This is a genomic window from Streptomyces sp. NPDC002055 (assembly GCF_040296705.1).
Lineage (GTDB): Bacteria > Actinomycetota > Actinomycetes > Streptomycetales > Streptomycetaceae > Streptomyces.
Window position 1 is genome coordinate 56,586 of the sequence record NZ_JBEOXS010000009.1, and the last position, 56,016, is coordinate 112,601.

43 protein-coding genes and 1 pseudogene (1 of these 44 cut by a window edge) are annotated in these 56,016 nt (G+C 72.1%); 25 read left to right on the top strand and 19 right to left on the bottom strand.

Going from position 1 to position 56,016, the window contains the following annotated elements:
• The 3 genes from ABT112_RS07520 to ABT112_RS07530 all read left to right on the top strand — a co-directional run.
• Positions 1 to 306, top strand: the final stretch of a protein-coding gene (locus ABT112_RS07520; RefSeq protein ID WP_351506803.1) for an NAD(P)H-quinone oxidoreductase. 672 nt of this gene lie to the left of the window's left edge; the window shows 306 of its 978 coding nt (coding positions 673–978); its start codon lies off the left edge, out of view; its stop codon occupies positions 304 to 306.
• Positions 307 to 509: 203 nt separating this feature from the next.
• Positions 510 to 1,262, top strand: a complete 753-nt coding sequence (locus ABT112_RS07525) for a hypothetical protein (RefSeq protein WP_351506626.1) — start codon at positions 510 to 512, stop codon at positions 1,260 to 1,262.
• Between the two features lie 256 nt (positions 1,263 to 1,518).
• Positions 1,519 to 2,082: a bacterial proteasome activator family protein gene (locus ABT112_RS07530; RefSeq protein ID WP_351506628.1), complete on the top strand. Its 564-nt coding sequence runs from the start codon at positions 1,519 to 1,521 to the stop codon at positions 2,080 to 2,082.
• Positions 2,083 to 2,456: 374 nt separating this feature from the next.
• Here ABT112_RS07530 and ABT112_RS07535 read toward each other — a convergent pair whose 3' ends face one another.
• Positions 2,457 to 4,130 carry a protein kinase domain-containing protein gene (locus ABT112_RS07535; RefSeq protein ID WP_351506630.1) on the bottom strand — a complete coding sequence of 558 codons (1,674 nt, stop codon included), beginning with the start codon at positions 4,128 to 4,130 and terminating at the stop codon, positions 2,457 to 2,459.
• A gap of 323 nt (positions 4,131 to 4,453) precedes the next feature.
• Between ABT112_RS07535 and ABT112_RS07540 the strand changes: the two genes are divergently transcribed.
• Positions 4,454 to 6,046, top strand: a complete 1,593-nt coding sequence (locus ABT112_RS07540) for a protein kinase domain-containing protein (protein ID WP_351506632.1) — start codon at positions 4,454 to 4,456, stop codon at positions 6,044 to 6,046.
• Between the two features lie 93 nt (positions 6,047 to 6,139).
• On the opposite strand, the gene ABT112_RS07545 is transcribed toward ABT112_RS07540, so the two are convergent.
• The 3 genes from ABT112_RS07545 to ABT112_RS07555 form a co-directional block, all read right to left on the bottom strand.
• On the bottom strand, positions 6,140 to 7,129 hold the full coding sequence (locus tag ABT112_RS07545; RefSeq protein ID WP_351506804.1) for a phosphotransferase: 990 nt from the start codon (positions 7,127 to 7,129) through the stop codon (positions 6,140 to 6,142).
• A gap of 175 nt (positions 7,130 to 7,304) precedes the next feature.
• On the bottom strand, positions 7,305 to 7,847 hold the full coding sequence (locus ABT112_RS07550) for a pyridoxamine 5'-phosphate oxidase family protein (RefSeq protein WP_351506634.1): 543 nt from the start codon (positions 7,845 to 7,847) through the stop codon (positions 7,305 to 7,307).
• A 149-nt stretch (positions 7,848 to 7,996) separates the two neighbouring features.
• Positions 7,997 to 8,656, bottom strand: a complete 660-nt coding sequence (locus tag ABT112_RS07555) for a response regulator (RefSeq protein ID WP_351506636.1) — start codon at positions 8,654 to 8,656, stop codon at positions 7,997 to 7,999.
• Between the two features lie 347 nt (positions 8,657 to 9,003).
• Here ABT112_RS07555 and pdhA point away from each other — a divergent pair, with 347 nt between their 5' ends.
• The 6 genes from pdhA to ABT112_RS07585 all read left to right on the top strand — a co-directional run bounded on the left by pdhA (position 9,004) and on the right by ABT112_RS07585 (position 16,900).
• Complete coding sequence (gene pdhA, locus ABT112_RS07560; RefSeq protein WP_351506638.1) at positions 9,004 to 10,152, top strand: pyruvate dehydrogenase (acetyl-transferring) E1 component subunit alpha; 1,149 nt, start codon at positions 9,004 to 9,006, stop codon at positions 10,150 to 10,152.
• A gap of 1 nt (position 10,153) precedes the next feature.
• Entirely contained in the window at positions 10,154 to 11,134 is a 981-nt protein-coding gene (locus ABT112_RS07565; RefSeq protein WP_351506640.1) for an alpha-ketoacid dehydrogenase subunit beta, read from the top strand.
• 24 nt (positions 11,135 to 11,158) lie between these two features.
• Positions 11,159 to 12,727 carry a dihydrolipoamide acetyltransferase family protein gene (locus ABT112_RS07570; RefSeq protein ID WP_351506805.1) on the top strand — a complete coding sequence of 523 codons (1,569 nt, stop codon included), beginning with the start codon at positions 11,159 to 11,161 and terminating at the stop codon, positions 12,725 to 12,727.
• Between the two features lie 707 nt (positions 12,728 to 13,434).
• Positions 13,435 to 14,862 carry an HNH endonuclease signature motif containing protein gene (locus ABT112_RS07575; RefSeq protein ID WP_351506642.1) on the top strand — a complete coding sequence of 476 codons (1,428 nt, stop codon included), beginning with the start codon at positions 13,435 to 13,437 and terminating at the stop codon, positions 14,860 to 14,862.
• Positions 14,863 to 14,945: 83 nt separating this feature from the next.
• Complete coding sequence (locus ABT112_RS07580) at positions 14,946 to 15,605, top strand: GntR family transcriptional regulator (protein WP_351506644.1); 660 nt, start codon at positions 14,946 to 14,948, stop codon at positions 15,603 to 15,605.
• Positions 15,602 to 16,900 carry an MFS transporter gene (locus ABT112_RS07585; protein WP_351506646.1) on the top strand — a complete coding sequence of 433 codons (1,299 nt, stop codon included), beginning with the start codon at positions 15,602 to 15,604 and terminating at the stop codon, positions 16,898 to 16,900. Before ABT112_RS07580 ends, ABT112_RS07585 begins: the two co-directional genes overlap by 4 nt.
• Before the next feature lie 35 nt (positions 16,901 to 16,935).
• Here ABT112_RS07585 and ABT112_RS07590 read toward each other — a convergent pair whose 3' ends face one another.
• Positions 16,936 to 17,760 carry a maleylpyruvate isomerase family mycothiol-dependent enzyme gene (locus tag ABT112_RS07590; RefSeq protein WP_351506648.1) on the bottom strand — a complete coding sequence of 275 codons (825 nt, stop codon included), beginning with the start codon at positions 17,758 to 17,760 and terminating at the stop codon, positions 16,936 to 16,938.
• 161 nt (positions 17,761 to 17,921) lie between these two features.
• Between ABT112_RS07590 and ABT112_RS07595 the strand changes: the two genes are divergently transcribed.
• Positions 17,922 to 18,749: a carbon-nitrogen family hydrolase gene (locus ABT112_RS07595; protein ID WP_351506649.1), complete on the top strand. Its 828-nt coding sequence runs from the start codon at positions 17,922 to 17,924 to the stop codon at positions 18,747 to 18,749.
• A gap of 94 nt (positions 18,750 to 18,843) precedes the next feature.
• Positions 18,844 to 20,691, top strand: coding sequence for an NHL domain-containing thioredoxin family protein (locus ABT112_RS07600; RefSeq protein WP_351506651.1), 1,848 nt, complete (start codon positions 18,844 to 18,846; stop codon positions 20,689 to 20,691).
• A 385-nt stretch (positions 20,692 to 21,076) separates the two neighbouring features.
• Here the strand turns inward: ABT112_RS07600 and ABT112_RS07605 are convergent, their stop codons facing one another.
• From ABT112_RS07605 to ABT112_RS07625, 5 genes are all read right to left on the bottom strand, one after another.
• Positions 21,077 to 21,307 carry a hypothetical protein gene (locus ABT112_RS07605; protein WP_351506653.1) on the bottom strand — a complete coding sequence of 77 codons (231 nt, stop codon included), beginning with the start codon at positions 21,305 to 21,307 and terminating at the stop codon, positions 21,077 to 21,079.
• A gap of 231 nt (positions 21,308 to 21,538) precedes the next feature.
• On the bottom strand, positions 21,539 to 22,507 hold the full coding sequence (locus ABT112_RS07610) for a DUF4232 domain-containing protein (protein WP_351506655.1): 969 nt from the start codon (positions 22,505 to 22,507) through the stop codon (positions 21,539 to 21,541).
• A 220-nt stretch (positions 22,508 to 22,727) separates the two neighbouring features.
• On the bottom strand, positions 22,728 to 24,644 hold the full coding sequence (locus ABT112_RS07615; protein ID WP_351506657.1) for an AfsR/SARP family transcriptional regulator: 1,917 nt from the start codon (positions 24,642 to 24,644) through the stop codon (positions 22,728 to 22,730).
• A 1-nt stretch (position 24,645) separates the two neighbouring features.
• On the bottom strand, positions 24,646 to 25,941 hold the full coding sequence (locus tag ABT112_RS07620; RefSeq protein ID WP_351506659.1) for a M18 family aminopeptidase: 1,296 nt from the start codon (positions 25,939 to 25,941) through the stop codon (positions 24,646 to 24,648).
• A 548-nt stretch (positions 25,942 to 26,489) separates the two neighbouring features.
• Positions 26,490 to 28,316: an acyl-CoA dehydrogenase gene (locus tag ABT112_RS07625; protein ID WP_351506660.1), complete on the bottom strand. Its 1,827-nt coding sequence runs from the start codon at positions 28,314 to 28,316 to the stop codon at positions 26,490 to 26,492.
• Between the two features lie 133 nt (positions 28,317 to 28,449).
• On the opposite strand from ABT112_RS07625, the gene ABT112_RS07630 reads away from it, so the two are divergent.
• From ABT112_RS07630 to ABT112_RS07640, 3 genes and pseudogenes are all read left to right on the top strand, one after another.
• A complete protein-coding gene (locus tag ABT112_RS07630; RefSeq protein ID WP_351506662.1) occupies positions 28,450 to 28,914 on the top strand; it encodes an SseB family protein in 465 nt (154 codons plus the stop codon).
• A 210-nt stretch (positions 28,915 to 29,124) separates the two neighbouring features.
• Positions 29,125 to 30,078: a pirin family protein gene (locus tag ABT112_RS07635; RefSeq protein ID WP_351506664.1), complete on the top strand. Its 954-nt coding sequence runs from the start codon at positions 29,125 to 29,127 to the stop codon at positions 30,076 to 30,078.
• 86 nt (positions 30,079 to 30,164) lie between these two features.
• A pseudogene (locus tag ABT112_RS07640) lies at positions 30,165 to 31,283 on the top strand (AI-2E family transporter); the annotation flags it as partial.
• Here the strand turns inward: ABT112_RS07640 and ABT112_RS07645 are convergent.
• Positions 31,193 to 33,430, bottom strand: a complete 2,238-nt coding sequence (locus ABT112_RS07645) for an ATP-binding SpoIIE family protein phosphatase (protein ID WP_502975272.1) — start codon at positions 33,428 to 33,430, stop codon at positions 31,193 to 31,195. The pseudogene ABT112_RS07640 and the gene ABT112_RS07645 sit on opposite strands and share 91 nt — an antisense overlap.
• Before the next feature lie 141 nt (positions 33,431 to 33,571).
• On the opposite strand from ABT112_RS07645, the gene aspS reads away from it, so the two are divergent.
• Positions 33,572 to 35,407 (top strand): aspartate--tRNA ligase, encoded by a 1,836-nt coding sequence (aspS, locus tag ABT112_RS07650; RefSeq protein ID WP_351506667.1) that lies wholly within the window; start codon positions 33,572 to 33,574, stop codon positions 35,405 to 35,407.
• Between the two features lie 143 nt (positions 35,408 to 35,550).
• Here aspS and metG read toward each other — a convergent pair whose 3' ends face one another.
• The 3 genes from metG to ABT112_RS07665 all read right to left on the bottom strand — a co-directional run bounded on the left by metG (position 35,551) and on the right by ABT112_RS07665 (position 40,085).
• Positions 35,551 to 37,281, bottom strand: a complete 1,731-nt coding sequence (metG, locus tag ABT112_RS07655) for a methionine--tRNA ligase (protein WP_351506669.1) — start codon at positions 37,279 to 37,281, stop codon at positions 35,551 to 35,553.
• Between the two features lie 306 nt (positions 37,282 to 37,587).
• Positions 37,588 to 39,357 carry a VWA domain-containing protein gene (locus ABT112_RS07660; protein WP_351506670.1) on the bottom strand — a complete coding sequence of 590 codons (1,770 nt, stop codon included), beginning with the start codon at positions 39,355 to 39,357 and terminating at the stop codon, positions 37,588 to 37,590.
• 440 nt (positions 39,358 to 39,797) lie between these two features.
• Entirely contained in the window at positions 39,798 to 40,085 is a 288-nt protein-coding gene (locus tag ABT112_RS07665; protein WP_351506672.1) for a barstar family protein, read from the bottom strand.
• 187 nt (positions 40,086 to 40,272) lie between these two features.
• Between ABT112_RS07665 and ABT112_RS07670 the strand changes: the two genes are divergently transcribed.
• The 4 genes from ABT112_RS07670 to ABT112_RS07685 all read left to right on the top strand — a co-directional run bounded on the left by ABT112_RS07670 (position 40,273) and on the right by ABT112_RS07685 (position 47,441).
• Complete coding sequence (locus ABT112_RS07670; RefSeq protein WP_351506674.1) at positions 40,273 to 42,357, top strand: PhoX family protein; 2,085 nt, start codon at positions 40,273 to 40,275, stop codon at positions 42,355 to 42,357.
• Between the two features lie 272 nt (positions 42,358 to 42,629).
• Entirely contained in the window at positions 42,630 to 43,466 is an 837-nt protein-coding gene (locus tag ABT112_RS35325; protein WP_502975273.1) for a VanZ family protein, read from the top strand.
• 352 nt (positions 43,467 to 43,818) lie between these two features.
• Positions 43,819 to 45,492, top strand: coding sequence for a hypothetical protein (locus tag ABT112_RS07680; protein WP_502975274.1), 1,674 nt, complete (start codon positions 43,819 to 43,821; stop codon positions 45,490 to 45,492).
• A 284-nt stretch (positions 45,493 to 45,776) separates the two neighbouring features.
• Entirely contained in the window at positions 45,777 to 47,441 is a 1,665-nt protein-coding gene (locus ABT112_RS07685; RefSeq protein ID WP_351506676.1) for an MFS transporter, read from the top strand.
• A 137-nt stretch (positions 47,442 to 47,578) separates the two neighbouring features.
• Here ABT112_RS07685 and ABT112_RS07690 read toward each other — a convergent pair whose 3' ends face one another.
• Positions 47,579 to 48,964, bottom strand: coding sequence for an FAD-binding oxidoreductase (locus tag ABT112_RS07690; protein WP_351506678.1), 1,386 nt, complete (start codon positions 48,962 to 48,964; stop codon positions 47,579 to 47,581).
• Positions 48,965 to 49,455: 491 nt separating this feature from the next.
• Here ABT112_RS07690 and ABT112_RS07695 point away from each other — a divergent pair, with 491 nt between their 5' ends.
• A complete protein-coding gene (locus tag ABT112_RS07695; RefSeq protein ID WP_351506680.1) occupies positions 49,456 to 49,692 on the top strand; it encodes a type 2 periplasmic-binding domain-containing protein in 237 nt (78 codons plus the stop codon).
• Positions 49,693 to 50,015: 323 nt separating this feature from the next.
• Positions 50,016 to 50,918, top strand: coding sequence for a class I SAM-dependent methyltransferase (locus tag ABT112_RS07700; RefSeq protein WP_351506682.1), 903 nt, complete (start codon positions 50,016 to 50,018; stop codon positions 50,916 to 50,918).
• 208 nt (positions 50,919 to 51,126) lie between these two features.
• Here ABT112_RS07700 and ABT112_RS07705 read toward each other — a convergent pair whose 3' ends face one another.
• Complete coding sequence (locus ABT112_RS07705) at positions 51,127 to 51,360, bottom strand: hypothetical protein (RefSeq protein WP_351506684.1); 234 nt, start codon at positions 51,358 to 51,360, stop codon at positions 51,127 to 51,129.
• Positions 51,361 to 51,498: 138 nt separating this feature from the next.
• Here ABT112_RS07705 and ABT112_RS07710 point away from each other — a divergent pair, with 138 nt between their 5' ends.
• Positions 51,499 to 51,741, top strand: coding sequence for a DUF1059 domain-containing protein (locus tag ABT112_RS07710; protein ID WP_351506686.1), 243 nt, complete (start codon positions 51,499 to 51,501; stop codon positions 51,739 to 51,741).
• Between the two features lie 141 nt (positions 51,742 to 51,882).
• Here ABT112_RS07710 and ABT112_RS07715 read toward each other — a convergent pair whose 3' ends face one another.
• Positions 51,883 to 52,254: a VOC family protein gene (locus tag ABT112_RS07715; protein ID WP_351506687.1), complete on the bottom strand. Its 372-nt coding sequence runs from the start codon at positions 52,252 to 52,254 to the stop codon at positions 51,883 to 51,885.
• Between the two features lie 182 nt (positions 52,255 to 52,436).
• Entirely contained in the window at positions 52,437 to 53,438 is a 1,002-nt protein-coding gene (locus ABT112_RS07720; protein ID WP_351506689.1) for a 4Fe-4S domain-containing protein, read from the bottom strand.
• 350 nt (positions 53,439 to 53,788) lie between these two features.
• On the opposite strand from ABT112_RS07720, the gene ABT112_RS07725 reads away from it, so the two are divergent.
• Both ABT112_RS07725 and ku read left to right on the top strand, forming a co-directional pair.
• Positions 53,789 to 54,256, top strand: a complete 468-nt coding sequence (locus ABT112_RS07725) for a DUF6233 domain-containing protein (RefSeq protein ID WP_351506691.1) — start codon at positions 53,789 to 53,791, stop codon at positions 54,254 to 54,256.
• Between the two features lie 70 nt (positions 54,257 to 54,326).
• Positions 54,327 to 55,424 (top strand): non-homologous end joining protein Ku, encoded by a 1,098-nt coding sequence (gene ku / locus ABT112_RS07730; protein WP_351506693.1) that lies wholly within the window; start codon positions 54,327 to 54,329, stop codon positions 55,422 to 55,424.
• 178 nt (positions 55,425 to 55,602) lie between these two features.
• Here ku and ABT112_RS07735 read toward each other — a convergent pair.
• Positions 55,603 to 56,016, bottom strand: a 414-nt coding sequence (locus tag ABT112_RS07735) for a 4'-phosphopantetheinyl transferase superfamily protein (protein WP_351506695.1), incomplete at its 5' end; no start/stop codon positions are given.

A 56,016-nucleotide genomic window follows, 5' to 3' on the forward strand; every position in this document is an offset into this window, starting at 1 on the left:
GTGAAGGCGCTCGCGGTCAGCGGCCGCCTCGCGATCATCGGCATGCAGGGTGGCCGCAAGGGAGAGCTGGACCTCGGCGCGCTGCTGGCCAAGCGGGGGGCGGTCACCGCGACCTCGCTGCGCGGGCGCCCGCTCTCGGAGAAGGCCGCGATCGTCGCGGCGGTGCGTGAGCACGTCTGGCCGTTGATCGCCAACGGACGGGTCCGCCCGGTGGTGGACCGGGCCCTGCCGATGCGCGATGCGGCCGAGGCCCACCGGGTGCTGGAGGAGAGCGGCCACATCGGGAAGATCCTGCTGACCGTCTGAAGAGGCCGACCGGCGGCAGCGGCTGTGCGACTCAGGCTGTGCGACTCAGGCTGTGCGGCTCCGGCTGTGCGGATCCGGAACGGCGGGCGGACGGCCGCACCGTGGCGGCGAATTGCATCAAATGCCCGAGATGCCAGATTCTTCCGGTCGTGTGACGCTGAACATGGTCACTTCACGGCTCGGCACGGGAGGGGGTCACAGCCGTGGCTCCAGCGCTCCGCCTACGTTTCGCCATCGGCCTCCTCGCGGGGGCCGTGCTGCTGCCGGCACCTGCGGCGTTCGCTCTCGAGGGCCGGTCCGCCCACACTCCGGGCCGGACGCCCGACACCTGGTCCCGGGATCACTCCATCGGACGGACCCCCGGCCTCTGGTCAGGCCCGCAGCCGGCCCTTCCCGTGATCGGACTCCCGGCTCCGCTGCTCGCCGAGCTCGACGAACGCGTCGCCGCATGGCAGCGGAGCAGGGACCCGGACGGGCCCTTCGCCGGGCGCCTCGCCGGGGAAGGGCGGGCGCGGCCGGGCCGGGGTCCGGATCCGGCGGCCCGCCCCGAGGTGCCGCCGGGAGTGCCGGAACGGCCTGGTGCGCGGGACCCGAGCGCACCGGCCGAGGCACGCCGGCCGGACCGTCCCGCCGTTCCTCCCTCGCCCGGCGCCGGCATCTCCAGGCCACCGGAGCCCCACGGATCCCCGAAGCCGGACCCCTCCCGGACGGGCCGCGCCCCTGTGGAGGCCGAGCAGTCGCGCTCGCCCCGTCCGGCCGAGAGCGGTGCCGCGGAACCGGACGAGCCCGTGGCCCCGACGACCGGTCCGGACGGCCCGAGCGCGACCGGCGAGAGCACCGGGCAGACGGTCGCCCAGCACTCCGGACGGATGCTGCGGGTGCTGCCGCTCGGCACCGGGCTGGCGCTCATGGGGATCGGCCTGGCCTTCATCGGCTTCCGGCTCCGCCGGCGCTGATCGGCGCTCGCCGAGCTGCGAGGCACCGCGTGGCCGAACGTCGCCCTTACCCACCCCGGAGACCGGCGTTCCGTGACGACAGCCGCCGGTTACCCGTCCTCACTCCCGCTTCCCGCCCCGGCCCTGCGTACCCGGCCGGCCACCGGGCGCGAAGCCGATGCGGTCACCGACGCCACCGCAGGCGCCGCGGCAGGGTGGATCACGTCCTGGCAGGGGCACAACGCCTTCGAGGCACGGGTGCGAGAGAATGGGCGGCATGGAGATGCCGAGGAACGAACGGTCGCAGGAGAGCCCCCACGTTCTGGTCGTCGGACCCGACGGAATGGCTCTCGGCAACGCCAACCCCGGTGGCGGGGAGGGTGACGACGAGTCGCGCGAGGTCCCGGTGACGGAGATGGTCGAGCAGCCCGCGAAAGTCATGCGCATCGGCAGCATGATCAAGCAGCTTCTGGAGGAGGTCCGGGCGGCTCCTCTCGACGAGGCGAGCCGGGTACGGCTCAAGGAGATCCACGCCAGCTCGGTCAAGGAGCTGGAGGACGGCCTCGCTCCGGAACTCGTCGAGGAACTGGAGCGGCTGTCGCTTCCCTTCACCAACGAGACCATTCCGACCGAGGCCGAACTGCGCATCGCTCAGGCCCAGTTGGTCGGCTGGCTGGAGGGTCTCTTCCACGGTATCCAGACCGCGCTGTTCGCACAGCAGATGGCGGCGCGGGCGCAGTTGGAGCAGATGCGCCGGGCTCTCCCGCCCGGGGTGATGGGCGCCGAGGACGGCGAGGACGTGCCGGCCCACGGCGGTGCCCGCTCGGGGCCGTACCTCTGAGATCCGAAGCTCATCCGGCGGGCCGTCGGCACCTCAACCGCTGATCCGGGTGCGGCTCGACGGCTGCCGTCGGTCCTCGGACCGAGGGCCGTTGCCCGGAGGGAGCCCGCAGCCGTCCCGTGACCGGCGTCGGAGCCTCAGCGTCTCGAATCGACCGATGGAGCACGCGCTGCATCGGGCCCCACCCGCAGCGCCGTTGAACCGATACGCCTGACGGCCCGGCGCGCATCGCGCCGGGCCCTCAGGACGGACGGTGTGGGGCGCCGGGCCGGTCCCCTGTCGTGCTCACTCCGCCATCCGCGCCCCGCAGCCGTGGCGCGGATGGGTGACGTCGACGTACCGACCCGAGGGCCCCGCCGACTCACCCGGCGGTGTCAGGAGGGCTTGCCCGTGGAGACGGTCAGGACGAACTTCTCCGTCTTGTCGTTCGGGTCGAAGGGGTCGCCGTCCAGCGGAGTCTGACGCAGCACCAGGTCCTTGCCCCAGGTGTTCTCGTTCTCATGCACCACCTCGTACTTCCATCCGGCTGCGCGCAGGCAGTCCGTCACCGAGGTGATGTCGCGGTACTGGAAGTCCGGCGCCGAGAGCTTCGACTTGTCGTCGTAGTACTCGATCGCCTCGGTGCACGACTCGCGCTTGACGGTCTTCGTCTTGTCGCCGGGGTTGAACGCCTCGTCGTCATCGTCGTCGTCCGGATCCGGCTTGTCCGACTGGGACGCGTTTCCGGTTCTCGCCTGCTGTCCGCCGTTGTCGTCGCCCTGGTTCACCACGATCGCGGTGATCAGTCCGCCGATCGCCAGCAGCGCGACGAGGGTCGCGCCCACGATCACCGACGTGCTGCTCTTCCCCCCGCTGCCGCCGGTCGACGCCGTGGCGGTCGGCGCCGCGTACGGCGGCGGAGTCTGGGGGCCGCCGGCGTATGGGGACGGCGGCGGGCTCTGGTAGCCCTGCTGGAGCGGGTGCGTCGGGGGCGGCGGGGTGGACGGCCCGAAGCTGCCCATCTGTCCACTGGACGGGTGGGGCTGGTACGGCGTCTGCACCTGCGGCGCCGGCGGAGTGGGCTGGTCCACCGGCGGGAAGACCGCGGACCCCACGCCCGCCCCGCTGCGGGCCGCCGGGCCGCCGGCGATGATGATCGGCGCGGCCCCGGTCTGCCCGCTCCCCGCCACGCGCGCGCACTCGTCGCGCATCGACTCGGCTGTCGGGAAACGCTCGTTGGGGTTCTTCTTCAGGGCCCGCGCGACCAGCGCGTCCACGGCCGGAGGGATCGAGCTGTTGATGCTCGACGGTGCGACCGGCTCCTCCTGGACGTGGGCGTAGGCGATGGCCAGCGGCGAGTCCGCGTCGAACGGCAGCCGCCCGGTCAGCAGCTCGAAGAGCATGATGCCCACCGAGTACAGGTCGGACCGGGCATCCACACCGCGGCCCAGCGCCTGCTCCGGCGACAGATACTGCGGAGTACCGACGACCATGCCGGTCTGCGTCATCGACGTGACCCCGGACTGCATGGCACGGGCGATGCCGAAGTCCATGACCTTGACCACATTGCGCTTGGTCATCATCACGTTGCCCGGCTTGATGTCCCGGTGGACCAGACCCATCTCGTGGCTGACCTCGAGCGCCGCCAGCACATCGCCGGTGATCTTCAGCGCCTTGTCGGCGGGCATCGCGCCGTACTGCGCCACATCGGCGTCGAGCACCGAGCGCAGCGGCTTGCCCTCCACATACTCCATGACGATGTACGGCATCACGGCGCCGCCGCCCTGCTCGTCCGGCAGCGAGTCCTCGCCGGTGTCGAAGACGGAGACGATATTGGTGTGTGAGAGTTTCGCCACGGACTGGGCCTCGCGGCGGAAGCGCTCGCGGAACGACTGTTCCCGGCCGAGTTCGGTGTGCAGTGTCTTGATCGCGACCTGTCGGTCGAGCACGGTGTCGTAGGCCAGGTGCACGGATGCCATGCCGCCGGCCCCGAGCAGGTCGCGCAGCTGATAGCGGCCGCCGCCGACCGCACGGCCCTCGTAGCGTCCCTGAGCGCCGTCCTGACTCATTTTTCCTGCTCCCCCCGTGGCACGCAGCCTGACAACGCGGCCCGGTGTACCGATTTCGGCAATGCTGCGGTTGTGATTCTCGCCAAAGTCTGCCGCAGGGGTCGGACACGTCAAGCCGCATGCCCGTTCCGTGACTGGTTGCGCAGGAAGAGTTCATGAAGCGTTACTGGCTCACCACGGAATTTGCGCCGCTCCTTCCGGAGCGGGTTTGATGGCCTGTCCATCACGGGACGGCGCGCCCTCCGGACCCTGTAGCGTGCCTTAGCGGAAGACCGTAGGACCGCAGCCATTCGAGCCGCGGACAGAAATGACGGCGAGGACCGATGGCACAGACGCAGCGCGCCCAGGGCCCGTCCGAACCCGAGGCCTCCGGCGGGGGAAACCCCGACGCACCGGAGCAGTGGGGTAGCGGCGGACTTGTGGGCGACGGCCGCTACCGCCTGACCCACCGCCTCGGCCGCGGAGGCATGGCCGAGGTCTTCGCCGCGGAGGACGTGCGGCTCGGCCGCACCGTGGCCGTCAAGCTCCTCCGCGCCGACCTCGCCGAGGACCCGGTCTCCAAGGCCCGCTTCACCCGCGAGGCCCAGTCCGTCGCGGGCCTCAACCACCACGCCGTCGTCGCCGTCTACGACTCCGGCGAGGACGTCGTCGGCCCCAACACCGTTCCGTACATCGTCATGGAGCTGGTCGAGGGCCGCACCATCCGCGACCTCCTGCTCAACGCGGAGGCACCGCCGGCGGACCAGGCGCTGATCATCGTCTCCGGTGTGCTGGAGGCGCTGGCCTACAGCCACCACCACGGCATCGTGCACCGTGACATCAAGCCCGCCAACGTGATCATCACCAACAGCGGCGCGGTCAAGGTCATGGACTTCGGCATCGCCCGTGCCCTGCACGGCGCCCAGTCCACCATGACGCAGACCGGCATGGTCATGGGCACCCCGCAGTACCTCTCCCCGGAGCAGGCCCTTGGCAAGGCCGTCGACCACCGCTCCGACCTGTACGCCACGGGCTGCCTGCTCTACGAACTTCTCGCGCTGCGCCCGCCGTTCACCGGTGAGACGCCGCTCTCGGTGGTCTACCAGCACGTTCAGGACACCCCGGTGGCGCCGTCGGAGGTCTCCGACTCGGTGCCGCCGGAGCTCGACGGCCTCGTCATGCGCTCCCTGGCGAAGGACCCGGACGACCGGTTCCAGAGCGCCGAGGAGATGCGCGGGCTGGTGCAGTACGCGCTGCAGATGCTGACCGACAAGGGCGGCCACACCGGCGTGTGGGACACCGGGCCGGTCGAGCACGCGGGCATGGGGGCCCCGGCGATGGGGCTGGCCGGCACCAGCGTCCTGCCGCACCCGAGCCACGGCGACACCTCGCAGATGGGCGTCGGCGGTCCGATCCTGCCGGGCGGCCGGGACGACGACGGCGGCTTCGACGGAGGCCACCGGCAGGGCGGCGGCAACGGCAAGGGCGGCCGTGGCAAGGCGTGGCTGCTCGCCGCACTCGCGGTGATCGCGGTCACGGTGGGGGTCGTGGTGGCGGTCCAGAACATGAAGGACACGACGAAGGACGACCCCAAGCAACGCCCCAGCAGCTCGCAGACGACGAAGGAAGAGTCGAGCGAGCCCTCGGAGGAGGAGACGACGGAGGACACCGACACCGGCGAGAGCTCGGTGGGCGGCCAGGACGACTACACACCGTCCTACAGCCCTTCGTACTCGCCCAGTTACACACCGTCCTCGACGCCGTCGGTGTCGCCGAGCGAGCAGCCGAGCGAGAGCACCTCGAGCGGTACGGGCGACGGTGGTACCGGCGAGACTCCGGTCCCCTCGGAGGACGAGACCGCGACCGACGGCGGCAACGGAGACGACGAGGGCGCCATCGGCAGCCCCGGCACGGTCGGAGAGCCGACGGGCGGCTGACGCCGGCCAGCGGGGCCGGCGGTCCTCCGTCGGGCATCTTCCGGTCCGGTCCACCCGGACCGGACCGCGCCCGGCCGGTCCGGCGCGGTTCGTTCAGTCCGCGAAGGCGTCGCGCACGGCCTCGTACTCCCGGGTCCACCAGACCGACAGCGCGGCCGCCGCGGGGAACTGCGGGTCCGCCCTGCCGTCGCGCAGCTGGTAGCGCCAGCGCAGCATCCAGAAGTCGTTGAGCCGCTCCCACCAGACCCGGTGCACGGCCGCCGCCAGCTCCTCCGGTGCGGCGCCGGTGGCCCGCCGGTAGGCGCGGGCGTACGGCCGTACCTTGGACAGCTCCAGCGTTCCCCGGGGGCCGACGAAGAAGATCGCCGCGGCCCGGACCGCCTCCTCGGCGCGCGGCTGGACGCCCAGCCGGTCCCAGTCGAGGATCGCCGCGGGCTCGGCGCCCCGGTAGAGCAGGTTCAGCGGATGGAAGTCGCCGTGCACCCAGCCCGTCGCGGGCTCGGCACCGGCCTCCGGGCGGCGGTGGGCGTGCCGCTCCAGCAGCGCCCGCCGTTCGACGAGCCGGTGCTCGGCCAGTTCGTCGAAGGCGTCCCGGGGGCGCCTCGCGCGGGCGAGCGCCAGCAACTCCTCGATGAGCTCGAAGGTGTCCGACGGGTCGGCGCTCTCCACCCGGGCCTCGGCCTCCGGGACCGCGGACTGCTGCATCACCCGCTCCAGGCAGGTGTGCACCAGCCCCAGCAGGGATCCCAGGCGCCGCGACTGGGCGGCGGTCAGCTCGCCGCCGCCGCGGTGCCGGCCGTCCACCCAGGGGTGCAGCGCGTAGCAGCGGCCGCCGATCACGGCGACGGTGCGCCCTTCGGCGTCCGCGACCGGCGGGGCGACCGGCAGGCCCAGCACGGCGAGCCGTGCGGTCGCGCCGTGCTGGCGGGCGATGGCGGCGCGGTCGCCGTCGAGGTGGTGCTTGAGGAAGTACCGGCCGCGCGTGGTGGCCAGGTGGTAGCCGCGGTTCAGCAGGCCCTGTGCGAGGCGCTCGCAGGACAGCGGCTCGCCCGCGCCCTCGTACCGGCGTAACAGGGCACACAGGGTGCCGCCGTCCGGAGTCTCGCCGGCGGGCCCGTCGTCGGCGTCGGGGACGCCGTCCGGCGCATCCCCCGGGCCGCCGTCGCCGTCCGGAGCGGTCCGGGGCGATGGCAGCGGGGCGCGAGAAGCCGAGGCGGCATATGAGCGCGGCACTCGCCAGATGTTAGATCACCTGGGGTCACACAGTGTGCCCGGAATGTCGCAGCGGGACGCCGGACAGGTCGTGCACAGTGATGAACCCGGGCTCGACGTGCAGATATGCCGGCTCGAAGGGGTCGCTGTCGGCGGAGCGCGGCATCCGTCCGAACAGGGCGAGTTCCCGCGGCTCCGGGTCGACGCTGCGGGCTGTCCCGGTGAACTGGACGGACCAGATGTCCTCGGTGCCGTGGCCGATGTTGTCCGCCCCGTAGGCCACCACATTGCCGTCGCAGGCCCGGTGGTAGCCGTATCCGCGGTGCAGTCGCAGCAGCACTCTGCCGTCCGCCACGATGTGTCGTGCCGGAGTCACGAACGGCAGGGCACGCATGCTCACCGAGAGACGGCCGTACGCGATGCTGCGCAGCAGGTCGATCGCGCGGCTGCCGGAAGCGGGCCCGGAAGCGGGCTCGGGGGTGGTTCCGGCAGCGGGCCCGGCGGTGGTTCCGGACGCAGGGCCGGGTGCGGTGCCGGACGGGGTCGCGGGCTCGGTGGACGGGTCGGGGGAGGAGGGATCGGGGGACATGCCCACCACCCTGTCCGGTCGAAGCGGACAGCCCTAGGGGCGGCGGCCCTCGAAGCGGAGGCCGTTGGTCCCGATCCGGGCAGCCGGGCCGATCGCGGGCAACTCACCCGCCGCCGCCGCGGCTCGGCGCCGGCGGTCGGAAGCCGGGGTCAGGGCTTCTCCGCCTGCAGCCGGGCCACGTACGCCGCGGCCTGGGAGCGGCGCTCCATGCCGAGCTTCGCCAGCAGGCTGGAGACGTAGTTCTTGATCGTCTTCTCGGCGAGGTGGAGCCGTTCGCCGATGGCCCGGTTGGTCAGGCCCTCTCCGATCAGCTCCAGGATCTTGCGTTCCTGCTCGGTGAGGTTCGCCAGCCGGGAGTCGCTCTCCGGGACGTTCCCGGCCCGCAGCCGGTCCAGCACGCGTGCCGTCGCCACCGGATCCAGCAGGGACTTGCCGGCCGCGACGTCCCGCACGGCGGACAGCAGCTCATTGCCGCGGATCGCCTTCAGGACGTAGCCGGCCGCCCCCGCCATGATCGCGTCGAACAGCGCTTCGTCATCGGCATAGGAGGTCAGGATCAGGCACTTGATGTCCTCGTTCGCCGAGCGGATCTCCCGGCAGACCTCCACGCCACTGCCGTCCGGAAGCCGCACGTCCAGCACGGCTACATCGGGGCGGGTGGCCGGAATGCGGGCCAGCGCGTCCGCGGCGGTGCCGGCCTCGCCGACCACCTCGATATCGTCCTCAACCGACAGAAGGTCATGAACGCCGCGTCGTACCACTTCATGGTCGTCGAGGAGAAATACACTAATTCTTCCTTCTTCGCACACATAGTCAGTCTCACACACGAACTCTTCCCGTGCTCTTGCCCTCCGGGATAACGTGCCGTTGGCCCGGAGGGCTGCAAGGCTGTGACCAGTGGTTGTTCCCGAATTTCTCGATTTACTTGGAAATCCAAGCAAAATCGCAGGTCAGGAGGGGTTTCGCAGAGATGCGAAGTACTGGGTAACGTGCGTGTTGCAGGCCACTGTCCGGGCGCCTGTCACGCCCGTTCGGCCCGCCGCACCTACCCCGTGCGCCGTTCCGAAGCGGGTGAGCCCCTCCCCTGGCCGACGGCCAGGGGGGACACCAGGCCACCCGGCGGATCCCGGGGGCCGGACAGACGGAGGAGCACACCGTGACCGTGGAGAGCACTGCCGCGCGGAAACCGCGTCGCAGCAGCGGCAAGCGAGCCGGCGCCAAGAAGCCGCCGGCCGGCCAGCCCGAGCTCGTACAGCTGCTGACGCCGGAGGGCGAGCGGGTCGAGCACCCCGAGTACTCCATCGACCTCACCCCCGACGAGCTGCGCGGCCTGTACCGGGACATGGTGCTGACCCGGCGCTTCGACGCCGAGGCGACCGCGCTGCAGCGGCAGGGCGAGCTGGGTCTGTGGGCATCGCTGCTCGGCCAGGAGGCCGCCCAGATCGGCTCCGGGCGCGCGCTGCGCGAGGACGACTACGTCTTCCCCACCTACCGTGAGCACGGTGTCGCCTGGTGTCGCGGGGTCGACCCGACCAATCTGCTCGGCATGTTCCGCGGCGTGAACCACGGCGGCTGGGACCCGAACAGCAACAACTTCCACCTGTACACGATCGTGATCGGCTCGCAGACGCTGCACGCGACCGGTTACGCGATGGGTGTGGCGAAGGACGGCGCGGACTCCGCCGTCATCGCCTACTTCGGGGACGGTGCATCCAGCCAGGGCGACGTCGCCGAGGCCTTCACCTTCTCCGCGGTCTACAACGCCCCCGTGGTGTTCTTCTGCCAGAACAACCAGTGGGCGATCTCCGAACCCACCGAGCGGCAGACCCGCGTCCCCCTTTACCAGCGCGCTCAGGGCTTCGGCTTCCCCGGTGTCCGGGTCGACGGCAACGACGTACTCGCCTGCCTGGCCGTGACCCGGTCCGCGCTGGAGCGGGCCCGCAGCGGCCAGGGCCCGACTCTCGTCGAGGCCTTCACCTACCGCATGGGTGCCCACACGACCTCCGACGATCCGACCAAGTATCGCCAGGACGACGAGCGGGCGGCCTGGGAGGCCAAGGACCCGATCCAGCGGCTGAAGGTCTACCTGGAGAAGGAAGGGCACGCCGACGAGGCGTACTTCGCCGCACTGGAGACCGAGAGCGACGCGCTCGCGAAGCGGGTCCGGGAGGCCGTACGCGCCATGCCCGACCCGGACTCCATGGCGATGTTCGAGAACGTCTACGCCGATGGCCACGCGCTGGTCGACGAAGAGCGCGCGCAGTTCGCTGCGTACCAGGCGTCCTTCGCCGAGGAGGGGAACTGAGATGGCTGTCGAGAAGCTCTCGCTCGCCAAGGCGATCAACGAGTCGCTCCGCAAGTCCATGGAGACCGACACCAAGGTCCTCATCATGGGCGAGGATGTCGGAAAGCTCGGCGGCGTCTTCCGCGTCACCGACGGCCTGCAGAAGGACTTCGGCGAGGAGCGGGTCATCGACACCCCGCTCGCCGAGTCCGGGATCGTCGGCACCGCGATCGGTCTGGCGCTCCGCGGCTACCGCCCCGTCGTGGAGATCCAGTTCGACGGTTTCGTCTTCCCCGCGTACGACCAGATCGTCACGCAGCTCGCCAAGATGCACGCCCGGGCGCTCGGCAAGATCAAGCTGCCGGTCGTCATCCGGATCCCCTACGGCGGCGGAATCGGCGCCGTCGAGCACCACAGCGAGTCGCCCGAGGCTCTCTTCGCGCACGTCGCGGGCCTCAAGGTGGTCTCCCCGTCCAACGCCTCGGACGCCTACTGGATGATGCAGCAGGCCATCGAGAGCGACGACCCGGTCATCTACTTCGAGCCGAAGCGCCGTTACTGGGACAAGGGCGAGGTGGACACCACCGCCATCCCCGGCCCGCTGCACAAGGCCCGGGTCGCGCAGCAGGGCACCGACCTCACGCTGGCCGCCTACGGGCCGATGGTGAAGGTCTGCGTCGAAGCCGCCGCCGCTGCGGCCGAGGAGGGCAAGTCCCTCGAGGTCGTGGATCTGCGCTCGATGTCCCCGATCGATTTCGACACGGTCCAGCAGTCCGTCGAGAAGACCGGAAGGCTGGTCGTCGTCCACGAGGCTCCGGTATTCCTGGGTACGGGTTCGGAGATCGCCGCCCGGATCACCGAGCGGTGCTTCTACCACCTGGAGGCCCCGGTGCTGCGGGTCGGCGGCATGCACGCCCCGTACCCGCCGGCCCGGCTGGAAGACGAGTACCTGCCGGGGCTCGACCGGGTGCTGGACGCCGTCGACCGCGCGTTGGCGTACTGAGCGGCTTGAGGAGAGTTCGTGACGATGACTGAGACCGGTCAGCGCTTCCGAGAGTTCAAGATGCCCGATGTGGGCGAGGGACTCACCGAGGCGGAGATCCTCAAGTGGTATGTACAGCCCGGTGACACCGTCACCGACGGCCAGGTGGTCTGCGAGGTGGAGACCGCCAAGGCGGCGGTCGAACTGCCGATCCCCTTCGACGGGCAGGTGCACGAGCTGCGCTTCGCCGAGGGCACGACGGTGGACGTCGGCACAGTGATCATCTCGGTGGACACCGCGCCCGGGGGAGCTGCTCCAGCCCCGGCCTCGGCCCCGACCTCGTCCGAGGCGGGTGCTCCGGATGCGGCGGCAGAGCCGGGCGCGGCGGCGGCCGGCGCTCCGGCCGCCGAGCAGAACACCGAGCCGGAGGGCCGCCAGCCGGTTCTCGTGGGCTACGGCGTGTCCGTCTCCTCGACGAAGCGCCGGCCGCGCAAGCCGCAGTCGGGGCAGGCCGTGCCGGGGCATTCCGTTCCGGGGCAGGCGGGTGCCGGTGCAGGTGGCAACAACGGAACGGCCGCGCCGCGGCCGACGGCCGCCGCGATCCAGGCGGAGCTGAACGGACACACGGGTGCCCCTGCGGCAGCGACCCCCATGGCGCCGTCCGGTGGTGAGCCCGGTGGGGCGCGGCCGCTTGCCAAGCCCCCGGTCCGCAAGCTCGCGAAGGACCTGGGCATCGACCTGGCCGCGGTGACCCCGACGGGCCGCGACGGTGTGATCACTCGCGAGGACGTGCACGCTGCCGCGGCCTCGGCCATGGCGGCCACCGAGACCGCGCCGGTGACGCCGTCGGCACCGGCGCCGGTGGCACAGCCGACCGTCGCAGCGGAGGGTGCTGAGACGTTCGCCCCGGGAGCCCGGGAGACGCGGGTGCCGATCAAGGGCGTTCGCAAGGCGACCGCCCAGGCGATGGTCACCAGCGCCTTCACCGCGCCGCACGTCACCGAGTTCATCACCGTGGACGTGACGCGGACGATGAAGCTCGTGCAGAAGCTCAAGCAGGATCCGGACATGGCGGGCGTGCGCATCAACCCGCTCCTGCTGGTGGCGAAGGCGCTGCTCATCGCCATCCGGCGCAACCCGGAGATCAGCGCGGCGTGGGACGAGGCCAACCAGGAGATCGTCCGTAAGGACTACGTGAACCTGGGGATCGCCGCGGCCACTCCGCGTGGCCTGATCGTCCCGAACATCAAGGACGCCCACGCCATGACCCTGGCCGAGCTCGCCGAGTCCCTCGGCGAACTGGTGTCCACCGCGCGGGAGGGCAAGACCTCCCCGGCCGCCATGCAGGGGGGCACGGTCACCATCACCAATGTCGGCGTCTTCGGCGTCGACACCGGTACCCCGATCCTCAACCCGGGAGAGGCGGCGATTCTCGCGTTCGGAGCGGTCAAGCTCCAGCCGTGGGTCCACAAGGGGAAGGTGAAGCCCCGCCAGGTGACGACTCTTGCGCTCTCCTTCGATCACCGACTGGTCGACGGCGAGTTGGGCTCCAGGGTGCTTTCGGACATCGCGGCGGTCCTGGAGGATCCGAAGAGGCTCGTCACTTGGGGCTGAGCTGACCGGGCCGTCTTGCGGCTCCGGCGGTCCGCCGGTGCCGGTCCGCCGGTCGGCCCTTGGCAATTGGCCGGGCGCTCTGGAGCGCGGACGGCTGACATGACCGAGGGCGGGCCGCGGTCCGGCACCGGCACTGACCGGAGCCGTGGCCAGGAGCTGCCCGCCGAGCCTGCCCGACAGATGTCCGGAGCCGGGCGCTGGGCAGTACGACTCGATGGTCGGCGGTGGTTGGCAGCTGCGTGTCGATCGCCGGTCGCCTCGGACTTCGTCGGCTGGTGGGTGGTGCATCGGTGCCCCCGGTGGTCGATAGCTGGAGATTGCACTCTGTGACGGTGGCCCGTCTGCGTCAGCAGGCGGGCCACCGCGCTGTGCTGCCCTGTCCGGACGGACGGGACGCGCTCCAGTGCGTCCTGTCCAGGGGGAACGTGGCTCGTCCCGGCGCCGTTCCCGGAAGCCTTCCGTGCCACCTGATGGAGTGATTCACCCTACGGAGCCTGGATTCGTCACTCTCTGTGATTGAGGATGACTCGTGGACCTCCGTACGGGCGAGAGGTTCATCGGGGATGGGGGGAGACGCCATGGATGGAATGTGCTGCGCGGATGGAGCGGCAGAGGCCGCGGGGCAGGCCTCTTCTGCGGGAGCCGATCGGGGGACGGTAGACGCTCCCCCGGCGACCGCGACCGCGACCGCGACCGCGGGTGCCGGTGTGGGGGAGGGCGGGAGCGCGGGGTCTGGATCCGCAGTTCCGGGGGCGCCGGATGAACGGGCCGCCTGCCTTGCGACATGTGCGCCGGGTCCGGAGACCGCCCTGCTGATCGGAGAACTGGACCCGGCCCAGCTCTCCGCGGCGGGCCGGATCGACGCGCTGCGGGCTCTGGAGCGCCACGCCGAGTGGATTCAGGCTCTGCAGGTACGGGTGCTGGGTGCGCTGGACGCCGACCGGGTCGACCCCGCCCCTGAGGGTGACAGCCCCGGGGAGAAGGTGTGGGACTTCACCTGTGAACAGGTCGCCTGTGCGTTACGGATCTCGAATCGCACAGCTGCTACCCGCCTGGCCACCGCCCGGCATCTGACCCGCACCTTCCGCGCCACTCTGGACCTGCTCCAAGCGGGGCGGATCCACTACATGCAGGCGCATGCCGTCGTCGACGTGACGCGTAATCTGCCGCGCGCGACCGCGGCGCGGGTCGAGACGCTGGTGGTACGCAGAATGCCCGAGCAGGCCGTGTCGGCAACCCGTAAGGCGCTGCACCGCGCGGTACTGAAGGCCGACCCGGAGGGTGCGGACCGCCGTCACCGGTCGGCGCGGGCCGAGCGGAGGGTCTCCCACCGGATGGACCAGGACGGTATGGCCTGGTGGTCCGTCTACCTTCCCGCAGAACAGGCAGCGCAGTTGGATGCCGCCGTCGACACCCACGCCCGTTCCCTGCAGGGCGCCGAGGAACACCGGCTCGGCGCGAAGGGCGCGCGTGGCGCGGAAGGCCGGCCGGGAGCGGATGCCGGGCGAACCCTGGAGCAGCGGCGGGTGGACGCCCTGGTCGACCTGGTTCTGCACGGAGACGTCCCGTTCAGCGGTACGGAACTCCGTGCGGACAGGGCGACCCTCCGGCCGAACAGTGCAGGCGGGCGCTCGGCCCCAACTGTCCAGGTGACGGTTTCCTTAGACACGCTGATCGGTGTCTCCGAGGAGCCCGCGGAACTCGAAGGGTACGGCGCGGTCACCGCTGCCCAGGCGCGGGCGCTCGCCGCGGACCCGGGCTCGGTCTGGCGACGCCTGATCACAGATCCCGGGACCGGGATACTGCTCAAGGTCGATCCCACCACCTACCGTCCCACGGCTGACGTCACGCGCCATGTCACCATCCGGGACCGGCGCTGTGCCTTTCCGAGTTGCCGGATGCCGGCGCACCGCTGCGACCTCGATCACGTCGTGCCGTTCGATCACCGCGACTCCGCGTCCGGTGGACCGACGACGCCGGACAACCTCGTCGCTCTGTGCCGTCGGCATCACATGCTGAAGCACCACGCCGGCTGGTCGGTCACGCGTGACCCTGCCACTGGGCGGACGACCTGGACCGCACCCACCGGGCACGTCTACCTCAATGAACCGGGTGACTTCACCGCAGTGGCGTGAGGCCGCTCACGAGTCTCTGCGAGCAGTGTCCGTATCGCGGACGGTGCAGGCCGACGCATACCTGTTGTATCTATGCTGTGCGCATGCCTTCCGCTGCTGCCCCCACCAAGCAACCTCCCGCTGCCGAGCGGGTGTACAGCCACGTCAAGCAGGCAGTCCTCGACCGCCGCTACGAGGGCGGCACGTTGCTCACCGAGGGGGACCTCGCCGATGCCGTCGGCGTCTCCCGGACGCCTGTGCGCGAGGCGCTGCTCCGCCTCGAGGTCGAAGGGCTCATCAAGCTCTACCCGAAGAAGGGTGCGCTGGTGCTTCCGGTCTCCGCTCAGGAGATCGGGGATGTCGTCGAAACACGCCTGCTCGTCGAGGAGCACGCAGTGCGCAAGGCCGTTCCCGCGGGACCGAGGCTGATCCAGCGGCTGGAGGAACTGCTGGAGGAGCAGCGTCGGTTCGCCGCGGAAGGCGACCTGGCCGCGGTGGCCGCCAGTGACCGGTGCTTCCACGCCGAGATCGTTCGCAACGCCGGGAATCAGATTCTCGAACGGCTCTACGACCAGCTGCGTGACCGTCAGCTACGGATGGGCGTCGCTGTGATGCACGCTCACCCGGACCGGATCGCCAAGAACATCACTGAGCACGCGGAGATCCTTCGAGCCCTGCGCAACGGTGACGCGGAAGCTGCTGCCGCCGCCGTCCACCAGCACGTCAGCTGGGTGAAGAACCTGGTCCGCGGAGACGAGCGGTGAGCGGCGAGCTACGGCTTCCGGGCGACCCGCCCGGAGGGCGACGCGCTGTCGCCATCTGGGGGCTCGGTGTCGCGGTCTACTTCGTGGCCATCACCTACCGGACCAGTCTGGGTATCGCCGGCATCGACGCCGCCGACCGGTTCCACATCAATGCATCGGCGCTGTCGACGTTCTCCATCCTCCAGCTCCTGGTCTACGCCGGGATGCAGATACCCGTCGGGCTGATGGTCGACCGGCTCGGCACGAAGAAGGTGCTGTCCCTCGGTGTCGTCCTCTTCACCGTCGGCCAGCTCGGCTTCGCGTTCTCCCATTCGTACGGCGCCGCCCTCTTCTCGCGTGCTCTTCTCGGCTGCGGGGACGCCATGACGTTCATCAGCGTGCTGCGACTCGGCGCACGCTGGTTCCCCGCCCGGCGGGGGCCGCTCATCGCACAGATCGCCGCGCTGTTCGGCATGGCGGGCAACCTGGTCTCCACCATGGTGCTCGCCCGGCTCCTGCACAGCGTGGGCTGGACAACGACGTTCGCGAGCAGCGCGCTCGGCGGCGTTCTCGTCCTGGTGCTGATCCTGCTGTTCCTCAAGGACCATCCCGAAGGCTTCGAGCCCGGGACCGTCCCGCATGCCGGCGGCGGTTTCGTACGGAAGCAGATCGCCGCTGCCTGGCGTGAGCCCGGTACGAGGCTCGGTATGTGGGTGCACTTCACCACCCAGTTCCCCGCGATGGTCTTCATGCTTCTCTGGGGGATGCCGTTCCTGGTCGAGGCTCAAGGGCTCTCCCGGGGCGTCGCGGGGGAACTGCTCACCCTCGTCGTGCTCTCGAACATGGCCGTCGGGCTGGTCTACGGACAGGTCATCGCCCGTCATCACCGTGCCCGGATGCCGTTGGCGCTCGGCACGGTCGCCACGACCGCGCTCGTCTGGGGGCTTGCCCTGGGCTGGCCGGGCGGACAGGCACCGGTGTGGTTGCTCACCGCGCTCTGCCTGGTGCTGGGCTCCTGCGGTCCCGCCTCGATGATCGGCTTCGACTTCGCCCGTCCCGCCAATCCGCCCGAGCGGATGGGGACGGCATCGGGCATCGTCAACATGGGCGGCTTCACGGCCTCGACGGTGACGCTGCTGGCCATCGGTGTCCTGCTCGACGCCACCGGGGGCAACTTCCGGGTCGCCTTCGCCTCCGTCTTCGTCCTGGAGGCGCTGGGGCTCTCGCAGATCCTGCGACTGCGGCGCCGCGCGGACCGGCTGGAGCGTGAACGGGTCGTGGCCAGTCGGGTGGAGACGGTCCACGTCCCTGCCTAGCCTTCGGGCAGCGCCCGTGACACGACCCCGCGCCGCTACACCGTGATGGCGAACCGCCGCAGAATCGTCCGGGCGAGTTCCTGCTCGCCTTCGATCTTCACCGACTCCGCCACGGCGTCCGCCTTGACCCGCCCGCAGGCCAGCAGCACATAGGCTTCCCAGCCCAGCGAGAGCGTCGCCGTGGGGCCCAACGACGGGCTGCCGGTGATGGAGCCCCGCCCCTCGGCATCCACCCGGACCGTACGGATGAACTCCAGTTCCCCGCTCACATCGAAGACGACTGCCGAATTCGGCGGCGCGTCCCCGTCCTTGGCGACGACCTTCGGCAGTGCCTCCAGCAGAAGGTCGCGGGCGACCAGCGCGGCCGGCGAGTCGAGGTTGCCCGGCCTGCCCACGGCCCGTCGCAGGTCCTGCTCGTGGACCCAGACGTCGAAGGCTCGCAGCCGCAGGGCGTGCTCCAGCGTCGTCTCACTGCCGAGGGGGCCGCGGATCCTGGTGTCCGGGTCCCGGGTCTCGTTCCGCAGCTGCCGGGAGCGGCGGATGATCGTGTATTCGAGTTCCGCCGTCATCTCCGGCGCCGTGTGGCACCGTCGGACGTCGACCGGGACCTCCATGTACCGGGTGAGTTCGTTCGTCACGTGGTACAGGTCGCGAGGCAGGGTATGGATCGGGCGGGGGTCGCCGAGCATCTCGCACTCGACCCCGATGACATGGGAGACCACGTCGCGCACGGACCAGCCCGGGCAGGCGGTGGCGCGGTTCCACTCACCCTCGACGAGCGGTGTCACCAGCTCGGATATTGCCTCGATGGAGTGGGTCCAGGCGTCGACGTAGGTCTGGAGGCTTGGGTGGACGGTCACGTGACCCCTCGGGCGGTTGGTACGTGGGCTGGGTGCTCGAGCCTCGGCTCTGCCCGTTAAGTTACGCTGCGCACGGGCACCCCGGCAGTGCTTTCACGACTGATCGTAGGGCCTGTTGACCGCCTCGATTCGAACGCTCGAACCATGAGACTGGTGATAGTGTGCGCGCCTCGTTGCTCCAGATCGATGTGAATCAGCAGGAGTCGGTCGAATCCCGCCGTGAGCGAGTGGCCGCTCTCGTCCGTGCCCAGTCCGACGCCGATCTCGTGGTTCTTCCCGAGCTGTGGCACGTGGGTGCTTTCGCCTACGAGAGCTTCACCGACCACGCCGAACCGGTTCCCACGACGGACGGTGCGGAGTCCGCGCTCGGCCCCACCTCCGAGGCGATGGCCGCTGCCGCCGCCGACGCCCGGGTCTGGCTGCATGCGGGCTCGATCGTCGAGAAGGCGCCCGACGGCACCCTTTACAACACCTCTCTTGTCTTCGGTCCCGACGGCGCGTTCCACCGCTCCTACCGCAAGATCCACCGGTTCGGCTTCGACAAGGGCGAGGCCGTGATGATGGGGGCCGGCGACGAGATCGTCACCGTCGGCGTCCCGGACACCGTCATCGGCCTGGCCACCTGCTACGACCTCCGCTTCCCGGAGCTGTTCCGGCGGCTGACCATGGCCGGTGCCGAGCTGCTCGTCATCCCCGCGGGGTGGCCTGCCCGGCGCCGCGAGCACTGGACCCTGCTGTCCCGTGCCCGCGCCGTCGAGAACCAGGCCTACGTCCTGGCCTGCTGCTCGGCGGGCACCCACTCCGGGGTGGAGCAGGCGGGGCACAGCCTGGTCGTCGACCCGTGGGGCGAGGTCCTCGCCGAAGGAGGGACGGGTGAGGAGGTGCTCACGGTGCAGCTGGACCCGAAGCGCGTGGCCCGGACCAGGGAGGACTTCCCGGCGCAGCGTGACCGGATGCTGGGCCTGCCCGACCCGGACCGCCGCCCGTAGGCGCACCCTGCCCGCCCGTCGCGGACCCACACCACCCGCCCTGCCCGGATGAACCGCAGGAATGTCCACGTCCGGCATGTGGTTGGCTGAGGACATGGCTCCACGTGCACGCGTCCGCGCTCCCGAGCTGATCGGGAAGGGCGGCTGGCTCAACACCGGCGGCAACGACCTCACCCTCGCTGACCTGCGAGGACGAGTGGTCATTCTGGACTTCTGGACGTTCTGCTGTGTCAATTGCCTGCATGTTCTCGACGAGCTCCGCGAACTGGAGGAGAAGCACCGCGACACCGTCGTGATCATCGGGGTGCACTCGCCCAAGTTCGTGCACGAGGCCGAGCACCAGGCGGTCGTGGACGCCGTCGAGCGGTACGAGGTCCACCACCCCGTGCTCGACGATCCAGACCTGGCCACCTGGAAGCAGTACGCGGTGCGCGCGTGGCCCACGCTGGTCGTCATCGACCCCGAGGGCTACGTCGTCGCCCAGCACGCCGGCGAGGGTCACGCCCACGCCCTGGAGAAGCTCGTCGAGGAGTTGGAGGCCACGCACACCGCCAAGGGCACGCTGCGCCGCGGCGACGGCCCGTATGTCGCGCCCGAGCCCGTCGCGACCGAGCTGCGCTTCCCCGGCAAGGCTCTCTTCCTGCCGGCGGGGATCTCCGGGGCGGGAACCTCAGGGGCAGGCACCTTTCTCGTCTCGGACACGACGCGGCACGCCCTGGTGGAGCTGGCCGAGGACGGCGAGACGGTGCTCCGGCGCATCGGAACCGGTGAGCGCGGGTTCACCGACGGCGGGCCGGACCGGGCCCGGTTCAGCGAACCGCAGGGCCTGGCCCTGCTGCCCGACGGCACGGTGGTCGTCGCCGACACCGTCAACCACGCGTTGCGCAGCTTCGACCCCGCCACCGGCGAGGTCGGCACCCTCGCCGGCACCGGCCGCCAGTGGTGGCAGGGCTCGCCCACGTCCGGACCCGCCCGCGAGGTGAACCTCTCCTCTCCCTGGGACGTGGCCTGGTGGGCGGACCGGCTGTGGATCGCCATGGCGGGTGTGCACCAGCTGTGGACGTACGACCCGTCGGCCGGCACCGTCGAGGCCGCCGCCGGCACGACCAACGAGGGCTTGGTCGACGGGCCCGCGGCCGACGCCTGGTTCGCCCAGCCGTCCGGGCTCGCGGCGACCGAGGACCGGTTGTGGATCGCCGACTCCGAGACGAGCGCCGTGCGCTGGGTGGAGCGTGACGGCGAGGGCTTCGCGATCCGCACGGCCGTCGGCACCGGTCTCTTCGACTTCGGGCACCGGGACGGTCCCGCCGGACAGGCCCTGCTCCAGCACCCGCTGGGCGTGACCGCGCTGCCCGACGGCTCGGTCGCCGTCAGCGACACCTACAACCACGCGCTGCGCCGCTACGACCCGGACACCGACGAGGTGAGCACCCTCGCCACCGATCTGCGGGAGCCGTCCGGAGCCGTGCTGGTGGACGGCGACATCGTGGTCGTGGAGTCCGCCCGCCACCGGCTGACCCGGCTGCGGCTGCCCGAGGAGGCCGTGCGGGTCGAATCGGTCGCGCACCGGACGCAGCGGACGGCGACCGATATCGCCCCGGGGACGCTGCGGCTCGACGTGGTCTTCCGGGCCCCGGCCGGCCAGAAGCTCGATGAGCGGTACGGCCCGTCGACCCGCCTGATCGTCAGCTCCTCGCCGCCGGAACTGCTGCTGGACGGCGCCGGTACGGGGACGGACCTCGGCCGGGACCTCGTCCTGGCCGAGGGTGTCACGGACGGTGTGCTGCACGTCTCGGCGATGGCGGCGTCCTGCGACGACGACCCGGCGAACGAGTACCCGGCCTGTCATGTGCACCAGCAGGACTGGGGCGTCCCCGTCCGGGTGACCGCGGACGGTGCGGACCGGCTTCCGCTGCTGCTCGCCGGACTGGACGAGGGATGACGCCGGGCTCCGGGCCGTGACATCGGGGCCGGGGCCGCACGGTGTCGGGTGGGAAGTGAGATCCGCGTGCACGGCGATGTGCACCAGCGGCCGTCCATCACCATGGGTCGGTGGGAGGCGGAGAGCTCACCGGACGTCAGTGGCGCGGCGGTCGTGTCTCTGCGCCCTGGTCCGTCCTTGGCGCTGCGCAGTCGTGTGTCAGCAGCGGTGTCCTGGTGAACGGGACAGCTGTCCGGAGGTGGCCACTGCTGACGTTGTCCCGGTGAACGGGTGCCCTCGGGCAGCCGTTCACCGATGGTGTCCCGGTCGACGGGACAGCTCCCGCAGGGACCGACGGCGGGTGTCCCGCCGATGCGGACAGTGCCGGTGACCGCCGCGGGAACGCTCAGCGGTAGTAGCGGTGTTCGTCCTCGACTTCGACCACCGGGGTGCCCGCTACCGGAGGCTGGACCCGCCGGCGCTTGAGGATGCTCACGTACGCCGCGAGGCCGATGAATCCGACCGCCATCATGATCAGGCCGGCCAGGTCGACGTTGACCCCGGCCATGTGCCAGTCGGTCGCGAACGTGAGGATCGCCCCTACCGCGATCAGACCGATGCACCCGCCGATACCCATGGTGTCCGCCTTCGTTGTTCGTATGGCTGTTCCGTGACCGGGGCCGGCTGCTGCCGGACCTGTGACGGACTGGACCCTTTTCGGGTACCCGGGTCCGGAACGGCCATGCGGTGGAGGCCTCATGGGCCCCCAGCGGAGCCGGTCGTACGGGAATCGGACGGGAATCCGGCCGGCCGCGTCTCCTCCGGGACCGGGCCGCTCCCGGTCCGCCGTCTCAGCTTGTCCGGTGCGTCACCAGGTGAGAGCGTCGGCCATGCTGTCCAGCCAGTACGTCACCCGGGCACGGGCGTCGGCGTGGGCGGGGCCGCCCGGGGCCCTGAGGATCACCGGACGGCCTGCGCCACGCTTCCCGTCCGTCCCGGTGAAGTCGACGCGGAGTTCGGATATGACGTAGCGGCCCGACCCCTTCCCGGAGTCCGCGCCCGTGCCCGTGCCCGTGCCGGAGAGACGGATGCCGGCGTAGACGGTGCCGCCGGGCGGGATCGTGGTGACCGACTGCGACCTGCTGTTCTCCGCCCGGTCGAGGGCGGACCGGCCGGTGCCCAGGGCCACTCGGGGGCCGGAGGCGGCGTCGCAGGCGGTCCGCGAGGTATTGGTGGCCATCAGGACCAGGTCCCTGACGGGACGTTCGATGGCTTTGATCCGCAGGACCGTGTTCGCGGTGGTACAGACCGGACCCGTCCGCCCGCCGGCGTCACCCCGGGCGAAGGCGCCGCCCAGGCTGCCCTCCTGCTGCTCGCCGGCCCCACCCGTCTTGCCGGGCTCCTGTCCGCCGCCGGCCCGTCGTTCACCGGTCCCGGCCTCGCCGCCGGAGCCGGGTCCGGCGTTGCCCAGCCGCCCGGACCCCGGCTCCGCCCCCTCGCCCGGCTGCGTCCGCCCGGTGTCGCGCCGTGCGTCGCTCTCTGCCCGGCGACCGGAAGCCCCGCCCCCTCCGCCTGCGCGGCGCCGTTCGTCATCCGGCCCCGCGTCGGCGTCGCCCCGGCCCGCGCCGGCCCGTCCGGAGGCCGTCGGAGCCGGCGGCCCCGACGGGCTCGCCTCGGGGGAACCGGTCGTTTCCAGGCTGTTCGTGGCGTCGTCGGAGATCCGCACCCCGGCGCTCGAACCGTTGTTGCACGCGGTCAGTGCGAGGGCGGCCACGGCGGTCAGGCAGGCCGCGGCGAGACGCAGCGAACGGGACTGGCGGGGGGCGGCGGACGGCATGTCGGTCTCCCGTGGGGATGGGCGGCTGACGAGTACAGGGGGAACCCTGCCGTGGGGCGTTGCCGTGCCGCTAACTTCCGCCTAACGCTCCGCCCGGGCCCCCGCGGCCCGGGCCGGTTCCCGGCCTCGCCCGTCCCCCTCGCCGGACCCTCTGCCGTGCTGCTCCACGCCCCCGCTGCTCCGCACCCCTACCGCTCCACGCCCCCACTGCTCCACGCCCCTACCGCTCCGCGCCCCCGGGCGGTGCCGCCCCCGGGCGGCCGGTGTCCGGCCGCGCCGGACGGTCCGGCACACCCCCGTCCGGTCGCGCACCGCCTTCCGCCTCGCGGGCGAACAGTTGCACCAGCGCGCTGATGACGTAGCGGTCCGTGGCCTCTTCGTCCACCAGATGCATCTCGGCGAGCCGGTCCAGGCCGTCCCGCGTGCGGTCGGGGTCCGAACCGGCGAGGACGGCCGCGGCCGAGGCGTCGACCTGGCGGCCGGAGCCCATGGCGAGGGTGCTGAGCAGCCGGGCGTCGTCCGCCGAGAGCCGCGCCACCGAATTCCTCAGCGCCGCGGCGACCCCGGCGTCCTCCGCGGACAGCAGGGGCAGCCGGCGCCGTTCGTCGCGGAGCGCGGCGGCCAGCCGGGCCAGCCGCCAGCGCGGGCGGGCCGTCAGTTGTGCGGCGGCAGCGCGCAGCGCGAGGGGCAGGCCGTCGCACAGGCCCACCAGCTCCCGGGCGGCCTGCGGGTCGTCGGCCACCCGTTCCGCGCCGAGCATGGCGCCGAGGAGCGCCACCCCCTCGTCCGCCCCGAACGCCGGCACCGGGACGGGCCGTGCGCAGTCGGTGGCGACCAGTCCGTCGAGCCGGCTCCGGCTCGTCACCAGGGTCGCGCAGAACGGACCGCCCGGCAGCAGCGGCCGTACCTGCGCCGAGCTGCGGGCGTTGTCGAGGACGACCAGGAGCCTGCGGCGCGCCGCGATGGTGCGGTAGAGCGCGGACGCCGCCTCCACCGACGGGGGGACCCGGTCGGGCGGAGTGCCGAGTCCGATGAGGAACTCCCGCAGGACCGCGGCGGGGTGGGCCTCCTCGCCCTCGCCGAAGCCGCCGAGGTCGGCGAAGAGCTGTCCGTCGGGGAAGGCGCCGGCGTGCTGGTGGGCCCACTGCACGGCGCAGGCGGTCTTGCCCGCCCCGGCGGGCCCGGTGACGACGGCGACCGGGCTCTCTCCCTGCGCGGTGGCGGTGAACCAGTCGGACAGTTCCCGCAGTTGGATCTCCCGTCCGAGGAAACGGGCCGGCGGCCGGGGCAGCAGGGAGGGTGCGGTGTACTCGGTATATCCGGAATCTGCGGTTCCGGATGCTCCTGGTCCGGTCGCCGTCTGCCGCTGCGAGGGGTGGTGGGCCGCGGGGGCGGTGGCCTCGGCGTGCAGGATGTCCTCGTAGGCGCGGGTGAGCCGCTCCCCGGGGTCGACACCCAGCTCCTCGCCGAGGAGCTGCCGGGTCCGGTGGAACCAGCTGATGGCGTCCGACTGGCGGCCCGACCGGTACAGCGCCCGCATCAGGTCGGCAACGAGCCCTTCGCGCAGCGGGTTGGCGGCGGCCTCGGCGTACAGCACGACGGCGGCCTGCTCGTGTTCGCCGAGTGCCCCGTGCGCGGTGGCCAGAGCTTCGACGGCCGCCAGCCGCCGTTCCTCCAGGGCGTGCGACGCGGCGGCGAACGGCGGGCTCGGCACGGTGCCGGTGAGCGCCGGCCCGCGCCACAGGCTCAGCGCCTCGCGCAGCAGCCCCACCGCGTCGCCGGGGGCCTTCTCGGGCCGGGCGAGGTCCAGCAGTTCGCTGAAACGGTGGGCGTCCAGCAGCTCTTCGGGAAGCCGCAGCAGGTACGCCGAACCGTGCGTCGCCAGTTCGATGCCGTGCAGCTCCGCGCCGCCCTCCGCCAGAACGGCCCGCAGCCGCGACACGTGTCCCTGGACGACCGTGCGGGCGTGGGCCGGCGGCTCGTCCTCCCAGAGGCAGGTGATCAGCTGCTCGAGGGAGACGATGACGTTGGGCTGGAGCAGCATCATCGCCAGCACACTGCGCCGCTTGGCGGGTCCGAGCGGCAGCTCACCGGATCCACCCGTGACGGTGACCGGCCCGAGCAGCGAGAATTCCAACTCAGTCCCCCAGGAATGCCGACAGGGCGTTGGCGAGGAGGTAGGGGTCCTCGGCGCCGCAGAGTTCACGGGCCGAGTGCATGGACAGGATCGCGACGCCGATGTCGACGGTCGCGATGCCGTGCCGTGCCGCCGTGATGGGTCCGATCGTGGTGCCGCACGGCATCGAGTTGTTGGAGACGAAGGACTGCCACGGCACTCCTGCCCGGTCGCAGGCGTCGACGAACACGGCCCGGCCGCTGCCGTCGGTGGCGTAGCGCTGGTTGACGTTGACCTTGAGGATCGGGCCGCCGCCGGGCATCGGGTGGTGGCCGGGCTCGTGCCGCTCGGCGTAGTTGGGGTGGACGGCGTGCCCGGTGTCGGAGGAGAGACAGATCGTTCCTGCGAAGGCGCGGGCCCGGTCCTCGTAGCTGCCCCCGCGGGCGAAGACGGACCGTTCGAGGACGTTCCCGAGGAGCGGGCCGTCGGCGCCGGTGTCGGACTGGCTGCCGTTCTCCTCGTGGTCGAAGGCGGCGAGGACGGGGATGTGGGTCAGTTCCTGGCCGGACGTGGCGACGGCGGCCAGGGCGGCGGTGGCCGCGTGCACGGACAGGAGGTTGTCCATCCGCGGCCCGGCGAGGAGTTCCCGGTCCCGGCCGAGGTAGGCGGGGGGCTCGACGCTGTGGACCATCAGGTCCCAGCCGGTGACGTCGTCGGCGGGGACGTCCGCCTCGCCGGCGACGAAGCGGATCAGATCGCCTTCGCGCGAGTCGCCCAGACCCCAGATCGGCGTCATGTGGCGCTGTTTGTCGAGCTTGAGGCCCTCGCTGTTGACCGACCGGTCGAGGTGGACGGCGAGTTGGGGGACCCGCAGCAGCGGCCGGTCGACGGCGACGAGGCGGTGGCTGCCGTCGCGCAGGGTGAGCCGACCGGACAGGCCGAGGTCGCGGTCGAGCCAGGTGTTGAGGAGGGTGCCGCCGTAGATCTCGACGGCGATCTGCCGCCAGCCGTGCGAGCCGGTGTCCGGGATGGGCTTGACCCTGAGGTTGGGCGAGTCGGTGTGGGCGCCCACGATCCGGAACGGGGTCTCCGGGCGCGCGTTCTCCGGGACGTACCAGGCCACGATCGCCCCGCCGCGCAGGACGTACTTGCCGCCGGTGCTGCCGTTCCAGGCCGCGGTCTCCTCGACCTGACGGAACCCGGCCTTCTCCAGCCGTGCGGCCGCGCTCGCCACCGCGTGGTACGGGGAGGGGCTCTCGGCGAGAAACGTGATCAGGTCGTCGGTGTGGCCGCGGTCGAAGCGGGCGTGCGCGCTCATGCAAACAGCATAGAGAGCAGGCCGCATGCCTATCCCGGAGCTGGAGAGGGTGTGACGCGTTCCGCGGTCCTCGCGGGGCGGCGCCGGGGCGCGGGCCGGCGGCCGTAAGGCGCACGGTGGGCGGGCTGACCGCGGGCGGTGGCGCGGTGAGATCGGGCTGTCCAGTTGGATCGGACGGCCGAGCCGGGCTGTCCTGTCGGGTCGGGCAGGAGTAGCCGGGCTGTCCAGTTGGATCGGACCAAGCGGGCCGGGCGGTCCTGTCGGGTCGGGCAGGAGTAGCCGGGCTGTCCAGTTGGATCGGACCAGGCGAGCCGGGCGGTCCTGTCGGGTCGGGCAGGAGTAGCCGGGCTGTCCAGTTGGATCGGACCAGGCGGGCCGGGCAGTCCTGTCGGGTCGGGCAGGACAGCCGGGCAGTCCCGTTGGATCGGACAGGAGACGGGACGGGGCCGGCTCTGCACGGGCAGGCCCCGCCACCCACGACGAAGCCCCCGTCCGCATCAAGCGGACAGGGGCCCCGTCACGGCTTCGCCGTCAGTGGATCACCCGGCTCAGAAGGCCGACTCGTCCAGCTCCATCAGGGAGTTGTCGACGGTCTCGGCGAGGTTGCGCTGCACGGCGACGCCCGGCAGGACGTTGTGCGCGAAGAACTTCGCCGCCGCGATCTTGCCCTCGTAGAAGGCCTTGTCCTTGGCGGACGCCGAGGGCAGCTTGTCGGCCGCCACCGCCGCGCCGCGGAGCAGCAGGTAGCCGATGACGACGTCACCGGAGGCCATCAGCAGGCGGGTGGTGTTGAGACCGACCTTGTAGATGGACTTGACGTCCTTCTCGGTGCCGGCGAGGTCGGTCAGCATGGCGCCGACGATGGCCTCGAGGTCGACCGCGGCCTTGGCCAGCTCCTCGCGGGCCTCGGCCAGGCCCTCGCCGCCGACGGCCTCGGCGAGGAACTTCTTGATCTCCTCGGAGAGGGCGGTCATCGCCTGGCCCTGGTCCCGGACGATCTTCCGGAAGAAGTAGTCCTGGCCCTGGATGGCGGTGGTGCCCTCGTAGAGGGTGTCGATCTTGGCGTCCCGGATGTACTGCTCGATCGGGTACTCCTGCAGGTAGCCGGAGCCACCGAAGGTCTGCAGGGACTGGGCGAGCTGCTCGTAGGACTTCTCCGAGCCGTACCCCTTCACGATCGGCAGGAGCAGGTCGTTCAGGCGGCTCAGCGCGGAGGCGTCCTCGCCCGCGGCCTCCTTGACGAGGATCTCGTCCTGGACGGTCGCGGTGTAGAGCACCAGGGCGCGCATGCCCTCGGCGTAGGCCTTCTGCGTCATGAGGGCGCGGCGCACGTCGGGGTGGTGGGTGATGGTGACGCGCGGGGCGGTCTTGTCGGTGAAGGCGGCCAGGTCCGGGCCCTGCACGCGCTCCTTGGCGTACTCCAGGGCGTTCAGGTAGCCGGTGGAGAGGGTGGCGATCGCCTTCGTGCCGACCATCATCCGCGCGAACTCGATGATCATGAACATCTGGCGGATGCCGTCGTGCTTCTCGCCGATGAGCCAGCCCTTGGCCGGGTGGCGGTCGCCGAAGGTCATCTCGCAGGTGTTGGAGGCCTTGAGGCCCATCTTGTGCTCGACGTTGGTGGCGTAGACGCCGTTGCGCTCGCCCAGCTCGCCGGTCTCGAAGTCGAACTCGTACTTCGGCACGAGGAAGAGGGAGAGGCCCTTGGTGCCGGGGCCGGCGCCCTCGGGGCGGGCGAGCACGTAGTGGAGGATGTTCTCCGACATGTCGTGCTCACCGGACGTGATGAAACGCTTCACGCCCTCGATGTGCCAGGAGCCGTCCTCCTGCTTGACCGCCTTGGTGCGGCCGGCGCCCACGTCCGAGCCGGCGTCCGGCTCGGTGAGGACCATGGTGGAGCCCCAGCCCTTTTCCACGGCGATCTTCGCGATGTGCTTCTGCTGCTCGGTGCCCTCGTCGTAGAGGACGCCCGCGAAGGCCGGGCCGGAGGCGTACATCCACACGGCCGGGTTGGAGCCGAGGATGGTCTCGGCGAAGCCCCAGAGGAGCGAGCGCGGGGTGCAGGTGCCGCCCAGCTCCTCCGGGATGCCCAGACGCCACCACTCGGCGTCCATGTAGGCCTGGTAGCTCTTCTTGAAGCCGGCCGGGACGGGCGCGGTGTTGGTCTCCGGGTCGAACACCGGGGGGTTCCGGTCCGCGTCGGCGTAGGACGCGGCCAGCTCGTTCTCCGAGAGACGGGCTATCTCGGACAGCACGCTCTTGGCGGTCTCGACGTCCATCTCCGCGAACGGGCCGGTGCCGTACACCGTGTCGCGGCCGAGGACCTCGAAGAGGTTGAACTCGATGTCGCGGAGATTCGACTTGTAGTGCCCCATGGCGACGGCTCCGTTAAGGCTCGGGAGGCGGGATCCTCGTGCGCATATCAACTACGTTGCCGCCATGATGCTACCGGCCGGTAATAAGAAGCAACCCCCAACCGCGTAACTGTGACTCGTTACGCTTTGACCCATGTACGGCTACGACCAGAATGCGGGCGCCGGGCAGCAGTACGCCGCGCCACCGCCGCAGCAGGCGCCCGGAGGGTACGGCGGCCAGCCGCTGTACCCCGAGCCGTCGCCGCCCTCGCTCGCCGACGCGGTGCGTGCCTTCACCACCGGCTCGATGTCGGCCGAGGACTTCCAGGGGATTCTCTCCACGTCCAAGGTCTACTGCCCCCGCGGTGAGGGGCCGGGCTTCCTGGCGCTGCACAACACCCAGCAGCCGGTGATCCCGATGTTCACCTCGCTCAAGGAGCTGCGCGGCTACGCCGGCAAGGAGTCGAAGTACTTCGTCATCACCGGCGCCGAGGTCCTGGACCTGCTGCCCACGGGGTACGGCTTCGTGCTCGACATGGAGGGTGATCACCGCATGGTCTTCGACGCGAAGGCCGTGGAGCAGATGGTCGACTTCGCGATGCGCCGGATGTACGGCTGACCGCGCTCCCCGCCTGTCCTTCCGCTTCTCCCCGTACGCCCCGCCCGTTCCCGGAGGGCCCGCCGCACCCGCGCGGCGGGCCCTCCGGCGTGTCCGGGCGGGTCCTCCGGCGTGTCCGGGACGGGAGGTGCCGGGCGCCCCGGGAATGCTCCGCGCTTGCTGGATGTTCACCATTCAACTAAATTGGGAGCACGCCCCGAGGAGGCCGCCATGCCTGCTGTCACGCCCGAGAACCCGCTGACCCTGCCCCGCGTCACCGCCCCCGCGGACGCCGCGCCGCGCCCCGTGCTGGCCGTCGCCACGGCGCCGAGCGGGCTGGAGGGCGAGGGCTTCCCGGTGCGCCGGGCCTTCGCCGGCATCGACTACCGGCACCTCGACCCGTTCATCATGATGGACCAGATGGGCGAGGTGGAGTACGCGCCCGGCGAGCCCAAGGGCACCCCCTGGCACCCGCACCGCGGCTTCGAGACCGTCACCTATCTCATCGACGGAACGTTTGTGCACCAGGACTCGCACGGCGGCGGCGGGACCATCAACGGCGGCGACACCCAGTGGATGACCGCCGGATCCGGGCTCCTGCACATCGAGGCGCCGCCGGAGTCGCTGGTGGTGAGCGGCGGCCTGTTCCACGGCCTCCAGCTGTGGGTGAACCTGCCGCGCCAGGACAAGATGATCCCGCCGAAGTACCAGGACATCGGGGGCGGCAACGTGAAGCTGCTCGCCTCGTCCGACGGCGGAGCGGTGCTGCGGCTGATCGCGGGCGAGCTCGACGGCCACCGCGGGCCGGGGGTCACGCACACCCCGATCACCATGATCCATGCGTCGGTCGGCCCCGGCGCGGAGCTCACCCTGCCGTGGCGCCCCGACTTCAACGCCCTGGTGTACGGGCTGGCCGGACGCGGCACCGCCGGCGCCGAGGGGCGCCCCTTCCGCACCGGCCAGGCCGTGGTCCTCGGCCCGGGGGAGACACTGACGGTACGGGCGGACGCCACCCAGGAGTCGCGCAGCCCGAACCTCGAGGTGGTGCTGCTCGGCGGCGCCCCGATCCGGGAGCCGATGATGCAGTACGGGCCGTTCGTGATGAACACCCGCGCGGAACTGGCCCAGGCCTTCGAGGACTTCCAGGCCGGCCGCCTCGGCACCGTCCCCGCCGGGGCCGCCTGACCCGCCGTCACCCTCCATCACCCGGTCGTCACCCGGCCGGGCGCGCTGGGCGGGATGGCCCGGCGCGCCCGTGGTGGGCTGGGGAGGTGGCGAACGACCCGCCTCTGCTTCCGCGCGCGGCGCGCAGGACCGCGGCCTGGTGCGCCGTGGCGCTGCTCGTCGCGGGGGTCGGCGCGGTGGCGATCTGGCTCTGCGTGGTGCTGCGGGACGCCCTCGTGCCCGTGCTGCTCGCGCTGCTCGGCACCGCGCTGCTCGGGCCGCTGCACCGCCGGCTCGTCCGGCTGGGCCTCTCCCGTTCCCTGGCCGCCGGGCTGACCTGCCTCGCCCTGGTCGGCGTGGTCGGCGGCGCGGGATACATCGTGGTGAGCGCGCTGATCGACTCCGGGGACCAGATCGTCGACTCGGTCCGGACGGTCGCCCGGCAGATCGGCGACCACCTCGATCTGGCCGGCACCTCGCTCGACGACCTCGCCTCGAAGGCGAAGGAACTGGTGGGGAAGTTCGGCGGGTCCGCCGCGTCCGGGCTGCTGTCCGGGCTCAGCGTCGTCGGGCAGCTTTTCGCGGCCTCCGTGCTCGCCCTGCTGCTGACCTTCTTCTTCCTGCGCGACTCCGACCGGGCCGCGCGCACCCTCCACACCCTCGCGCCCCGCGGGACGGGCCCCCGGGTGGAGGCCGTCGCCCGGATCGCCTTCGGGGCCGTCGAGGGCTTCATGCGCGGGACCACCCTGATCGCCTTCATCGACGCGGTGTGCATCACCGCGGGGCTCCTGATCCTGCGGGTGCCCGGCGCGGTCGGCCTCGGCGCGCTGGTCTTCGTCGGCGCCTACATCCCCTATCTGGGCGCGCTGATCTCCGGCACCGTCGCGGTGCTGGTCGCACTCGCCGACCGGGGCTTCGTCATCGCCCTGTGGGCGGTGGGCGTGGTGCTGGCCGTGCAGCTGCTGGAGGGGCATGTGCTCCAGCCGATGATCCAGAGCCGCACCGTCCAGATGCACCCCGCGATGGTGATGGTCGCCATCACCGCGGGGGCCGGGCTGGCCGGGATCCTCGGCATGCTGCTCGCGGTGCCGATCGCCGCGGCCGCCTTCGGGGTGCTCGGTGCGCTCCGGGAGGCCTACGAGGAGGGGCCGGAGCCGTCGCCGTCCGGTGAGGGGCCGTCGCCGCCGCCGTCGGGTGAGGAGCCGTCGGGCGAGGGCCCGTCCGGCGAAAGCCCCTCCGGCGAAGGACCGTCCGGCGAGGGCCCGTCCGCCGAACCGGGCGAACCCTCGTAGAGCTCGAACCAGATGCACTTGCCCTCGCCCCGCGGGTCCACGCCCCAGGAGTCGGCGAGGAGCTCCATCAGCAGCAGCCCGCGTCCCGAGGAGGCCATCTCGCCGGGACGGCGGCGGTGCGGCAGCTCGTCGCTGGCGTCCGAGACGTCGACCCGCAGCTTCCGGGACGAGCGCTCGCCCGCCGCCTCGGCGACCATCAGGGCGTCGCCGTCGGTGTGGACCAGCACATTGGTCACCATCTCCGAGACCATCAGCACCGCCGAGTCGACCTGCTCCGGGTCCGCCCAGTCGTGGAGCAGCTCCCGCAGCTCGTGCCGGACGCCGGCGACCCGCTCGGGCTCGGCCTGCGCGATGGTGAGGACCGTCCGGCGCAGCGGCCGCGGGGCCGGGCCCTCGGCGGGGTGGCAGCCGCAGCCCGGGGCGTTGCGGCAGAGCAGGAGGAGCGCGATGTCGTCCTCGCGGCGGTCGGCGAGCGGGCCGGTGGTGTGGTGCGAGGACGGCCCGTGCACCGCCTGGACGAGCCCGTCGGCTAGGGACTCCAGGTCCTCGCCCGCGTGCTGTTCGATGACCCCGCGCAGCCGCCGCCAGCCGCTCTCCAGGTCGTGGCCGCCGGTCTCGATCAGCCCGTCGGTGCAGACCATCATCAGCTCGCCCGGCTCCAGGGTCAGCCGGGTGGTCGGGTAGTCGGTGTCCGGGTCGATGCCCAGCGGCAGCCCGCCGGCGGTCGGCCGGACCAGCATGGTGCCGTCGCTCATCCGGGTCGCGATGTCCGGATGGCCGGCCCGGGCGACGTCGAGGGTGCCGGTCTCGGGGTCGACCTCGATGTAGAGGCAGGTGGCGAAGCGCGGGTCGGGCCCGCCCTCCCCGTCGGGCCACTGGTCGACCAGACCGGACAGGAAGCGGGAGGCCCGGGAGAGGACGGCGTCCGGCCGGTGGCCCTCGGCGGCGTAGGCGCGCAGCGCGATCCGCAGCTGGCCCATCAGCCCGGCGGCCCGCACGTCGTGCCCCTGGACGTCCCCGATGACCAGGGCTATGCGGCCGGACGGCAGCGGGATCATGTCGTACCAGTCGCCGCCGACCTGGAGGCCGCCGCCGGTCGGCACGTAGCGTGCGGCGACCGTCATCCCGGGGATGTCGGGCTGGACGGTGGGCCGCATGCTGCGCTGCAGGCCGCTGGCCAGTTCGCGTTCGGACTCCTGGACGCTGGCCCGGGACAGCGCCTGCGCCAGCATCCGGGCGACGGTGGTGAGGACCGACCGCTCGTCGGGGGTGAAGGTCACCGGGTAGCGGAACGCCGCCATCCAGGCGCCGATGGTGCGGCCCGCCACGATCAGCGGGAGGAACGCCCAGGACTGCCGGTGGTAGGGGGCGGACAGCGGCCAGGTGCCGGGGAAGCGGCGCCGGTACTCCTCGGGGCTGGGCAGATATACGGCCCGTCCGGTGCGCACCACCTCGGCGGCCGGGTAGTCGGTGTTCAGCCCCATGTGGACGAAGGGGCGCTCGTCGCCGTCGCCGTAGCCGTGGTGGCCGATGACGTTCAGCCGGTCGCCCTCCACCCCGAAGACGGCGAGCCCGTCCGGGGAGAAGCCCGGCATGGAGAGGGCCGCGGCCACCCGCAGCACCTCGGAGGTGGAGCGGGCCTCGGCCAGCGCCCGGCCCGCGTCGAGGAGGAACGCCTCGCGGGAGCGCCGCCAGTCGCCGGTGACCCGGGTGCGGGCCGCGGCGGCGGTGCCGGGCTGCGGCTCGGCGACCTCCTGGATGGTGCCGACGATCTCGTGCTGCTGGGCGTCGGGGCGGGTCCGGGCGCGGACGGTGCGCAGCACCTTGCCGTCGTCGCCCATGATGCGCAGCCGCATCTCGGCGAGGGTCCCCTCGGCGACCGCGAGATTCACCACACCGTTGATCTCGACCCAGTCGACGGGGTGGAAGCGGGAGCGCACGGCCGACACGGAGAGGGTGGCGGGAACCGCCGACAGGCCCAGCAGCCGGGCGGCCTCGGCGTCGACGGTCACCGTCCCCGAGGCGTTGTCCCAGCGCCAGAGGCCGGTCGCGGTGGCGGCCAGGACGTCCTCGGTGCGCATTGCACCACTTTATGAGGCTTTCCAAAGCTTTGACGAGCGGCCGGGCGCCGGAGGTGTGCCGGTACCCTTGCATACGGCCTTCGCTAGGCCGACGAGTGCCCCCAGGGGCGGCACACCACGACCTGACGACTTGGATGAGCGATGCATCGGTACCGTTCCCACACCTGCGGCGAGCTCCGTGCCGCCGACGTCGACGCCGACGTGCGGCTGAGCGGCTGGCTGCACAACCGTCGGAACCTGGGCGGCATCCTCTTCATCGATCTCCGCGACCACTACGGTCTGGTGCAGCTGGTCGTCCGGCCCGAGACCGCGGCGTACGAGGCGCTGAGCGGCATCACCAAGGAGACCGTCGTCCGGGTCGACGGGACGGTCCTCGCCCGGGGCGCCGACAACGTCAACCCCGAGCTGCCCACCGGTGAGATCGAGGTGGAGGTCTCCGACGTCGAGGTGCTCGGCGCCGCCGACGCCCTGCCGTTCACCGTCTACCCGGAGGACGGGGTCAACGAGGAGCGGCGCCTGGAGTACCGCTTCCTCGACCTGCGCCGGGAGCGCATGCACCGCAACATCATGCTGCGGTCGGCCGTCATCGCCACCATTCGTGAGGAGATGACCGCGCTCGGCTTCAACGAGATGGCGACCCCGATCCTCTCGGCGACGTCCCCCGAGGGCGCCCGGGACTTCCTGGTCCCGTCCCGGCTGCACGCCGGCAGGTTCTACGCGCTGCCGCAGGCGCCGCAGCAGTTCAAGCAGCTGCTGATGATCGCCGGCTTCGACCGGTACTTCCAGATCGCGCCCTGCTTCCGCGACGAGGACGCCCGCGCGGACCGCTCGCCGGGCGAGTTCTACCAGCTCGACGTCGAGATGAGCTTCGTCGAGCAGGAGGACGTCTTCCAGGTCATCGAGAAGGTGATGACCGACCTGTTCAACAAGTTCGGCCAGGGCCGTGAGGTCACCTCGCCGTTCCCGCGGATCCCGTTCCGCGAGGCGCTGCTGAAGTACGGCAGCGACAAGCCGGACCTGCGGGCCAAGCTGGAGCTGGTGGACGTCTCGCACGTCTTCGCCGACAGCGGCTTCAAGGCCTTCGCGGGCAAGCACGTGCGGGCGCTGCCGGTGCCGGACACCGCCGGGCAGAACCGGAAGTTCTTCGACCAGATGGGCGAGTTCGCCGTCGAGAAGGGCGCGAAGGGCCTGGCCTGGATCCGGATCGGCGACGACGGCGGCATCACCGGCCCGATCGCCAAGTTCCTCAGCGAGGCCGATGTCGAGAAGCTGCTCGCCGAGGTCGACGGCAAGCCCGGCACCGCGGTCTTCTTCGGCGCCGGCGAATTCGACGAGGTCTCCAAGATCATGTCGGAGGTCCGGGTCGAGGCGGCCAAGCGCGCCGGCCACTTCGAGGAGAACGTCTTCCGCTTCTGCTGGATCGTCGACTTCCCGATGTTCGAGAGGAACGAGGACACCGGCGAGATCGAGTTCTCCCACAACCCGTTCTCCATGCCGCAGGGCGGCCTCGAGGCGCTCCGCACCAAGGACCCGCTCGACATCCTGGCCTGGCAGTACGACATCGTCTGCAACGGTGTCGAGCTCTCCTCCGGCGCCATCCGGAACCACGAGCCCGAGGTCATGTACGAGGCCTTCGAGATCGCCGGCTACTCCAAGGAGGAGGTGGAGCGCGAGTTCGGCGGCATGCTGCGCGCGTTCCACTTCGGCGCCCCGCCGCACGGTGGCATCGCCCCCGGCGTCGACCGCATCGTGATGCTGCTGGCCGACGAGCCGAACATCCGCGAGACCATCGCGTTCCCGCTCAACGGCAACGCGCAGGACCTGCTGATGGGCGCGCCGAGCGAGGTGGAGGAGGCCCGGCTGAAGGAGCTGCACCTCACCGTCCGCAAGCCCGTGGTCAAGCAGGCCAAGGCCAAGTCGGCGGGCACGGACGAGCAGTCCGGCGCCGAGAAGCTCGAGGCGGACAGCGCGAAGTAACACCCGCTCCCCGGCCGGACGGAGGACCGTCCGGCCGGGACGGACAACGACGAGGGGCCCGAACCGGATGGTTCGGGCCCCTCGTCGTCGTGCGGTACGCGTCCTGCGGCGGGACGCGGGGTGTCACGCCGCGACGGGACGGGTCACTCCGCGGACTCGTCGGTCTCCGCGCCGCCGAAGCGCTCGCGGTAGCTCTCCAGGTCCTCCTCGGAGATCTTGGCGAAGAGCACCGGCGGAACGGTGAACCCGGTGCCCGCCGGGAGGGAGTCCAGGGACGTCGCCTCGCCGGCCGTCACCCAGGTCCGGGCGTCGTCGGACAGCGCGAACGCCGACCGCATCGCCTTCGCCGACGCCGGGATGAACGGCTCGGACACCACCGAGTAGAGGTGGATCAGGTTCATCGCGGTGCGCAGCGTGAGGGCCGCGGCCTCCTGGTCGGTCTTGATCTCCAGCCAGGGGGCCTTCTCCTCCAGGTAGGAGTTGCCCGCGCTCCACAGGGCCCGCAGGGACTGAGCGGCCTTGCGGAACTGCAGCGCCTCCAGGTGTCCCTCGTACTCGGACAGCAGGCGGGCGATCTCCTCGCCCAGCCGGACCTCGGCCTCCCCGGCCTCCTTCCCGGCGGGCACCTCGTCACCGAAGCGCTTGCGGGAGAAGGACAGCACCCGGTTGACGAAGTTGCCGAGGGTGTCCGCGAGGTCCTTGTTGACCACGGACGAGAACAGCTCCCAGGAGAAGGAGGTGTCGTCGGACTCGGGGGCGTTCGCCATCAGGAAGTAACGCCAGTAGTCGGCCGGCAGCAGCTCCAGGGCGGCGTCCGTGAAGATGCCGCGCTTCTGGGAGGTGGAGAACTTCCCGCCGTAGTAGTTCAGCCAGTTGAAGGCCTTGACGTAGTCGACCTTCTTCCACGGCTCACGGGTGCCCAGCTGCATGGCCGGGAACATCACCGTGTGGAACGGGACGTTGTCCTTCGCCATGAACTCCGTGTACCGGACGTCGTCCGCCTCGTACCACCAGGACTTCCAGTCGCGGCTCTCCGGGTCGGCGTCCGCCCACTCCTTGGTCGCGCCGATGTACTCGATCGGGGCGTCGAACCAGACGTAGAAGACCTTGCCCTCGGCCGCGAGCTCGGGCCAGGTGTCGGCGGGGACCGGAACGCCCCACTCCAGGTCGCGGGTGATCGCGCGGTCGTTGAGGCCCTCGGTGAGCCACTTGTGGGCGATGGAGGAGGCCAGCGTCGGCCAGTCCTTGCTGCCGTTGCCCTCCAGCCAGGCCTCCACCTCGGGCTGCAGCTTGGACTGGAGGAGGAAGAGGTGCTTGGTCTCGCGGACCTCGAGGTCGCTGCTGCCGCTGACCGCGGAGCGCGGGTCGATCAGGTCCGTCGGGTCCAGCACCCGGGTGCAGTTCTCGCACTGGTCGCCGCGCGCCTTGTCGTAGCCGCAGTGCGGGCAGGTGCCGACGATGTAGCGGTCCGGGAGGAAGCGGTCGTCGGCGACGGAGAACACCTGACGGATCGAACGCTCCTCGATGAAGCCGTTCTCCTTCAGGCTGCGGGCGAAGCGCTGGGTGATCTCCACATTCTCCGGCGAGGAGCTGCGGCCGAAGTAGTCGAAGGCCAGCTCGAACCCGTCGTAGATCGCCTTCTGCGCGTCGTGCTGCTGCCCGCAGAAGGTGCCGACGGGCAGGCCCGCCTCCTTGGCGGCCAGCTCGGCCGGGGTGCCGTGCTCGTCGGTGGCGCAGATGTAGAGCACGTCGTGGCCGCGCTGCCGCAGATAGCGGGCATAGACATCGGCCGGGAGCATGGACCCCACCATGTTGCCCAGGTGCTTGATCCCGTTGATGTACGGAAGGGCGCTGGTGATGAGGTGTCGAGCCATTGCCGGCTGCTCCCAATTCGTGACGCGGAGTGAGGCCCGTAGTTCATCGGAATACAGCGTCTACAGGCTGTCAATATCGTACTGGACCCCCGGGGGCCGTCCGCGCCCCCTTTTTCCGCACGCTTTTTCCCGTGGTAGGCCCCGAGGTACGCCCCGTGGGTGCGGGTGCGGATGCCCCGCCGGATGCCCGCCGTGGGGCGAGGCCCGGGGGTGGGATCCAGGGGTGAGGTACGGGTGCGCCGTGCGGAGGTCCGCGGCCGGCCGGTGGTGTGCGGCGGCCGGCCGCGGACGGTTCCGCGGCGCACGTCAGCGCAGGATGCCGGCGGCGCGCGCCTCGGTCAGCCACTGCGGGAGGTCGGCCGTGAGCCGGCTGTAGAGCTCCGCGTCGGCGACGGTCAGCGGGTCGGCACCGGCGGAGAAGAAGCCGGCGTTGTCCACCGGGCGCCGGTCGGGGACGGTCAGCACATCGAGCTTCCGCAGGAAGTCGAAGCCCTTCGCGTCGGGCTCGCCGAACCCGATGAACTGCCAGAAGATCGGGAGCCCGGCGGCCTCGCAGATCGCCTTTTCCGCGGCGGGCTTGGACGTGGGGGCGCCGTCCGTCTGGAAGATCACGAAGGCCGGGGCGGTGGTGCCGGACTTCTGGTAGTGCTCGACGACGGTCTCGATGGCCCGGTGGTAGTTCGTCCGGCCCATGTGGCCGAGGCCGGAGTGCAGGGTCTCGATCCGGCCGGAGTGGTCGTCCAGGGAGACGTCCGCGGTGCCGTCGATGTCGGTGGAGAAGAACACGACGGGGACGGTCCCGTCGTCGTCGAGGTGGGCGGAGAGCGCGAGCGTCTGCTCGGCGAGGTGCTGGACCGTGCCGTCCTTGTAGTACCGGCGCATGGAGCCGGAGCGGTCGAGCACGAGGTAGACGGCGGCGCGCGTCCCGGTGAGGCCCTGGGCGCCGAGGGCGGAGCCGGCGCTCTTGTAGAGGCTGACCAGGCCCGGCGCGGACTCCTCGATCTTGGTGAGCGAGATGGCGCCGGCGGAACCGGCCGGGGCGGCCTCGACGGCCTCGGCGGCCTCGTGGGCGACGGGCTCCGCGGTGGCGGGCTCCGCCTCGGTGGGCGTGGCCGTGACGGGCTCGGCCCGGTCCGCGGCGGCGGCCTCGGGCTCCGGGGCGGCGAGGGGCTCCGGCGTGGGAGCGGTCTCCGGGGCGGTGGCGGCATCCGGCTCGGGAGCGGCCTCCGGCTCCGCGGCGACGACGGCCTGCGGTTCCGGGGTGACGACGGCCTCCGGCTCCGCGGTGGCAGCGGTCTCCGGCGTCGGCTCCGGCTCTGCGGCGGCCTCGGGCGCGGGCTCGGCCGCGGGAGCGGCGACCGCCTCGGCGGTGGCCTCGGGCGCGGGCTCGGCCGCGGGAGCGGCGACCGCCTCGGCGGTGGCCTCGGGCGCGGGCGTGGTGACGGCCCCCGGCTCCGCGGGGGCGAGGGGCTCCGACGCCTGGGCGTCGGCGGCCCCCGGCTCGGCGACGGGCTCGGGCTCGGGCTCGGTGACGGTTTCCGGCCCGGTGACGGCGTCCGCTGCGGCGCTGTCCGTCTGCTCCGTGCTCGCGGCCGGGGCGGGCTCCGTGTCCGCGGGCTCGGCCTGGGCGGGCACCTGGGTGTTCCGGGGCTCCTCGACCGGCTTGGCCTGCGCGGGCACGGCCAGGGCCTCCGGCTGCGCCGCCTCCGCGGTCTCGGGCTCGGTCTCGGGGTCGGGCGACGCTGCCTGGGCGGGCACGGCGGCGGACGCGGTGTCCGCCGGCGCCGCCGCGCGGTCGGCCCCGGGCGTCCCGGCGGAGGCGGTGCCCTCCTGCCGGCGTGCGTCGGCCCGCCGGTCCTCGGCCGCCGGATCCTGCCGGGCGGCCGGCTCCTGCCGCGGGGCCGGCTCCGTGGCGCCGCTGTCGAAGGCGGCGAGGTGGGAATCGCTCTTCTCCGGCTGCGGGGACGCGGATGCGGGTTCGGCCGGCGTCGACTGAGCCGGGACCGGCGCGGTGGCGGTGGGGGCGGCGTCCGCCGTCCCGCCCGTCGTCGCCTCGGCGCCACGTGCCTCCGGCACGGTCGGCTCATCGTTCCCGGTCGCCCGCGACCGGCCGAACGCATTCCGCAGCAGACTCCGAATGCCCATGGGATTAAGCCCTTCACACGTATCGGGTGCGATGAATGTCCGCGGTGCGGGAATTCGTCCCTGACCAGGACGGACACGTAAGGCTACCGGTATCTGTTCGTCAGGCTCCGGTTTTGACGCCGGGTGATGCGGATCGGGCCAATGAACGAGACCCGATTGTGCTCGAAGGGGGCGTTCCCGCCGGGCGGGCGGCGCGATGCGGGCCGGGAAATGGAACGCTCATGCAGAAACCGAATAGCAGGATCGACAGCCGGAGAAATCCGCTGACGGGCGGGGCTCATCAGGTATGTTCCGGTGCCGCGCCGCTCCGTGGTTCTCGCGGCTCCGGCCGCGGTCCGCCGCCAATGTCCGGACGGCGCACGGGAATGGGCTCAAGCGAGTTCCAGCCGGGCGCGGGTGGCTTCCGCGAACAGCCCGGCGAGTCGTTTCCCCTCCGGATTGTCCGGAGCGAAGAGACCTGCCGTGTCCGCTTGTACGACGAGGACTTCATGGGCGTCGATCACACGTGAGATCCCGCGCGACTCGATGACGTCCCACCAGGCGTCGAGATTCCGGCCGAACCAGGCGGGCAGCGCGCAGGGCTCCCGGACGGCGTCCCAGAACGCGTCCAGGGTCCCCAGGTCCCGGCCGCGCAGATCGATCAGCAACTCGTCGGTCATGACGCGGATCGTAGTGGCTCGTGCCAACGTCCGTGCGGGAGGGCGGAATTGGTCCGTCCGTCCTCGTTCATCGTGCGTTCACCCGCAGTCCTCCCAGGAGCGGGACCGCACCCCTAGCGTCACCGCGGACCTATTCCGACATCATGTCGGCGCGCTGCGCCGGTGAGGGCCCTACGGAGGGGAAGACGTGCGCAGACTGCTGCCGCTGATCAGCTCGCACCCGGGCGGACGTTCCGCGATGACCTGCCGCTACCGCTGCGGCGATGCCTGTTTCCACGAGGTGCCGAACACCAGTGGGAACGCCTACCTCGGCGATGTGGTGGCCGAGGCCCTGTCGCGCCGTTCGCTGCTGCGGGCGGGCGCGGTCGTCACCGTGGCCGCCGCGGCCGGCGCCACCGCCACCGGGCAGGCACCGCAGGCCCGCGCCGCGGCCCCGGCGGGCACGGCCGGCGCGGCGGACCGGGCCGGACAGGCGGCGAACCGGGCCGCCCGCGGCCTGCGGTTCCCCCTGGTCGGGCCGAACACCACGGACGCGGTCACCGTCCCCGAGGGGTACGCAAAGAACATCCTGATCCGCTGGGGCGACCCGATCCTGCGCGGGGCGCCCGCCTTCGACCCCGACCGGCAGTCGGCGAAGGCGCAGGCCGGCCAGTTCGGTTACAACAACGACTACATGGCCGTGCTGGACGTGCCGGGCGAGCGCGGCCGCCAACTGCTGGTGATCAACCACGAGTACACCGACGAGCAGCTGATGTTCGCCCACTACGACCCGGACGACCCCACCCGGGAGCAGGCGGAGATCGGCTGGGCGGCGCACGGGCTGTCCGTCCTCGTCGCGGCGGAGGAGCGCCGGTCCGGGAAGCTCACGGCGGTGCCCCGCCACCGGCTGAACCGCCGGATCACCGCCACGACACCGTTCGAGGTGACCGGCCCGGCGGCCGGCAGCAAGCTGCTGCGCACCTCCGCGGACCCCACCGGCACCCGGATCCTCGGCACGCTCAACAACTGCGGCGGCGGCATCACCCCCTGGGGGACCGTGCTGTCCGGCGAGGAGAACGTCAACCAGTACTTCGCCAACGGCGGATCCGTCACCGACCCGGAGACGGCGGCCCGCCTCAAGCGCTACGGCATCACCGGCGGTGCCTCGGAGCGCAAGTGGGAGCGGTTCGACCGGCGGTTCGACGTGGCCCGGGAGCCGAACGAGAGCAATCGTTTCGGCTGGGTCGTCGAGATCGACCCGTACGACCCGGACTCCACGCCGCGGAAGCTCACCGCCCTGGGCCGCTTCAAGCACGAGGCCGCCGAGCCGCGGCTCACCGACGACGGCCGGCCCGTTCTCTACATGGGGGACGACGAGCGGTTCGACTACTTCTACAAGTTCGTCTCCGCCAAGCGGATGATGCGCGGCACCGGCAGTGCCGCCCGGGAGCACAACCGCACGCTGCTGGACGAGGGCACCCTCTACGTCGCGAAGTTCACCGGCGACAGCCCGGCCGGGGAGATCGACGGCTCCGGCAAGCTCCCGGAGGACGGCCGGTTCGACGGGACCGGCGAGTGGATCCCGCTGGCGAGCGGCGACACCTCCTACGTGGAGGGCATGACGGCCGAGGAGGTGTACGTCTTCACCCGGATCGCCGCGGACAAGGCGGGCGCCACCAAGATGGACCGGCCCGAGGACGTGGAGCCGAGCCCGCGCACCGGACGGGTCTATGTCGCGCTGACCAACAACACCGACCGCGGCAAGCCGGGCAAGGCCGGTGCCGACGAGGTCAACCCGCGCAACGGCAACAAGCACGGCCAGGTGCTGGAGCTGGCCGAGCGGCGGGACGACCCGGCGGCGAAGCGTTTCTCCTGGCGGCTGTTCCTGGTGTGCGGCGACCCGGAGGACCCGGCCACCTACTTCGGCGGCTTCCCCAAGGAGCACGTCAGCCCGATCTCCTGCCCGGACAACATCACGTTCGACGCGTACGGCAACCTCTGGATCTCCACCGACGGCAACGCGTTGGGCAGCCACGACGGGCTGTTCGGCGTGGCGACGGCCGGTGAGCGGCGCGGCGAGGTGCGGCAGTTCCTCACCGTCCCCAAGGGCGCCGAGACCTGCGGTCCGGTCGTGCAGGACAAGAGGGTCCTGGTGGCGGTGCAGCATCCGGGCGAGGTCGACGGCGCCAGCGTCGAGAAGCCCGCGTCGACCTGGCCGGACGGGCCCGGCACGCTGGTGCGCCCGTCGGTCGTCACGGTGTGGCGCCGGGACGGCCGCGACATCGGCGTCTGAACGGAACGGCCGCGGCGCCCCCTCATCCCGTCCGGGGGGTGAGGGGGCGCCGCGGCCGGACGAGGCCCTTCCGGACCGGTCGCCTCGTCCGTGTGTGCTGCTCGATCGCCCCGGACGGGCAGTGGCCCCTGCCCGCCGCCGAACCCCGGGCCGCCGAGGCGGGGCGCGTGCCGTGCCGGACTCCGGGTAACCGCGAGTGAGGCGACACCGGCAATGGCAGCGGCGGAATCCCGTGCCCCCACCACGGATCCGCCCCGGACTTGGGGTACCTCATGGCACGCAGAGTGGTGCTGTTCGGCTACGAGATCGGCAAGGCTTCCGGGAAGAGCAAGGGGTCCGGGAAGAGCGGGGCTTCCGGGAAGAGTGGGACGTCCGGGACGGGCACGGCGTCGAGGACGGGCGTGACCTCGGGGAAGGGCGCGGCGGCAGCGAAGAACAAGGCCTCCGGGCGGGGCACGGTCTTCGGGCGGGGCGGGGCGTCCGGGAGGAACCGGACGGGCGCGCGCGGTGGGCGGGCGACGGCGTCCCGGAGCGGCGACGCGTCCCGGCGGGGAGCTCTCCGCGCCTGGTGGCCCGGGCGCCCGCAGGGCGTGGAGCGGGAGCCCGCCGCCGCGGCACCGCGTACCCCCACCGCGGTCCGGGTGCTGCTGATGCTGGTGGCGTTCGCCGCGATGGTGGGCTTCGCGGTCGTCCTGGCCAAGCTCACCCTGGTCCCGTCGTCGGCCTCGGAGCCGCTGACGCACAGCAACCTCCGGCCGGGCGACTCGATCCGCGACTACGTCTCCCAGCCCGCCTTCCGCGACACGGTGAAGCAGATCGGCGGCAACATCGTGCTGGGCGTCCCGTTCGGGCTGCTGCTGCCGGTGCTGGTGCCCCGCGCCCGCGGGCTGCTGCGGGTCGGCGTCGCCACCGCCGTGGTGATGGTCCTGGTCGAGCTGGTGCAGGGCGCGCTGGTCACCGGACGGGCGTTCGACATCGACGACGTCATCCTCAACACCTCCGGCGCGCTGCTGGGTTACCTGCTGCTCGGGCGGCGGCTGGGCCGGGCGGTGCACCCGCGCCGCACCCACTGGTGGCACCGCTTCACCGGGCGGCCGGTCACCGGCTGAGGCCCGGCCCGGTCATCGGCTGAGGCCCGGGCCCGCTCGTCGGCTGAGGCCCACCCGGTCATTGGCCGAGGCCCGGCCCCGGTCATCGGCTGCCCGGTCGCGGCGCGGCTCGCCCCTGGTCACGGCGAGGCTCGCCCCCGGCCGCGGTGCGGAGGGACGCCGTGCCGGGCGGCCGGTCACCGGCGTGGACGCCGCCGTACCCCTTCGGGGGCATCGTTGCGCCGACTGCCTCTCCCGCCTGGCCGTCCCGGTGCGCCCGGCGGAGCGTGGAGCCGAGCTCATCCGCACACGCCGTGGGAGTCCGCGCCCTTCCGGGATCCGACCACGCGTCCGAGGTACGGCGAGGTCGGTCATGCACCCAGCGAGTCTGGCCGTCGGCCCCGGCCGGCGAGGATCCGGCACCCGCCCGGGCGGCCGTCCGGCGACCCGTCCGCTGCCCCTGCTCGCCGCCGTCGCCGCCGCGTTCACCCTCGCCCAGCTCGTCCTGGTGATGCCCGGCATCGGCCTAGGCTGGGACGAGACGGTCTACATCAGCCAGGTCAGCCCGCATGCCCCCGCCGCGTTCTTCAGCGCGCCGCGCGCCCGGGGCATCAGCTTCCTCGTCGCGCCCGTCACCGAGCTGACCACGTCGGTCACCGTGCTCCGGGTGTATCTGGCGGTGCTCTCCGGCCTGGGACTCCTGCTCGCCCTGTGGGTGTGGCGGCGGCTGCTGCCCGCCCCGGTGCTCGCCCTCGCCGGAGCGCTCTTCGCCTTGCTGTGGATCACCCTGTACTACGGGCCGCAGGCCATGCCCAATCTGTGGGTCGCGTACGGGGCGCTGTTCGCCACCGGATGCTTCCTGCGCGCCGTCCGGAGCCGCCCGGCCGGGGCGGGTGAGGACGGCCCCGTCCGGGCCTGCCAGGACGGGGCCCGCCGGGCCGGAGCCGGTCCGGCGGACCCTGGCCGCCCGGCGGACCCTGGCCGTTCGTCCGGTTCAGACCGTCCGGCCGGCCCGGACCTCACAGCTCGGCCGGCCGGCCCGGGACGCGTGGACCGCCGTGCCCTGGCCGGGCTGGGCTGCGCGGTGGCGTTCACCGCGCTGATGCGCCCCGCGGACGCGTTCTGGCTGGCCCTGCCGCTCGCCGTCGCCGCGCTGTGCGTACGCGCCTGGCGGCGTCCGGTGGTGCTGCTGGTGCTGGCGGCGGGGGTGCTCGCCGGCAGCGCCGAGTGGATCATCGAGGCGTACGTCCGGTACGGCGGGCTGTTCGCCCGGCTGGAGCGGGCGGGCGAGGTCCAGGGCGGTATGGGCCTGCACTTCGCCGTCGACGACCAGGTGCGCGCCCTGGAGGGGCGCTCGCTGTGCAGGCCGTGCGAGGTGCCGTGGCGGCACCCGGCGACTGCGGCCTGGTGGTTCGCGCTGCCGTTGCTCGCCGCGGGCGGGGTCGTCGCCGCGGCCCGCGCCCGCCGCACGGCCGTGGCCCTGCTGCCCGTCGTCACCGGACTGTTCCTCGCCGTGCCCTATCTGCTGCTGATCGACTACGCCGCGCCCCGCTTCCTGCTGCCGGTGTACGCCCTGCTGGCCCTGCCGGTGGCGTTGTGCCTGGTCAGCATGGTGGCGGGGGTGCGGCCGGGGCTGCGTCCGGTGGTCGTCGGCGTGCTGGTCCTCGCCCTGGCCGGGCACCTCGCCGTGCAGTACGCGGTGCTGCGGAGCATGGTGTCCCGCGCCCGCGTCACCCGGGAGTCCGTCGACCGGATCGCCGCCGGACTGCACCGGCAGGGGGTGCGGGCGCCCTGTGTGATCAGCGGGCACGAGGCCGTCCGGATCGCGTTCCGCACCGGCTGCTCCTCGCGGCAGATCCGGGGGAACGACCGCAGCATCACCCCGGCGGAACTGCTCGACGTGGCCGGCCGCCGGCCCGTGGTCCACCTCGGGACCGGGAACGCGCCGCCGCCCTCCTACTCCCGCGGATGGCGCGTCGTCCCGCTGCCGCCGCTGTCGGGGAACGGGCGGTACCGGGCCTGGGTGTCGCCGTCCGCCAAGCCGTGACCGGTCCGGTGCCGAGCGGCCCGTTCCTGGTCCGTCCGGTTCAGCGAGACCCCGGTCCGACCGGCCCGGAAGCGACCGGCGGGACGGGCACCGGGCTGTGGGCCGTTCGAGTGGTGGGCCCCCGGAGGCGGGCTTAGGGTCGTAGAAGTTCCCGATCACGGGTCGTGGAAGGCCCGGTCAGGGGTGAGGCCCGATCAGGGGCCGCGGACGTGCCTGATCACCGGAACGTGCCTGATCACCACGGGAACGCACCCGATCGTCGCCGTCGTGAGCGCGGGAAGACCATGACGAGCTCCCACTCCACATCCGCCGGTTCTGCCGAAGCCCCGGAACGGGGCGGCGGCAGCGCCATTGCGCTCCTCGTCATCGCGTCCTGTCAGCTGATGGTGGTCCTCGACATCACCATCGTGAACATCGCGCTCCCGCACATCCAGAGCTCCCTCGGCTTCTCGACCGAGAGCCTGTCGTGGGTCATCAACGCCTACACGCTGACCTTCGGCGGTCTGCTGCTCCTCGGCGGACGGCTCGGTGACATCCTCGGCCGGAGGCGGGTGTTCATCTTCGGCGTGCTGCTGTTCGTGCTCGCCTCCCTGCTCGGCGGTCTCGCGCAGAACGCCCCCCAGCTGCTGGCCGCCCGGTCCCTGCAGGGCGTGGGCGGTGCGATCGCGTCCCCCACCGCGCTGGCCCTGATCACCACGACCTTCCGGGAGGGCCCGGAGCGCAACCGGGCGTTCGGCGTCTTCGCGGCCGTCTCCGCGGGCGGCGGCGCGATCGGCCTGCTCATGGGCGGCATCCTCGTCGAATGGCTCGACTGGCGCTGGGTGTTCTTCGTCAATGTGCCGATCGGGCTGCTCATCGCCTTCGCCACGCCCCGCCACATCAGGGAGTCCGAGCGGCATGCCGGTCACTTCGACTTCGCGGGTGCGTTGACCTCCACGGCCGGTATGGCCTCGCTGGTCTACGGCTTCATCCGGGCGTCGGAGGACGGCTGGCGCGATCCGCTGACCCTCGTCGCCTTCGGCGCGGCCATTGTCCTGCTCACGGCCTTCCTCACCATCGAGCGGCGCTCCAGACAGCCGATCACCCCGCTGAAGATGTTCCGCGACCGCAACCGCGCGGGTTCGTACGGCATGATGCTCAGCCTCGCCGCGGCGATCTTCGGAATGTTCTTCTTCCTCACGCTCTTCGTGCAGAACGTGCTGAACTTCAGCCCGCTCCAGGCCGGGCTGGCGTTCCTGCCGGTGAGCGCGGTGATCGCGGTGGGCGCGGGAACGACGTCCCAACTGCTGCCGAAGTACGGCCCCAAGCCGTTCATGGTGGTCGGCGCGATCCTCGCCGCGGGGGGCCTGTCCTGGCTGACGCAGACCGATGTGGACAGTACGTACGCGGGCAGTGTCCTCGGCCCGATGCTGATCTTCGGACTGGGCATGGGCATGCAGTTCGTGTCGCTGACCCTGATGGCGGTCTCCGGGGTCGCCCCGCAGGAGTCGGGCGCGGCGTCCGGCATGCTCAACGCGACGCAGCAGGTGGGCGGCTCGCTCGGGTTGTCCATCCTGGTCACGGTCTTCGGTACGGCGAGCCGGAACGAGGCGACCGAGCAGGTCCCGGCGTTCCTCGCCCAGGCGACCCCCTCGGAACGCGCACAGTTCCAGCGCACCGGCGAGCTGCCGGCGCCCTGGGGAGACCAGGTGCTCGCCACGGGCGTCTCCACGGCGTTCATCGCCTCGGCCGCGTTCACGATCGTCGCGGCGCTGATCGCCCTGTTCGTCATCCAGGTCCGGGCCTCCGACCTCGAACGCCTCCGGGGCGGCGCCGCCGCCGGAACCCCCTCGGCAGCGTCCGGGGAAGCGTCCGGGGAAGCGGCGGCCGCGGATACAGCTGCCGCGGATTCGGCGGCGGCCGACGACGCGGCGCCGGGCGACGAGGGCGGACACCGGTCGTCGGAGTGAGTCCGGCCGTTCACGGCACTGCGGCCGGCGCCTGCCGGAGTGCCCTGAACTCGGCCGGAGCGCCGCGAACCCGGCTTCAGGCCGGCTTCGGCTCCGCTCGTCACGCCGGCTTCGGCTCCGGCCTCACTCTCACGCGCTCACGCCGGCGTGATGTTGTGGTTGAGCCGGAAGACGTTGTCCGGGTCGTAGGTGGCCTTCACCGCCGCGAGCCGGCGGTAGTTCTCGGGCCCGAAGCCGGAGATCAGCCGTTCCTCGCCCTCGTTCCCGATGAAGTTGAGGTACACGGCCCCGCTGGACCACGGCCGGAGGTCGGCACGGATGTCGTGCGCCCACCGCCGGCCCCGCTCGTCGTCGGCCGGGTCCTCCCACAGTCCGAACGGATGGGCCACCCAGGACGCGTTCCGCCAGGGGACGGGGTAGTCCGGGTTGCCCCGCGCGGTCGCGCCGCCCTGCGGGAAGAGCACGTGCTGGGAGGGGGACGGCACGATCATGTCGGAGGCGCGGGCGCAGAACAGGTCCACCGCCTCGTCCGGGAAGCTGTCCAGGTGCTCCGCGGACCAGTAGTTGCGGCAGCCGGGCGGGTCGTCGAGCATGCACTGCAGCTCGGCGTAGGGCAGTTCGGTGATCATCTCGGCCGCGTGCCCGAGCTCCAGGACCGGGGCCGCGACCGCGCGGGCCGCCGCCTCCCCGCCCGCGTAGGTGACCAGGACCGCGCAGACCAGCCGCCCCACCAGCCCCTCGGGCACGAACTCCTCGGGCGGCCCGGTGAAGTAGATGAATCCGCCGCCGACCTCGTCCGGTGCGGACTCCAGGAAGTCGCGGTAGGCGCGCGCCACTTCGGGGCCGGCGTCGGCGGGCCACATCAGGATCATCGCGGTCACGGCCGGGAGCGGATGCATGCGGAAGGTGAACGAGGTCGCCACGCCGAAGTTCCCGCCGCCGCCGTGGAGGGCCCAGAACAGTTCCGGGTTCTCGTCCTCGTCCGCCCGCACGGTGCTGCCGTCGGCGGTCACGAGGCTGACGGAGAGCAGGTTGTCGCAGGCGAGCCCGAACTTGCGGTCCAGCCAGCCCGATCCGCCGCCGAGGGTGAAGCCGCCCACCCCGGTGGTGGACACCCGGCCGCCGGTGGTCGCCAGGCCGTGCGGTTCGGCCGCCCGGTCGAGGTGGCTCATGGTGGCGCCGCCGGAGACCCGGGCCGTGCGGGCCTCGGGGTCCACGGCCACCGCGTTCATCCGCCGCAGATCGACGACGAGGCCGCCCTCGGTGAGGGCCATGCCCGCGACGCTGTGTCCCCCGCCGCGCACCGCGATCTCCAGGCCCAGCTCCCGACCGAAGCGGAGGGCTCTCGCGATGTCCTCCGGGGTCGCGCACTGGGCGATGACAGCGGGCCGCCGGTCGATCATCGCGTTGAAGACCGTCCGGGCGTCGTCGTACGCGGCGTCGTCGGGTGTGATCACCTCCCCCGTGAAGCCGGTGCGCAGGTCCGTCAGGGCGGTTGTGGTGCCGAGGATCTCGGAAGCCATGGCACGTGCCTCTTCCGCGGGAGGTCGGATCTCTCCTCTTCGACCGTAACTCCGGCCGATGGAACCCGGCATATCGGACCAATGGGGCCGGAGGCGTCGCCGCCGCCCCCGCCCTGAGCTGCCGTCCCTGTGAGGTCTTCCGTGTGACGTATTCCTCCGTCCCCCGGTGGAACGCCACGGCCGGCACACCCGTCTCCTCCGGTGGCGTGCCCGGAGGGCCATGCCCGGTGGTGCGTCGCGTCAGGTGACCGCCGGGGTGCGTGGCCGCTGGGACGGCCCGGTCTGCCGCCCGATTGCTCGGGGAGACCGGGCGAGGGGAGACGCCCGCCCGGACGGGCCGGGCGGAACGCCAGGACCTGCGCGACCGGCACCGTCCGAGGGGCCGGGGAACCTCCGTGAGGCACGCACCGAGCGCTCGAACGGCACCTGAGAGGCAGGGGCGGGGCGTGGGGACGGCGTGCCGTCCCGTGGAACGAGGGGGAGGGGCACGGATGCTCGGGGGGCAGTGTTCCGCCGGACCGCCCGGCGACGGCGGCCACGGGCCGATTCCGCCGGTCTTCGCCGGGATGAGCGTCACGGTACGGACGGCGGCCGGACTGCTCGGCCTGGGCGTCCACCGCGTCGCCGCGCTGATCGACGCGGGCGAGCTCGAATGCGAGAGCGGCGGTGTGGACCGCCGCTATCTCACCCTGCCCAGCGTCCTGGCCTACCGCCGCACCCTGCGCTGACCGGCCGCCGCGCGGGCCCCCGCCGGGCCCGCGGCCGCTTCCGGGGCCCGGGAACGGTGCCCGTGCGGGCGGGCACGGGGTCGGTCTCCTGTGGCGGGGCGCGAGTGAGCTCGGGTGGCCGGACTGGGCTGTCAGCCGGCCGGGCCGATCAGGGAGCAACCGCGCGGCCAACCCCGGCCGGCCGCGGGATGAACCCGTGACGACCCTTGATCACCCGTCGCGACCGGCACACAAAACACACATGACCGACGGTTGAGCGATGCTTTTCGGCCTTTACGGTGGCGGCGGATTCCGCCCGTTCCCTGCCCCAGCGAGGACGACACATGACGGCGAGCCTCACTCCCGCGACAACGCAGCGCCCCTGTCGGCTGAATGACGTCAAGGGCTGGTTTCCCAGCCTCGACCAGGTGCTCTTCCATTATTTTCTGTCCCGCCAGGAACGCCTCGACGTGCGTGGGGACCTCATGGAACTGGGCGCCTTCATGGGCAAGAGCGCGATCTTCACCGCCGGTTTCCTGCGGGAGGGCGAGCGCTTCACGGTCTGCGACCTGTTCGACGGTCCCGCCCCGGACGAGCGGAACGCGGCCGAGGCCCGGAAGTCCTACCCGACCCTCACCCGGCTCGCCTTCGAGCAGAACTACCTGGCCTTTCACGACACGCTGCCCGACGTCATACAGGGCCCCACCTCGGTGGTCCCGGCCCATGTCGAGCCGGATTCATGCCGGTTCGTCCATGTCGACGCCTCGCATCTGTACGAGCACGTGGCGGGCGACATCGCTACGGCCCGAAGCGCTCTGGTGCCCGACGGCCTCGTCGTGCTCGACGACTACCGCTCCGAGCACACGCCGGGAGTGGCGGCGGCCGTCTGGGAGGCGGTCTTCAACCGGGGGCTGCGACCGGTCTGCCTCAGCACCCAGAAGCTCTACGGCACCTGGGGCGACCCCGAGCCGATCCAGGAGGCGCTGCTGGCCGACGAGGAGTGGCGGCGCGGAACGCATCTGAGCAGGCAGGAGATCGCGGGCCGGCGGGTCCTGCGCTTCTCGGGACGCCCCGAGGTGCCGGCGGCTCCGGTGTCCCGGTTCGCCCACGAGGCCCCCTCCGGACACGGCGGCCCGGACCGCGCCACGTCGAACGGCACTCCCCGCCGGCCCTCACGCGCCCACCGGCTGGCCGCCGACCTCCTGCCCCCGGCCCTGACCCGCGCGATCCGCCGGCACCGGCGATAGGCGCGGGCGCGTTCCCGCCGGGGTCCGCAGGCCCGGGGTCCGCAGGTCGGCGGCAGCGTGCGGCAGCGGCAAGCCCGGTGGAGCGACGAGCCGGGGCGGACGTTGGCGGGCGGACGTTGGCGGGCGGACGTCGGCGGGCGGACTTCGTCGGACGGACTTCGGCCGACGGATGGGGCCGAGTGGACCGAGGGAGTGGAATGTCCCGAGGTCAGTGAGGCATCCAGTCGTACGGACCGCCGTTCACCCAGCGCACGACCATCGGGTCCTCCACGTCGAAGTCTGTCAGCCCGGCCCGCAGGATGAAGGTGACCACGTCCGCAATGCCGTGCGCCTTGCCCGCCATCGCGCCGTTGACCTCGACCAGACGGAACGGCGGGTCGTCGGGCTCCGGGCCCCAGACGACGACCGGCGCAGGTGCATCCAGGGGACTGGTGTCGCTCATGTCTCCAGCGTGGAGCCGGAGCGGTCCCGTCGCATCCCGCCCTCATCCGCTCACGCCCGGGGCCGTCCCTTTCATCCCGATGGGCGGCTTCCGTGAGGGTTAGCCTGAGGAGAGGAGCCGAACGTCGAGGAGGCCGTCATGACCAGGAAAGTCGCCGACTGCCGGAAGCTCCCCAGCGAGTCGGACTGCACGCTCACCATCTCCGGTGACACGGAGGAAGAGGTGCTCCGCGCGGCGGTCGAGCACGCGGTGTCGGTGCACCGGCACACCGACACCCCGGAGCTGCGCCGCGAGATCAAGGCGATGATCGAGGACGAGCGGGTGCCCGCGTTCCCCCTGTCGGGGCCGCCGCCTCCGCACGGCGAGATCTTCGACCTGTAGCCCGCCGGCCCGCTCGGAACCAGGGGATCCGGATCCCCGCCCCGACGGGGCGGCCCCGACGGTGCGGGACGGACGGGGCCCCGGCGGTGGGCCTCCGGACCGGGACCGGGACCCCGCCCCTGGCCAGCTACGGGCGCGTGGTCAGCGTTCCTGGAGGACGGACAGCACGTTCCCGGCGGGGTCCTTGAACCATGCGATGTACGGGCCGCCGCCCCGGAAGATGCCCCGCTCGTCGGTCTCGAAGGCGCCGTAGCGCTCGATGGTCACGCCCTTCGCGGTCAGCGCGTCCACAGCCCGTTCGATGTTGTCCACCGGGAAGTTGAGAACGGTGAACGACGCGGGGGTGTGGTCCTCCTTGGGGTAGATCAGGATTTCCGTGCCGCCCTCGATGTGCAGCATCAGCAGGCCGTCCAGTTCCGACACCCGCAGGCCGAGAGTCGTGCCGTAGAAGTCCTTGGCGCGCTGTACATCGTTCACGGCGAACCCGCTGAACGCCTTGGTGCTGCCGAACATGCCCGACCTCCCGTCTGCCGCAGGCGCCATCCCCGCACCCTCCGACCAGGCGCGGGGGCACCCACCGGACCGGCTCCATCCTCGCCCGCCGGCCGCACCCCCGCACGGCGAGGAACCCGGCAGCGAGCCGACGGCATCGGGACACTCCCGCACGCGGATCCCCGTCGCCGCGCCCGCCGCTCTCACCAGCGCACGGCGGAGAAGTCGACGGGCCGGGGCCGGAGCCGGCCGACCCGGGCCGTCAGCCGGTTCAGCCGCTGTGCCATCTCCCCCGCCGGGAGCCGCTTGCGGTCGCCGTGGCCCGGCAGCAGCCACTCGAAACGCAGCCGGTGGGCCGTCCGGGCCAACGAGGCGCCCAGCTCCTCGATCGAGTGGAAGGTGACGCTCTCCGTCACCGCCAGATCGGCCGCGCCGCGCGACCAGTACAGGCTGTCCCCGCTGAAGCAGTGGAGCCCGTCGGCGAGAAACAGCACGCTGCCGCGGGTGTGCCCGGGCAACGGATACGCCGTCACCCCCTCGCCGATCTCCACGGGGTCCGTGCCGCGCAGGACACGGTCGGCGTCCGGTGCGGCGTCGAGATCACCTTCGTGGATCCACAGCCGGGCGCCGAGGTGATCGGCCCAGCGCCGGCCGTGCTTGGCGTGGTCCCGGTGGGTGAGCAGAACATCGGTGACGGGGCCCAGCGCCGCGTACCGGGCGCCCAGTGCGCCGCTCCAGCGCGGGGTGTCGATCATCATCGCGCCGCCCGACGGACGGCGCAGCAGATAGGAGTTGGCGCCGGCCGTCTGCGGGGAGTTGTGCCCGCACAGGAGGACGGAGTCGTTCAGGGCCAGCGGGAAGGGATCCGGGACGGCCGCGAGCCGCCCGCCGGCCGGGCGGATCGAGCGGGTGGGGCAGGCGAGCGCGGCGGCGTGCAGCTGCCGTGTCTCGCCGGGGTCGCGCGGCTGCCGGACGAGCTCGGAGCGGCCGTCGGCCTCGCGGATCAGGTCCGGGGCGAGCTGGCGTGCGACATCGCAGTTGACGCAGCGTGAGTCGATGGACCAGCCGCCGTCCGGCGTCCCGGTTCCCCTGCCTCCCGCCACGGTCGGGACGTCGCCGCGGTCCGGGGCCGCGGTGCGGACACCGTCCGGGGCCGGGGCAGGCGCCTCGTCCGCCTCAGTGGCCGGATGCGGACCGTCATGCATGGTGGCTCCTCAAGGGCAACGGGTTCTGTCGGGCGTCGGGGGCTGTGGGGCGTATGGGCCCGCGGGGCGCAGGGATCTGCTGGACGCGCAGGTGGCCGGGGCGGCCCGGTGGCACGCCCACCCCCTTCCTCAGGGTTGCCTGCGGCACCGCAGAAGAGGAAGAGGCGCCGGATCTATTGCTTTCCGCCGCTTTCCGCTCTCACCGGCGGCCCCTCGGCGCTCTCTCCCCCTGCCTCGGGCGGCCCGCCGGCTCCCCTCGCCGGGACCGGCCCCTGGCGGCGGGGAGGGACGGGCGGGAACGGGAGCAGCAGGAACGACCCCCACTCCATGATTCGAACTAGAATCGAACGGTGCAGGATGATCGCTACGCGTCGGCGGGCCCCTGGGCCAGGGCCACCCTCCCCGACGGCCAGCAGCTCGACGTCATCGTCATCGGGCGGACCCGCACGCCCGACGGGCACTGGTGGTACGAGCTGGAGGCCGTCCTCACGGCCCGCGGCACCCTCGGTGACGGGCGCACCGTCGCCGAGCCCACACCTGTCGCGTTCAGCGCGCCGGCGGCCAGTGTCACCCCGATCCCCGGCGAGGACTACACCGCGGTGCCGACGCACGGGGCGGTCTCCGGCCGGCAGTGGCAGGTCGAGAATCTGTGGCGGACGGCCGCGGGCCCCACCCGCCGACTGCACCGGCGGGACTGCTGGCACGCCCGGGCCGCGCACCAACGGGTGCCCACCGCGGAGGCGTACGCCCTGCTGGCCGACCCGGACGTCGAGCCGTGCGACATCTGCCACCCCGAGCGGGCGCTCCGGCCCGTCTGAACGGCTGAGCCGTCGGCTGCACCCTCCGCATGACCCGCATAGCATGACAAAACCGAAGAAAGGGAACGTCATGCCGCGGCCCATCTGGCGAGGTGCGATCAGCTTCGGCCTGGTCACGATCCCCGTCCAGGTCGTGAGCGCCACCGAGTCCCACGACATCGCCCTCCACCGCGTCCACGCCAAGGACAACGGCCGGATCCGCAACCGCAAGGTGTGCGAACTCGACGGGAACGTGGTGCCGGGCGAGGAGATCGCCAGCGCCTATCCGGTCTCCCGGGACGAGGTCGTGCCGCTGACCGACGAGGACTTCGACCACCTGCCCATCCCCACCGCCAAGACCTTCGAGCTGCTCGCCTTCCTGCCCAGCCAGGAGATCGACCCCCTCCAGCTCGACCGCGCCTACTACCTGCGGGCGGACGGCCAGGCCGCGGCCAAGCCCTACGTCCTGCTGCGGGACGCGCTGGAACGTTCCGGCAAGGTGGCCGTCGGCAAGGTCGCCCTCCGCGGCAAGGAAGTGCTCGCCCTGATCCGCATCCACGAGGGCGCGCTGACCATGCACACGATGCTCTGGCCGGACGAGATCCGACCGCACACCGGCCTCGCTCCCGACCAGGACATCCGGCTCACCGATGAGGAGCTGCAACGGGCCGAGGACCTCATGGCGAGCATGAGCGAGGTGCCGGAGGAGGAACTGCACGACGACTACACCGACGCGCTGGTCCGGGTGGTGTCGGCGAAGCTGGAGGGCCGTGAGGTGGAGCCCCCGCCGGCGACGGAGGCCCCGTCGGCGCAGGTCGTCGACCTCATGGCGGCACTCGAGGAGAGTGTGCGGAAGAGCCGCCGGAGCCGTGGCGAAGAGCCGTCGGAGCCGGGCGCCCGGAAGCAGTCCGGCGGTACGGCGAAGCCGTCAGCGCGGAAGACCGCGAAGGCGGCGACGAAGACCGCCACGACGACAGCAGCGAAGACCGCCACGAAGACCGCCACGAAGACCACCACCGGCACGTCCTCGAAGCCGGCCTCGGCATCCGCCTCGACGCCGGGCAGCCGGAAGACCGGGAACCAGGCCGCGAAGAAGACCGCGAGCAAGGCCGCGAGCAAGACGGCGAGCAAGGCCGCGGCCCCGACGCCCGCCAAGAAGACGGCGTCACGAACCCGCAAGGGCGCCTGACCCGTCCGGTGCACTCCGCCCCGCCGGAGCCCCGGCCGACCGGCCCCGGCCTCGGCCGACCGGCACCGGCCTCGGCCGACCGGCACCGGCCTCGGCCGACCGGCACCGGGCCCGGGCCCGGCCACACCCCAGGCCGTCGGCCCACCCCCGACCGGTCGGGGCCTCGGCCGGGCCGGGATCAGCTCGCTGCCCAGCTCCGCAGCAGCGCCCCCGCCCGGCGTGGCACGACCGTCAGCGGCTCGGGGGTCAGTGCGGCCAGGCATGCCTCGTGCTCCGGACCCGCGTCCAGCTCGTAGAGCCGGGTGGTGCCGACGGCCTCCGGGTGCTCCGACCAGGCGACGACGGCCGCCCGCTCCCGCGGGGCGGTCACCTCCAGCCGGCGGAACGGGGTGCGCATGCCCACGCCCAGGGCCTTCACCACGGCCTCCTTGCGGCACCAGAAGCGCAGGAAATCCCGGCGCCGGTCCGCCACGCTGCCGCCCTCGGACAGGGCGCTGCCCTCGGACAGGGCGCTGCCCTCGGACAGGGCGCTGCCCTCGGACAGGGCGCTGCCCTCGGACAGGGCGCTGCCCTCGGACAGGGCGCTGCCCTC

Excerpts from the sequence above, each read along its gene's own strand:
- ABT112_RS07600 (WP_351506651.1), top strand. The coding sequence starts at position 18,844 with ATGGCTCCACGTGCACGCGTCCGCGCTCCCGAGCTGATCGGGAAGGGC.
- ABT112_RS07700 (WP_351506682.1), top strand. The coding sequence starts at position 50,016 with ATGACGGCGAGCCTCACTCCCGCGACAACGCAGCGCCCCTGTCGGCTG.
- ABT112_RS07580 (WP_351506644.1), top strand. The coding sequence starts at position 14,946 with ATGCCTTCCGCTGCTGCCCCCACCAAGCAACCTCCCGCTGCCGAGCGG.
- ABT112_RS07680 (WP_502975274.1), top strand. The coding sequence starts at position 43,819 with ATGCACCCAGCGAGTCTGGCCGTCGGCCCCGGCCGGCGAGGATCCGGC.
- ABT112_RS07535 (WP_351506630.1), bottom strand. The coding sequence starts at position 4,130 with ATGAGTCAGGACGGCGCTCAGGGACGCTACGAGGGCCGTGCGGTCGGC.
- ABT112_RS07530 (WP_351506628.1), top strand. The coding sequence starts at position 1,519 with ATGGAGATGCCGAGGAACGAACGGTCGCAGGAGAGCCCCCACGTTCTG.
- ABT112_RS07685 (WP_351506676.1), top strand. The coding sequence starts at position 45,777 with ATGACGAGCTCCCACTCCACATCCGCCGGTTCTGCCGAAGCCCCGGAA.
- ABT112_RS07630 (WP_351506662.1), top strand. The coding sequence starts at position 28,450 with ATGTACGGCTACGACCAGAATGCGGGCGCCGGGCAGCAGTACGCCGCG.
- ABT112_RS07695 (WP_351506680.1), top strand. The coding sequence starts at position 49,456 with ATGCTCGGGGGGCAGTGTTCCGCCGGACCGCCCGGCGACGGCGGCCAC.
- ABT112_RS07645 (WP_502975272.1), bottom strand. The coding sequence starts at position 33,430 with ATGCGCACCGAGGACGTCCTGGCCGCCACCGCGACCGGCCTCTGGCGC.
- ABT112_RS07540 (WP_351506632.1), top strand. The coding sequence starts at position 4,454 with ATGGCACAGACGCAGCGCGCCCAGGGCCCGTCCGAACCCGAGGCCTCC.
- ABT112_RS07720 (WP_351506689.1), bottom strand. The coding sequence starts at position 53,438 with ATGCATGACGGTCCGCATCCGGCCACTGAGGCGGACGAGGCGCCTGCC.
- ABT112_RS07665 (WP_351506672.1), bottom strand. The coding sequence starts at position 40,085 with ATGACCGACGAGTTGCTGATCGATCTGCGCGGCCGGGACCTGGGGACC.
- ABT112_RS07620 (WP_351506659.1), bottom strand. The coding sequence starts at position 25,941 with ATGAGCGCGCACGCCCGCTTCGACCGCGGCCACACCGACGACCTGATC.
- ABT112_RS07635 (WP_351506664.1), top strand. The coding sequence starts at position 29,125 with ATGCCTGCTGTCACGCCCGAGAACCCGCTGACCCTGCCCCGCGTCACC.
- ABT112_RS07570 (WP_351506805.1), top strand. The coding sequence starts at position 11,159 with ATGACTGAGACCGGTCAGCGCTTCCGAGAGTTCAAGATGCCCGATGTG.
- ABT112_RS35325 (WP_502975273.1), top strand. The coding sequence starts at position 42,630 with ATGGCACGCAGAGTGGTGCTGTTCGGCTACGAGATCGGCAAGGCTTCC.
- ku (WP_351506693.1), top strand. The coding sequence starts at position 54,327 with ATGCCGCGGCCCATCTGGCGAGGTGCGATCAGCTTCGGCCTGGTCACG.
- ABT112_RS07610 (WP_351506655.1), bottom strand. The coding sequence starts at position 22,507 with ATGCCGTCCGCCGCCCCCCGCCAGTCCCGTTCGCTGCGTCTCGCCGCG.
- ABT112_RS07710 (WP_351506686.1), top strand. The coding sequence starts at position 51,499 with ATGACCAGGAAAGTCGCCGACTGCCGGAAGCTCCCCAGCGAGTCGGAC.
- ABT112_RS07690 (WP_351506678.1), bottom strand. The coding sequence starts at position 48,964 with ATGGCTTCCGAGATCCTCGGCACCACAACCGCCCTGACGGACCTGCGC.
- ABT112_RS07625 (WP_351506660.1), bottom strand. The coding sequence starts at position 28,316 with ATGGGGCACTACAAGTCGAATCTCCGCGACATCGAGTTCAACCTCTTC.
- ABT112_RS07705 (WP_351506684.1), bottom strand. The coding sequence starts at position 51,360 with ATGAGCGACACCAGTCCCCTGGATGCACCTGCGCCGGTCGTCGTCTGG.
- ABT112_RS07550 (WP_351506634.1), bottom strand. The coding sequence starts at position 7,847 with ATGTCCCCCGATCCCTCCTCCCCCGACCCGTCCACCGAGCCCGCGACC.
- metG (WP_351506669.1), bottom strand. The coding sequence starts at position 37,281 with ATGGCTCGACACCTCATCACCAGCGCCCTTCCGTACATCAACGGGATC.
- ABT112_RS07565 (WP_351506640.1), top strand. The coding sequence starts at position 10,154 with ATGGCTGTCGAGAAGCTCTCGCTCGCCAAGGCGATCAACGAGTCGCTC.
- aspS (WP_351506667.1), top strand. The coding sequence starts at position 33,572 with ATGCATCGGTACCGTTCCCACACCTGCGGCGAGCTCCGTGCCGCCGAC.
- ABT112_RS07715 (WP_351506687.1), bottom strand. The coding sequence starts at position 52,254 with ATGTTCGGCAGCACCAAGGCGTTCAGCGGGTTCGCCGTGAACGATGTA.
- ABT112_RS07605 (WP_351506653.1), bottom strand. The coding sequence starts at position 21,307 with ATGGGTATCGGCGGGTGCATCGGTCTGATCGCGGTAGGGGCGATCCTC.